At 64.1% G+C, this 57120-nt stretch carries 55 protein-coding genes (2 of these 55 running past the window's edge); 17 read left to right on the forward strand and 38 right to left on the reverse strand.

What is annotated here, in order from left to right; genetic code table 11:
• The 5 genes from dnaA to LB541_RS09390 all read left to right on the forward strand — a co-directional run.
• A protein-coding gene (gene dnaA / locus LB541_RS09370; protein ID WP_140496749.1) for a chromosomal replication initiator protein DnaA crosses the window boundary here: on the forward strand, positions 1-1368 show its 3' portion. It extends 177 nt beyond the left edge of the window; the window shows 1368 of its 1545 coding nt (coding positions 178-1545); its start codon lies off the left edge, out of view; its stop codon occupies positions 1366-1368.
• A 200-nt stretch (positions 1369-1568) separates the two neighbouring features.
• Positions 1569-2687 (forward strand): DNA polymerase III subunit beta, encoded by a 1119-nt coding sequence (dnaN, locus tag LB541_RS09375; protein WP_140496751.1) that lies wholly within the window; start codon positions 1569-1571, stop codon positions 2685-2687.
• An 11-nt stretch (positions 2688-2698) separates the two neighbouring features.
• Positions 2699-3841, forward strand: a complete 1143-nt coding sequence (gene recF / locus LB541_RS09380) for a DNA replication/repair protein RecF (RefSeq protein WP_224618223.1) — start codon at positions 2699-2701, stop codon at positions 3839-3841.
• A gap of 39 nt (positions 3842-3880) precedes the next feature.
• A complete protein-coding gene (locus LB541_RS09385) occupies positions 3881-4639 on the forward strand; it encodes a molybdopterin-synthase adenylyltransferase MoeB (protein ID WP_140496755.1) in 759 nt (252 codons plus the stop codon).
• A gap of 2 nt (positions 4640-4641) precedes the next feature.
• Positions 4642-5130, forward strand: a complete 489-nt coding sequence (locus tag LB541_RS09390) for a GNAT family N-acetyltransferase (RefSeq protein ID WP_140513188.1) — start codon at positions 4642-4644, stop codon at positions 5128-5130.
• A 29-nt stretch (positions 5131-5159) separates the two neighbouring features.
• Here the strand turns inward: LB541_RS09390 and LB541_RS09395 are convergent, their stop codons facing one another.
• On the reverse strand, positions 5160-6161 hold the full coding sequence (locus LB541_RS09395; protein WP_140496760.1) for a 2-hydroxyacid dehydrogenase: 1002 nt from the start codon (positions 6159-6161) through the stop codon (positions 5160-5162).
• 148 nt (positions 6162-6309) lie between these two features.
• Between LB541_RS09395 and LB541_RS09400 the strand changes: the two genes are divergently transcribed.
• Positions 6310-6870: an SH3 domain-containing protein gene (locus LB541_RS09400; protein WP_140649397.1), complete on the forward strand. Its 561-nt coding sequence runs from the start codon at positions 6310-6312 to the stop codon at positions 6868-6870.
• Between the two features lie 44 nt (positions 6871-6914).
• Here the strand turns inward: LB541_RS09400 and LB541_RS09405 are convergent, their stop codons facing one another.
• Both LB541_RS09405 and irrA read right to left on the reverse strand, forming a co-directional pair.
• Complete coding sequence (locus tag LB541_RS09405; protein ID WP_140496764.1) at positions 6915-7274, reverse strand: DUF4260 domain-containing protein; 360 nt, start codon at positions 7272-7274, stop codon at positions 6915-6917.
• Positions 7275-7341: 67 nt separating this feature from the next.
• Positions 7342-7773: an iron response transcriptional regulator IrrA gene (gene irrA / locus LB541_RS09410; protein WP_181165297.1), complete on the reverse strand. Its 432-nt coding sequence runs from the start codon at positions 7771-7773 to the stop codon at positions 7342-7344.
• A 242-nt stretch (positions 7774-8015) separates the two neighbouring features.
• On the opposite strand from irrA, the gene fabA reads away from it, so the two are divergent.
• The 4 genes from fabA (at position 8016) to LB541_RS09430 (ending at position 12319) form a co-directional block, all read left to right on the forward strand.
• A complete protein-coding gene (fabA, locus tag LB541_RS09415; RefSeq protein ID WP_140496768.1) occupies positions 8016-8534 on the forward strand; it encodes a 3-hydroxyacyl-[acyl-carrier-protein] dehydratase FabA in 519 nt (172 codons plus the stop codon).
• Positions 8535-8583: 49 nt separating this feature from the next.
• Positions 8584-9804, forward strand: a complete 1221-nt coding sequence (gene fabB / locus LB541_RS09420; protein WP_224618224.1) for a beta-ketoacyl-ACP synthase I — start codon at positions 8584-8586, stop codon at positions 9802-9804.
• A 31-nt stretch (positions 9805-9835) separates the two neighbouring features.
• Entirely contained in the window at positions 9836-10648 is an 813-nt protein-coding gene (fabI, locus tag LB541_RS09425; protein WP_140649399.1) for an enoyl-ACP reductase FabI, read from the forward strand.
• A gap of 126 nt (positions 10649-10774) precedes the next feature.
• A complete protein-coding gene (locus LB541_RS09430; protein WP_140513180.1) occupies positions 10775-12319 on the forward strand; it encodes a putative bifunctional diguanylate cyclase/phosphodiesterase in 1545 nt (514 codons plus the stop codon).
• A gap of 18 nt (positions 12320-12337) precedes the next feature.
• Here LB541_RS09430 and LB541_RS09435 read toward each other — a convergent pair whose 3' ends face one another.
• The 10 genes from LB541_RS09435 to rimP form a co-directional block, all read right to left on the reverse strand.
• The gene (locus LB541_RS09435) at positions 12338-13357 is read right to left on the reverse strand and encodes a class I SAM-dependent methyltransferase (RefSeq protein WP_140663971.1); all 1020 of its coding nucleotides are present in this window, start codon (positions 13355-13357) and stop codon (positions 12338-12340) included.
• Between the two features lie 69 nt (positions 13358-13426).
• Entirely contained in the window at positions 13427-15574 is a 2148-nt protein-coding gene (gene pnp / locus LB541_RS09440; RefSeq protein ID WP_140513176.1) for a polyribonucleotide nucleotidyltransferase, read from the reverse strand.
• Between the two features lie 413 nt (positions 15575-15987).
• The gene (gene rpsO, locus LB541_RS09445) at positions 15988-16299 is read right to left on the reverse strand and encodes a 30S ribosomal protein S15 (RefSeq protein ID WP_281405124.1); all 312 of its coding nucleotides are present in this window, start codon (positions 16297-16299) and stop codon (positions 15988-15990) included.
• Between the two features lie 139 nt (positions 16300-16438).
• A complete protein-coding gene (corA, locus tag LB541_RS09450) occupies positions 16439-17533 on the reverse strand; it encodes a magnesium/cobalt transporter CorA (RefSeq protein WP_140513174.1) in 1095 nt (364 codons plus the stop codon).
• A 44-nt stretch (positions 17534-17577) separates the two neighbouring features.
• Positions 17578-18549 carry a tRNA pseudouridine(55) synthase TruB gene (gene truB, locus LB541_RS09455; RefSeq protein ID WP_140523878.1) on the reverse strand — a complete coding sequence of 324 codons (972 nt, stop codon included), beginning with the start codon at positions 18547-18549 and terminating at the stop codon, positions 17578-17580.
• Positions 18549-18962 (reverse strand): 30S ribosome-binding factor RbfA, encoded by a 414-nt coding sequence (rbfA, locus tag LB541_RS09460; protein WP_140496786.1) that lies wholly within the window; start codon positions 18960-18962, stop codon positions 18549-18551. Before rbfA ends, truB begins: the two co-directional genes overlap by 1 nt.
• Positions 18963-19076: 114 nt before the next feature.
• Complete coding sequence (infB, locus tag LB541_RS09465; protein ID WP_140513170.1) at positions 19077-21650, reverse strand: translation initiation factor IF-2; 2574 nt, start codon at positions 21648-21650, stop codon at positions 19077-19079.
• Positions 21647-22297, reverse strand: a complete 651-nt coding sequence (locus LB541_RS09470; RefSeq protein ID WP_140497289.1) for an RNA-binding protein — start codon at positions 22295-22297, stop codon at positions 21647-21649. Before LB541_RS09470 ends, infB begins: the two co-directional genes overlap by 4 nt.
• Before the next feature lie 38 nt (positions 22298-22335).
• Positions 22336-23931, reverse strand: coding sequence for a transcription termination factor NusA (gene nusA, locus LB541_RS09475; RefSeq protein ID WP_140496790.1), 1596 nt, complete (start codon positions 23929-23931; stop codon positions 22336-22338).
• A 49-nt stretch (positions 23932-23980) separates the two neighbouring features.
• On the reverse strand, positions 23981-24628 hold the full coding sequence (gene rimP, locus LB541_RS09480) for a ribosome maturation factor RimP (RefSeq protein WP_140496792.1): 648 nt from the start codon (positions 24626-24628) through the stop codon (positions 23981-23983).
• 293 nt (positions 24629-24921) lie between these two features.
• Between rimP and LB541_RS09485 the strand changes: the two genes are divergently transcribed.
• Complete coding sequence (locus tag LB541_RS09485) at positions 24922-25086, forward strand: hypothetical protein (protein ID WP_181165285.1); 165 nt, start codon at positions 24922-24924, stop codon at positions 25084-25086.
• 115 nt (positions 25087-25201) lie between these two features.
• Here the strand turns inward: LB541_RS09485 and trmB are convergent, their stop codons facing one another.
• From trmB to LB541_RS09575, 18 genes are all read right to left on the reverse strand, one after another.
• Positions 25202-25903: a tRNA (guanine(46)-N(7))-methyltransferase TrmB gene (gene trmB, locus LB541_RS09490; protein ID WP_140624826.1), complete on the reverse strand. Its 702-nt coding sequence runs from the start codon at positions 25901-25903 to the stop codon at positions 25202-25204.
• 27 nt (positions 25904-25930) lie between these two features.
• Positions 25931-27196, reverse strand: a complete 1266-nt coding sequence (gene metK, locus LB541_RS09495) for a methionine adenosyltransferase (protein WP_140496798.1) — start codon at positions 27194-27196, stop codon at positions 25931-25933.
• Between the two features lie 169 nt (positions 27197-27365).
• On the reverse strand, positions 27366-27785 hold the full coding sequence (locus LB541_RS09500) for a helix-turn-helix domain-containing protein (protein WP_140496800.1): 420 nt from the start codon (positions 27783-27785) through the stop codon (positions 27366-27368).
• Between the two features lie 139 nt (positions 27786-27924).
• Positions 27925-29517 carry an apolipoprotein N-acyltransferase gene (lnt, locus tag LB541_RS09505; RefSeq protein ID WP_140496802.1) on the reverse strand — a complete coding sequence of 531 codons (1593 nt, stop codon included), beginning with the start codon at positions 29515-29517 and terminating at the stop codon, positions 27925-27927.
• A gap of 200 nt (positions 29518-29717) precedes the next feature.
• Positions 29718-30185, reverse strand: coding sequence for a VOC family protein (locus tag LB541_RS09510; RefSeq protein ID WP_140523867.1), 468 nt, complete (start codon positions 30183-30185; stop codon positions 29718-29720).
• Between the two features lie 10 nt (positions 30186-30195).
• Positions 30196-31290 (reverse strand): hemolysin family protein, encoded by a 1095-nt coding sequence (locus LB541_RS09515; RefSeq protein ID WP_140513164.1) that lies wholly within the window; start codon positions 31288-31290, stop codon positions 30196-30198.
• A gap of 27 nt (positions 31291-31317) precedes the next feature.
• A complete protein-coding gene (gene ybeY, locus LB541_RS09520; RefSeq protein ID WP_140513162.1) occupies positions 31318-31824 on the reverse strand; it encodes an rRNA maturation RNase YbeY in 507 nt (168 codons plus the stop codon).
• 17 nt (positions 31825-31841) lie between these two features.
• Entirely contained in the window at positions 31842-32834 is a 993-nt protein-coding gene (locus tag LB541_RS09525) for a PhoH family protein (RefSeq protein ID WP_224518987.1), read from the reverse strand.
• An 83-nt stretch (positions 32835-32917) separates the two neighbouring features.
• A complete protein-coding gene (miaB, locus tag LB541_RS09530; RefSeq protein WP_224618225.1) occupies positions 32918-34327 on the reverse strand; it encodes a tRNA (N6-isopentenyl adenosine(37)-C2)-methylthiotransferase MiaB in 1410 nt (469 codons plus the stop codon).
• A gap of 64 nt (positions 34328-34391) precedes the next feature.
• Positions 34392-35192, reverse strand: a complete 801-nt coding sequence (locus LB541_RS09535) for a lysophospholipid acyltransferase family protein (protein ID WP_140670875.1) — start codon at positions 35190-35192, stop codon at positions 34392-34394.
• Positions 35193-35213: 21 nt separating this feature from the next.
• Positions 35214-35708, reverse strand: a complete 495-nt coding sequence (gene rimI / locus LB541_RS09540) for a ribosomal protein S18-alanine N-acetyltransferase (protein WP_140550098.1) — start codon at positions 35706-35708, stop codon at positions 35214-35216.
• Complete coding sequence (gene tsaB, locus LB541_RS09545) at positions 35708-36385, reverse strand: tRNA (adenosine(37)-N6)-threonylcarbamoyltransferase complex dimerization subunit type 1 TsaB (RefSeq protein WP_140670872.1); 678 nt, start codon at positions 36383-36385, stop codon at positions 35708-35710. The genes rimI and tsaB overlap by 1 nt, the downstream gene beginning before the upstream one ends.
• A 110-nt stretch (positions 36386-36495) precedes the next feature.
• Positions 36496-37602: a DUF1513 domain-containing protein gene (locus tag LB541_RS09550; protein ID WP_140670870.1), complete on the reverse strand. Its 1107-nt coding sequence runs from the start codon at positions 37600-37602 to the stop codon at positions 36496-36498.
• Positions 37603-37604: 2 nt separating this feature from the next.
• Entirely contained in the window at positions 37605-38684 is a 1080-nt protein-coding gene (locus LB541_RS09555; protein WP_140670868.1) for an imelysin family protein, read from the reverse strand.
• Positions 38684-40279, reverse strand: coding sequence for a di-heme oxidoredictase family protein (locus tag LB541_RS09560; protein ID WP_140670866.1), 1596 nt, complete (start codon positions 40277-40279; stop codon positions 38684-38686). The genes LB541_RS09555 and LB541_RS09560 overlap by 1 nt, the downstream gene beginning before the upstream one ends.
• A 12-nt stretch (positions 40280-40291) precedes the next feature.
• Complete coding sequence (gene bfr / locus LB541_RS09565; RefSeq protein WP_140496826.1) at positions 40292-40777, reverse strand: bacterioferritin; 486 nt, start codon at positions 40775-40777, stop codon at positions 40292-40294.
• Positions 40743-41054 (reverse strand): (2Fe-2S)-binding protein, encoded by a 312-nt coding sequence (locus LB541_RS09570; protein ID WP_140523850.1) that lies wholly within the window; start codon positions 41052-41054, stop codon positions 40743-40745. The genes bfr and LB541_RS09570 overlap by 35 nt, the downstream gene beginning before the upstream one ends.
• 107 nt (positions 41055-41161) lie before the next feature.
• On the reverse strand, positions 41162-42451 hold the full coding sequence (locus LB541_RS09575) for an imelysin family protein (RefSeq protein ID WP_140556727.1): 1290 nt from the start codon (positions 42449-42451) through the stop codon (positions 41162-41164).
• A gap of 438 nt (positions 42452-42889) precedes the next feature.
• Here LB541_RS09575 and LB541_RS09580 point away from each other — a divergent pair, with 438 nt between their 5' ends.
• From LB541_RS09580 to LB541_RS09590, 3 genes are read left to right on the forward strand one after another with little or no spacing between them, the layout of a single operon-like run.
• Entirely contained in the window at positions 42890-44143 is a 1254-nt protein-coding gene (locus LB541_RS09580; protein ID WP_140670864.1) for an NAD(P)/FAD-dependent oxidoreductase, read from the forward strand.
• A gap of 37 nt (positions 44144-44180) precedes the next feature.
• Positions 44181-44411: a type II toxin-antitoxin system ParD family antitoxin gene (locus LB541_RS09585; RefSeq protein ID WP_140496834.1), complete on the forward strand. Its 231-nt coding sequence runs from the start codon at positions 44181-44183 to the stop codon at positions 44409-44411.
• Positions 44412-44422: 11 nt separating this feature from the next.
• Positions 44423-44743, forward strand: coding sequence for a type II toxin-antitoxin system RelE/ParE family toxin (locus tag LB541_RS09590; RefSeq protein ID WP_181175321.1), 321 nt, complete (start codon positions 44423-44425; stop codon positions 44741-44743).
• Positions 44744-44797: 54 nt separating this feature from the next.
• Here LB541_RS09590 and LB541_RS09595 read toward each other — a convergent pair whose 3' ends face one another.
• Both LB541_RS09595 and LB541_RS09600 read right to left on the reverse strand, forming a co-directional pair.
• The gene (locus LB541_RS09595; protein ID WP_140670860.1) at positions 44798-46075 is read right to left on the reverse strand and encodes a 4-aminobutyrate--2-oxoglutarate transaminase; all 1278 of its coding nucleotides are present in this window, start codon (positions 46073-46075) and stop codon (positions 44798-44800) included.
• A 405-nt stretch (positions 46076-46480) separates the two neighbouring features.
• The gene (locus tag LB541_RS09600; RefSeq protein ID WP_224618226.1) at positions 46481-46699 is read right to left on the reverse strand and encodes a hypothetical protein; all 219 of its coding nucleotides are present in this window, start codon (positions 46697-46699) and stop codon (positions 46481-46483) included.
• On the opposite strand from LB541_RS09600, the gene LB541_RS09605 reads away from it, so the two are divergent.
• From LB541_RS09605 to LB541_RS09615, 3 genes are read left to right on the forward strand one after another with little or no spacing between them, the layout of a single operon-like run.
• Complete coding sequence (locus tag LB541_RS09605; RefSeq protein WP_224618227.1) at positions 46698-47681, forward strand: efflux RND transporter periplasmic adaptor subunit; 984 nt, start codon at positions 46698-46700, stop codon at positions 47679-47681. The genes LB541_RS09600 and LB541_RS09605 overlap by 2 nt on opposite strands.
• Complete coding sequence (locus LB541_RS09610) at positions 47678-48757, forward strand: efflux RND transporter periplasmic adaptor subunit (RefSeq protein ID WP_140556731.1); 1080 nt, start codon at positions 47678-47680, stop codon at positions 48755-48757. The genes LB541_RS09605 and LB541_RS09610 overlap by 4 nt, the downstream gene beginning before the upstream one ends.
• Complete coding sequence (locus LB541_RS09615) at positions 48754-51855, forward strand: efflux RND transporter permease subunit (RefSeq protein ID WP_224618228.1); 3102 nt, start codon at positions 48754-48756, stop codon at positions 51853-51855. Before LB541_RS09610 ends, LB541_RS09615 begins: the two co-directional genes overlap by 4 nt.
• 36 nt (positions 51856-51891) lie before the next feature.
• On the opposite strand, the gene LB541_RS09620 is transcribed toward LB541_RS09615, so the two are convergent.
• The 5 genes from LB541_RS09620 to LB541_RS09640 all read right to left on the reverse strand — a co-directional run.
• On the reverse strand, positions 51892-52638 hold the full coding sequence (locus LB541_RS09620; protein WP_140629819.1) for an ABC transporter ATP-binding protein: 747 nt from the start codon (positions 52636-52638) through the stop codon (positions 51892-51894).
• Positions 52635-53495, reverse strand: a complete 861-nt coding sequence (locus LB541_RS09625; protein WP_140513126.1) for an ABC transporter ATP-binding protein — start codon at positions 53493-53495, stop codon at positions 52635-52637. Before LB541_RS09625 ends, LB541_RS09620 begins: the two co-directional genes overlap by 4 nt.
• Complete coding sequence (nikC, locus tag LB541_RS09630) at positions 53492-54418, reverse strand: nickel transporter permease (protein ID WP_140559687.1); 927 nt, start codon at positions 54416-54418, stop codon at positions 53492-53494. Before nikC ends, LB541_RS09625 begins: the two co-directional genes overlap by 4 nt.
• A gap of 139 nt (positions 54419-54557) precedes the next feature.
• Positions 54558-55625, reverse strand: coding sequence for an ABC transporter permease (locus tag LB541_RS09635; RefSeq protein ID WP_140564874.1), 1068 nt, complete (start codon positions 55623-55625; stop codon positions 54558-54560).
• A 9-nt stretch (positions 55626-55634) separates the two neighbouring features.
• On the reverse strand, positions 55635-57120 hold the 3' portion of the coding sequence (locus tag LB541_RS09640) for an ABC transporter substrate-binding protein (RefSeq protein ID WP_140496855.1). It continues 158 nt past the right edge of the window; only the last 1486 of its 1644 coding nucleotides appear in the window; its start codon lies off the right edge, out of view — the gene reads right to left on this strand; its stop codon occupies positions 55635-55637.

A 57120-nucleotide genomic window follows, 5' to 3' on the forward strand; every position in this document is an offset into this window, starting at 1 on the left:
GTCGCGGAGGCTTCAAAGGGCATCGTTCGCATTTCGGTGCCCACTGCCTTCCTGCGCTCGTGGATCAACGGCCATTATCTCGACCTTATCTGCGAGCTTTGGAAGCACGAGGATCCCGAGATCCTCAAGATCGAGATCATCGTGCGCACAGCCACCCGCCAGGGGCGCAGCCATGCCGAACCGGAATTGGCGCCGGCGCGCAAGATGACGCGACAAACGCAGACGGCGCTGGCCGCCGGCACCGTAAGCCCCGGCAGGCTGGAGCGGGCTCCGGCGCCGCGCCCGGGCATGCCGGCCGAGAGCGAGTTCCGCCACAATGTGCTGGGATCGCCGCTCGATCCGCGTTACACGTTCGCCTCTTTCATCGAAGGGCCGTCGAACCGGGTGGCCTTCGCCGCGGCCAAGGCCGTGGCGGAATCGCAGTCGAGCGCGGTGCGCTTCAACCCGCTCTTCCTTCATGCGACGGTCGGCCTCGGCAAGACCCATTTGTTGCAGGCTATCGCCGCGGAATCGCTGAAGCAGAACCCGAAATCGCGCGTCGTCTACCTGACGGCGGAATATTTCATGTGGCGCTTCGCCACCGCGATCCGCGACAACAATGCCTTGACGCTCAAGGAACAGCTTCGCGATATCGACCTGCTCATCATCGACGACATGCAATTCCTGCAGGGCAAGTCGATCCAGCACGAATTCTGCCATCTGATCAACATGCTGCTCGACAGCGCCAAGCAGGTCGTCGTCGCCGCCGACCGGCCCCCGTCTGAACTGGAATCCCTCGAACCGCGGGTCCGCTCGCGCCTCAATGGCGGCGTCGCGCTCGAAATGTCGGCCCCCGATTTCGCCATGCGCCTGGGCATGCTCAAGCTGCGCCTCGCCACCGCCAGGCACGACGACGCTTCCCTCGACATCTCCGACGAGATCCTCAATCACGTCGCCCGCACGGTGACCGGCAGCGGCCGCGAACTGGAAGGCGCCTTCAATCAACTCCTGTTCCGCCAGTCTTTCGAGCCGCAGATCACCATCGATCGCATCGACGAGATCCTCGGCCATATCTACCGCACCGGCGAGCCGAAGCGGGTCCGTATCGAGGATATTCAGCGCATCGTCGCGCGGCACTACAATGTGTCGAAGACCGAGTTGCTGTCCAACAGGCGCACGCGCACCATCGTCAAGCCGAGGCAGGTCGCCATGTATCTGTCCAAGGTGATGACGCCGCGCTCGCTGCCCGAGATCGGGCGGCGCTTCGGCGGCCGCGATCACACAACGGTGCTGCACGCAGTGCGCAAGATCGAGGATCTTTCCGGCGGCGACAACACGCTGGCGCAGGAACTGGAACTGTTGAGACGGTTGATCAACGACCAGGCCTGAGCCGTTCGAAAACGCCTGGCGGCGTGCTTCGCCGCCTTTATCCCCAGAAAGCCCGCGTAGCCGGCCCGAACCGGTCGCGCGGGCTTGCGTTTGCTGGTTTTTTCCTGTCAGTTTACGCAGATTCTGAAGCCTGTTCAGACCTTTCGCGGGACGCCGCCAGCCGGAGACCCGCTCATTCATTCAAGCGAGCCTGGTTCGTCATGCGTGTTATCCTGGAACGGTCAAATCTCCTGAAGTCGCTCAACCACGTCCACCGCGTGGTCGAACGGCGCAACACCATACCGATCCTGTCCAACGTGCTGCTCAGCGCCGAAGGCGCCAGCCTGGAAATGAAGGCCACCGACCTCGACCTGGAGGTGACGGAAGCGACGCCGGCCAAGGTCGAGCGGGGTGGCGCGACAACGGTTCCGGCGCATCTGCTCTACGACATCGTGCGCAAGCTTTCCGACGGTGCCGAGGTGATGCTGAAGACGGACGAGGACGGCAACGCCATGACGGTGACCTCCGGCCGCTCGAGCTTCCGACTGCAATGCCTGCCGCAATCGGACTTCCCCGAGCTTTCGGCCGGATCCTTCTCGCATATCTTCCGGCTCGACTCGGTCGCGCTCAAGGGGCTGATCGAGAAGACCCAGTTCGCCATCTCCACCGAGGAGACGCGCTATTATCTCAACGGCATCTATCTTCACACACATGAGGTCGGCGGCAAGCTGAAGCTGCGCTCGGTGGCGACCGACGGCCATCGCCTGGCGCGCGCCGAGATCGACGCGCCGGCGGGTTCCGAAGGCATGCCGGGCATCATCATACCGCGCAAGACGGTCAGCGAATTGCAGAAGCTGGTCGATGATCCCGACGTGGCGGTCACCACCGAACTGTCGGACACCAAGATCCGCTTCACCATCGGCAGCGTCATCCTGACTTCCAAGCTGATCGACGGCACCTTCCCCGATTATCAGCGGGTCATTCCCACCGGCAACGACAAGAAGCTGATCATCGACCGCCAGAGCTTCGCGGCCGCCGTCGACCGCGTCTCGACCATCTCCTCCGAACGCGGGCGCGCGGTGAAGCTTTCGATCAGTGAGGGCCAGGTGACGCTTGCGGTCAACAATCCGGATTCGGGCAGCGCCACCGAGGAGTTGGCCGCCGACTATTCAGCCGACCCGATCGAGATCGGCTTCAACGCCAAGTACCTGCTCGACGTTGCCGCACAATTGACCGGTTCAGAGGCCCGGTTCATGTTGGCCGACGCCGGTTCGCCAACGCTGATCCACGACATGGCCGATGAAACCGCGCTTTATGTGCTGATGCCGATGCGGGTGTAGAGCAGTAGCGGTTGCCGGCACAAACCCATATAAGTAAGCTTACACTTACCAATTTCCGCAACTATGCGGCGCTGTCGGTCGAGCTTGAGCCGGGCGTGGTGGTGTTTTCCGGTGACAATGGCGCTGGCAAAACCAATCTGCTGGAAGCGATTTCCCTGTTGACGCCGGGCCGCGGCCTGCGCCGCGCGCCTTACGCGGACGTCGCGCGTGAGGGCGGTGACGGCGGCTTTGCGCTGCACGCACGGCTCGACGGACCTGACGGCCAAGTCGAGATAGGGACGGGCATTTCGGGTGGCGACAGTCTTGGCGAGGGCGGCAGACGGGTGCGCATCAACGGCGCCACGGCGCGATCCGCCGAGGACATGCTGGAATGGCTGCGCGTCGTGTGGCTGACGCCGGCCATGGATGCTCTGTTCACCGGACCGGCCGCGGACCGCCGGCGCTTTCTCGACCGGCTGGTGCTGGCGATCGATCCAGGCCACGGACAGCGCGCCCTCGACTATGAAAAGGCGATGCGCGGCCGGAACCGGTTGCTGACGGAAGGTTCGCGGGATTTGAGCTGGTTCGAGGCGATCGAGATGCAGATGGCCGAGACGGGCGTGGCGATCGCCGCGGCGCGCGCCGAAATGGTGCGCCTTCTGGCCGCCATGATCGACAGGCTGCCCGACAGCGGCCCGTTTCCGCAGGCCGATATCGGCCTGTCGGGCGATCTGGAAGCCGAGATCGCCACCATGCCGGCTGTCGACGTCGAGGAGCGGTTCCGCCGCACGCTCGCCGGGGGCCGCGACCGCGACCGCGCCGCCGGGCGCACGCTCGAGGGCCCGCACCGCTCCGATCTCGTGGTCCGGCACCGACCCAAGGCGATGCCGGCGGCGCTGTGTTCGACCGGCGAACAGAAAGCCTTGCTTGTCGGCATTGTCCTGTCGCATGCCAGATTGACCGGCGAGATGTCCGGCTTGACGCCAATCCTGCTGCTCGACGAGATCGCGGCACATCTCGATGGTGGCCGGCGTGCGGCGCTGTTCTCGATCCTGGAGGAATTGAACTGCCAGGCTTTCATGACGGGAACCGATGCTGCGCTGTTTTCCAGCCTGGCGGGCCGGGCGCAGTTCCTGATCGTGGATCACGGCACGGTCGCGCCGATGGCTGTGTGAGCACCTGACAAGGTTTTTCTCCCGCTATATGGTCGAGCCATGATCGCCACCGCCCTCACCGACGAAGAACTCGAACGCTATGCCCGCCACATCGTGCTGCCCGAAATTGGCGGCGCCGGCCAGCAGCGCCTGAAGCGAGCGCGGGTGCTGGTCATCGGCGCCGGCGGATTGGGCGCACCAGTGCTTGAATATCTTGCCGCAGCCGGCGTCGGCACGCTCGGCGTGATCGACGACGACACGGTTTCGCTCTCCAACCTGCAGCGGCAGGTGATTCACGGCACGAACACTGTCGGCATGCTGAAAACCCACAGCGCCAAGGCGGCAATTGCCCGCATCAATCCCAACACCGCTGTCGAAATCCACACATTGCGCCTGACCGCGGACAATGCCCAAGCCCTCGTCGCCCGTTACGACGTGGTCGTCGACGGGTCCGACAATTTCGAGACGCGCTATGTCGTGGCCGATGCCTGCGCGGCGGAGGGAAAGCCGCTGGTGCACGCCGCCGTGGGCCGTTTCGATGGCTCCGTGACCGTGCTGATGCCGTTCCAAGCCGATAGGGATGGCACCTCCAACCCCGGCTACCGCGACCTCTTCCCGGAGGCCCCGCCGCCGGGTCTGGTGCCGTCCTGCGCCGAGGCCGGGGTGCTTGGCGTGCTGACTGGGGTCATCGGCACGTTGCAGGCGATGGAAGCCATCAAGCTGATCACCGGCATTGGCGAGCCGCTGATCGGACGACTGCTGCTCTATGACGCGCTGGCCGCGCGTTTCGAGACCATCCGCTACAAGAGACGAAACTGACGTTGACGCGCACTGCCGATATCGTCATCACCCGGATTCCGGCCGATTTCGACCGCTGGAACGAAGTGCTCGCCCTGATCCTGCGCGCATTCGCCTTCATGGACGGCATCATCGACCCGCCGTCCTCGGCGCACCTGCTCACCGCGGAAACCTTGCGCGACAAAGCCCGCCGCGAGACCGGCATGCTGGCGCTCAGCGGCAACAGGATCGTCGGCTGCATCTTCGCCCTGGAACGAACCGACCACCTCTATGTCGGCAAGCTCGCCGTCACGCCGGACTGTCAGGGCCAGGGCATCGGCAGGTTGTTGATGCAAGCCGTCCAGGATTTTGCCCGCAGCCGCGGCAAGGCCGCAATCGAGCTGCAGACGCGAATCGAGCTGGCTGGGAACCAGGCAGCCTTTGCCCGGCTCGGTTTTCGCGAGACCGTGAGAACGGCGCATGAAGGTTATGCGCGACCGACTTCGGTCACCATGCGCAAGACCGTTTCGTAGTTTCCACTTACATTATGTTGCGAAGCCGCTCAGGTCCTGAGCGGCAGCACGCGATCCGGCGGGCGGTGGCCGTCGACGAAGGCGCGGATGTTGATGATCACCTTCTCGCCCATGTCGATGCGGCCCTCGAGCGTCGCCGACCCCATATGCGGCAAAAGCACGACCTTGCCCTTGGTCGCGAGCTTGAGCAGTTTTCCGTTCAATGCGGGCTCGTGCTCGTAGACGTCGAGTCCGGCGCCGGCGATCCTGCCATCCTGAATCAGCTTGACCAGCGCCTCCTCGTCGATGATGTCACCGCGCGCGGTGTTGACGATATAGGCGGTGGGCTGGAGCAGCGCCAGCCGCCGCGCCGAAAGCAGATGGAAGGTCGCCGGCGTCGAGGGGCAGTTGACCGAGATGATGTCCATGCGGGCCAGCATCTGATCGAGGCTTTCCCAATAGGTCGCCTCCAGCCCGTCCTCGACCGCCTGCAGCACGCGATGGCGGTTGTGATAGTGGATGGAGAGGCCGAAGGCCTTGGCACGCCTGGCAACGGCGGTGCCGATACGCCCCATGCCGACAATACCGAGCCGTTTGCCCCAGATGCGCCGGCCAAGCATCCATGTCGGCGACCAGCCAGCCCATTTCTTGTCGCCGGTGAGTACATTGGCGCCCTCCGCCAGCCGGCGCGGCACCGCCAGCATCAGCGCCATCGTCATGTCGGCCGTATCCTCGGTCAGCACGTTGGGCGTGTTGGTTACGGTGATGCCTTTCTTGGCCGCGGCCGCCACGTCGATCTTGTCGACGCCATTGCCGAAATTGGCGATCAGCTTGAGGTTTTCGCCGGCCTGGGCGATCAATGCCGCGTCGATGCGGTCGGTCACCGTCGGCACCAGCACGTCGGCCTCCTTGACCGCCGCGACCAGTTCCGGTTGCGTCATCGGCCTGTCCTCGACGTTCAGCCTTGCGTCGAACAGCTCGCGCATGCGGGTCTCGACAGGGTCGGGCAGTTTTCGCGTGATGACCACGAGAGGCTTCTTTTTGCCTGCCATTGTTTCCCTCGTTGAGACCTCTTTAACCAAGACCGGCGAAACTGGAAGCCGGTCGCGGTAGCCGATTTACCCATGTACCAAGCGGTGCCGCCGAAGACAAAGAAAAAGGGGCGCCGGGGCCGGCAGGCCAGCGCCGAAAGGAACGAAAGTGTCTGGTTTCGCGTCGCTTCGCCTGACCCTCAGCGCAGCATTTCTCGGCGCTCTGCTCTATTCACCCCAACTGTGCGCGCAAGGTGCAGCAGCCCCCGCCCAGAGCGTCGTCACGCTCGGGCCGAGCGGCCTGCCGCTGCCACGATTCGTCAGCCTGAAATCCGGCCGCGTCAATTCGCGTGTCGGGCCGGGCGCCAACTACTCGGTCGACTGGATGTATCTGAAGGCAGGCCTGCCGATGGAGATCATTCAGGAATTCGACACATGGCGCCGCGTGCGCGACGCCGACGGTTCGGAAGGTTGGATCAACCAGTCGCTGCTTTCGGGCCGGCGCACGGCGATCGTGGCGCCGTGGCAGCGCGGCAAGGGCGCCCAGATCAATCTCCTCAGGCGCCCCGAAAAGGACGCCAGCGTGGTGGCGATCGTCGAGCCGGGCGTCATGGGCACGATCAAATCCTGCGACGGCCAGTGGTGCGAAATGACGCTCGATGGCCACACCGGCTGGCTCGCCCAATCCGTCGTCTGGGGCGCCTATCCCGGCGAACGGGTCAAGGACTGATTTTTGGCCTTGCCGCGACTCGTTTGAACCGCAGGCCGGACCGTTTAGCGGCCGATGCGGCCGAGATGGGTATCCTGAAAGCTGCTCGACAGCTTCAAGCCGTAACCCAGCGCGCGATCGATAGCGATGTGGGCGATCCAGATCAATGCAACCGCTAGAGCGGCTGCATTGCCGAACAGGCTGCCGGCAAGCACCAAAAACACCGGTGGGACCAAGATGTGGAAGGCATTGTAGCAGGCGGCGCCGACGCGCGGCCCGGCGAGATAGCCGAACATGGACAGATCAGGCGCCAGGATCAACAAGGCGAACAACCGCCAGGACGCACCGGCGAGTGCATAAAAGACGATAGCGGACACCGCGACAGCGGCCCATTCCAGCCGGACAGCCAGATCGAGGGGTTTCATTCCCGGCCGTTCATACGTGCCTGGCCGTGCATACGTGCCCGGCCGTGCATACGTGCCTGACCGTCGGTCATTCGGCGCGTTTGGGGCGCAGTCTCACCACGATGTCGACATTGGCGATCTCCATCCCCTCGGGTGGTTCCGGTAGGTTGGTGACGGTGACCGGACCATTGGCGATGTCGAAAATCCGGTTTTCGCCTTCGATATAGAAATGGTGATGATCGGAGGTGTTGGTGTCGAAATAGGTTTTGGCGCCCTCGACAGCCAGAATGCGCAGGAGTCCCGCCTGGGTGAATTGGTGAAGGGCGTTGTAGACGGTGGCCAGCGACACCGGCACGCCGGCGGCGACGGCCTCCTCGTGCAGTTCCTCGGCCGACAGATGGCGGTCGCCCTTGGCGAAAAGCAGGTCGGCAAGCGCAATGCGCTGCCGTGTCGGCCTCAGGCCGGCTTCACGAACCCGCTTGTCCACAGCGACATTTTCCTTCCGGCAGCCCCGGTCCATCTGGTCGTCCAAGCTCACAGTTCCGCCTCAAGACACGTCCAGAATGGCAAAAAAATGGATGTCTGCCGAAACCGGACCCCTTTCGACATATATTCTGTCGTCCGGATGCGATCAATAGCGCGCATTGACCCGGCAAGACTGGCGGGTTAAGCGCAAACGCCGGTTTCCGGCCTGAAACAGATTGTGTTAGGACACCAACGACAAGGGCGCGCCAGCGCCCGGGACATATGGGAACGAGATTGATGGCGGGTTCGAAATCCAGCTACGACTACGAAGAATTGCTGGCCTGCGCCCGCGGCGAGCTGTTCGGACCGGGCAATGCCCAGTTGCCCTACCCGCCGATGCTGATGTTTGACCGCATCACCGAGATCAGCGAAACGGGCGGGGCTTTCGACAAGGGCTTCATCCGCGCCGAATTCGACATCAAGCCGGACCTGTGGTTCTTTGCCTGCCATTTCATCGGCAATCCCATCATGCCTGGATGCCTGGGCCTCGATGCCCTGTGGCAGCTGACGGGTTTCTATCTCGGCTGGCTGGGCGAACCCGGCAAAGGCATGGCGCTGTCGACCGGCGAGGTCAAGTTCAAGGGAATGGTCACGCCCTCGGTTAAAAAGGTCGAGTATGGCGTGGAATTCAAACGTGTGATGCGTGGCCGGCTGGTGCTGGGCATCGCCGATGGTTGGCTAAAGGCGGACGGCGAACCCATATACGCGGCAACGGACCTGAAAGTCGGTCTGTCCAAGCAGTCGGCGGTCGCTTGACCGTCGCCCTGGCCGACTTCGTGGCCAGCATTCCTGGAAGGAGTTGCGAATGAGACGTGTCGTAGTCACAGGCCTCGGCATCGTGTCGTCGATCGGCAACAATGCCAACGAGGTGCAAGCCTCGCTGCATGACGCCAAATCCGGCATCAGCTTCTCCGACTCCTTCGCCGAGCACGGCTTCCGCTGTCAGGTCTGGGGCGCGCCGACGCTCGATCCCAGCGCCATGATCGATCGCCGCGCGATGCGCTTCCTGAGCCAGGGAGCGGCCTGGAACCATGTCGCCATGGACCAGGCGATCGCCGATGCCGGCCTTGGCGAGAGCGACATCACCAATGAGCGCACCGGCATCGTCATGGGCTCGGGCGGGCCTTCCACCCGCACCATCGTCGAGGCGGCCGAAACCACGCTCAAGAATGGCAGCCCCAAGCGCATCGGCCCATTCGCGGTGCCGAAGGCGATGTCGTCGACCGCGTCGGCGACGCTGGCCACCTGGTTCAAGATCCACGGCGTCAACTATTCGATCTCGTCGGCCTGTTCGACCTCGGCGCATTGCATCGGCAATGGCTACGAACTGATCCAGTGGGGCAAGCAGGACATGGTGTTCGCCGGCGGCCACGAAGATCTCGACTGGACGATGTCGGACCTGTTCGATGCCATGGGCGCCATGTCGTCGAAGTACAATGACAGGGCATCTGCCGCTTCCCGCGCCTATGACGTCGATCGCGACGGCTTCGTCATCGCCGGCGGCGCCGGCGTGCTGGTGCTCGAGGAACTGGAGCATGCCAAGGCGCGCGGCGCCAAGATCTATGCAGAGATCGTCGGCTACGGCGCCACCTCGGACGGCTTCGACATGGTTGCGCCCTCGGGCGAAGGCGCGGTCCGCTGCATGCGGCAGGCGCTGGCGACCGTCACCACCCCGGTCGACTACGTCAACACCCATGGGACCTCGACGCCGGTGGGGGATTCCCGCGAAATGGGCGCGATCCGCGAGGTGTTCGGCGAGAAGATGCCCTTCATCACCTCGACCAAATCGCTGACGGGCCATTCGCTGGGCGCGGCCGGCGTGCAGGAATCCATCTATTCGATCCTGATGATGCAAGGCGGTTTCATCGGCGAAAGCGCCCATATCGAGACTCTCGACCCCGAATTCGAGGGCATGCCGGTGGTGCGAAAGCGCATCGACAACGCCAGGATCGACACCGTTTTGTCCAATTCCTTCGGCTTTGGTGGCACCAACGCAACGCTGGTTTTCCAGCGCTATTCCGCATAAGGCCACGTTTTTTCCACGAGGATTGGCGATCATGGACGGATTGATGAAGGGCAAGCGCGGGCTTGTCATGGGCGTCGCCAACGATCATTCGATCGCCTGGGGCATAGCCCGGAAACTGTCCGAACATGGGGCCGAACTTGCCTTCACCTACCAGGGTGACGCCTTCGGCCGCCGGGTCAAGCCGCTTGCCGACAAGCTCGGCGCGGCGCTGGTGGTTCCCTGCGATGTCGAGGACAGCGCCTCGGTCCACGCCACCTTCGAGACCTTGGCCAAGGCCTGGGGCAGGCTCGACTTCGTGGTCCATGCCATCGGCTTTTCAGACAAGAATGAGCTCAAGGGCCTCTACGCCGACACCAGCCGCGACAATTTCATCCGCACCATGGTCATCTCCTGCTATTCCTTCACCGAGGTCGCGCGCCACGCCGCGGCCCTGATGCAGGATGGCGGATCGATGATCACCCTGACCTATGCCGGTTCGGTGCGCGTCATGCCGAACTATAACGTCATGGGCGTCGCCAAGGCCGGCCTCGAGGCCAGCGTGCGCTATCTCGCCAACGATTACGGCCCGCGCGGCATCAGGGTGAACGGCATATCGGCCGGACCGGTGCGAACGCTTGCCGGCGCCGGGATTTCCGATGCGCGCCACATGTTCTCTTACCAGCAGCGCAATTCTCCGCTGCGCCGCACCGTGACCATCGACGAGGTCGGCGGCTCGGCACTCTATCTCCTGTCCGACCTCGCTTCCGGCGTCACCGGCGAAATCCACTATGTCGATTCCGGCTATCATATCGTTTCCATGCCGACGCTTGAGGAGCTGAAGCAGACGGATCGCGCGAGCGAATAGGCCATTTCGCGAAATAGTCTTTTCTCCTGCGAAGAAATAATTCCCTTCCAATAAAATTGGATGCATTCGCGGAAACTCATTTTAAGGGCCTATCGGCTATAGAGTCCCGCAATTTGGGGACTTTCAATGCCTGCCGTCAGCAACCCGAACCGCACACCGGTGTTCCGGCTGATCACCATAGCCAGTTCGGGCATTGGCAGTTTCATTCTCGGCATCTGGGGGCTGAAGCACGCGCTTGGCGACGGCTTTGCCGGCATGCCGGCGGACGTGATGGTGGCGATCATGGCTGCCCTTTGCGCATTGGCGGCGGCGGGAGCCGCGATGTCTTTCTTCGCCGGCGTCGATGAATCGGCTGATTTCGTCTTCAACGAAACCCAGTTCGACAAGCTGACCGGATTGCTGGCGCGTCCGGCGATGGTCGGCAAGATCGCCGAGGCAGCCTGCGCGACGAGCCGCACCGGGGCCCCGATGTTCCTCATCGACATCGACATCGACCGGTTCAAGCAGATCAACGACGCGATCGGCTACAGCCAGGGCGACGAATTGATCCGCGCCTTTACCAAGCGGCTGCAGGCCTGCGTGCCCGAGCGCGTGCAGATCGGGCGCATCGGCGCCGGCGAGTTCGCGGTGCTGCTTCCCGATCATCAGATTCAGGGAACGATGGAAGCTATGGTGGAGAGGCTCATCGACGAGATGATGGAGCCCTATGAGCTCAGCAGCCACCAGCAATCGGTGAGCCTGTCGGTGGGCATCGTGGCGATGCCCAAGGACGGCGTCGACCCGGTCCTCATCCTGCGCCGCTCCAACCTGGCGCTGCAAAATGCGCGCGCCAGGGGAGTCGGCAACTGGTCGGTCTTCGATACCGAGATGGGGCGGGTCGCCGATCATCGCCAATGGGTCGAATCCGAGCTGCACATCGCATTCGAGCGCGGTGATTTCGACCTTCACTATCAGCCGCAGCTGGACCTGCCGAGCGGCCGCATCGTCGGCTATGAAGCGCTGATCCGCTGGAACCATCCAGAACGCGGCATGATCCCACCTCTGGAGTTCATCCAGATCGCCGAGGAAACCGGCATGATCAATCCGATCGGCGAATGGGTTCTGCGCAAGGCATGCAGCGACGCCCGCCATTTACCCGACGACTGCTTCGTCGCCGTCAACATCTCGCCGGTCCAGTTCATGACCAAGGACTTCATCGGCCTCGTGCGCGACACGATGCGGACCACCGGCATCAAGCCCTCGCGGCTGGAGCTGGAAGTCACCGAGACGGCCATGATGCAGGACCGCGACCGCGCCGCCGCCATCCTGAAAGAGCTTGCCGATATGGGCATCTCGGTTGCCGTCGACGATTTCGGCACCGGCTATTCCAATCTCAGCTACCTGATCGATTTTTCCTTCGGCAAGCTGAAGATCGACCGCTCCTTCGTCAGCCGCATCGATACGGATTCGAGCTCCGGCGCCGTCGTATCGACCATTGTCGGCCTCTCGCGAGCACTCGGCGTCAGTATCATTGCCGAGGGTGTCGAGACAGAGGACCAGGCGACACTGCTCAGGGCAGCCGGTTGCGAGGTGGTGCAAGGTTATCTGTTCGGCCGGCCGGCGCCGCTTGCGGTCATGGCCGGCGAGGGACATGTCATCGAGGATTCGAGGCGCGTCGCCAATCTGCACTGAGTGTCACGCCGTTGCGTGTCAGCGACGCGCGGAAAGAACCTTGAACATGCCGTCACGGGCGAGCTCGGCATGGCTGGAGAAGGCGGCGGCCAGTACCGGCTCGTAGGGCAGCTGGCGGTTCGCCACCATGTACAGCCGTGCTCCCGGCTTCAGCGCCTTTGCCGCTGCCCGGATCAGGCCGGCGCCGATCTCCGGTTCGGCCGCGCGGCTGCGGTGAAAAGGCGGGTTCATGATGACCGCGTCGTAGCGACGCTCGACCGGCTCCCCCTGCAGGTCCGTCCAGAAGAAACCTTTCGCAACCGACTGGCTGGCCGTGGCAAGATTGGCTTTGGCGGCTTCGAGAGAAGCGAAATCCGCCTCATAGAGATCAAGTGCCGAGATGCCGGGCGAACGCGCTTCCATCTCCGCCGCCAGATAGCCCCAGCCGGCGCAGAAATCGGCGACATGGCCGCGCAGGTCGGCCGGAAGATGGTCCGCCAGCAACTTCGAACCGGCATCGACACGATCGAAGGAAAACATGCCGGGCGCCGTGCTGAAGCGGCCGTCGACCAGCCCGGCGGGATTGGCGGCACGCAGCGCTGTCGACGCGTCCGTCCCGGCCGGCCGGCGAAGCCAGAAGGCGATGCCGTGATATTTGGGCAGATGGCCTTCGAGCGGCACAAGCTCGTCCATGCGCTTGCGCAGGCTGGCGATGCCATCATCCTTGCCGCCGGCAATGACGATCAATCCGCCCTCGGTGACGCGCTCCAGCGCATCCGCGATGCGCAGCTCGTTCTGGCCGCGATGGCGGCCCGCGAGCACCAGCGCGGCGTCAAAGCCATCGCCCTGCGTTTGCGGGGTGACAGTGAAGCCCGCGGCTTGCAGCGCGCGAAAATGCGGCCGGAAGCCTTGCACCACGTGCAGCTCGGCGTCGAAGTCCCGCGGTGTCCGCAAGCCGGATTCGGCCCCGAGAAAAAGCGCCCGTTCGCCCTTGCCTGGCAAAGCGACCGCCTCGGCCTCGAATGGATGGAAAAGTGTCTTCAGCGGTTCGGCAGACATGCCTTTGCTCCATAAACGAAAGCGGGCGCGACATGAGCCGCGCCCGCTTCGATTTTTCGGTCAGGCCGTTCAGGCGGCGTTTTCTTCGCTCTCAGCCTTCTTGTCGCGAACGATTTCCTTGCCGGTGGCCTGGTCGACGACCTTCATCGACAGGCGGACCTTGCCGCGCTCGTCGAAGCCCATCAGCTTGACCCACACCTTGTCGCCTTCCTTGACGACGTCCGAAGTCTTGGCGACCCGGTCGTTGGCAAGCTGCGAGATGTGGACGAGGCCGTCACGCGGGCCGAAGAAGTTGACGAAAGCGCCGAAGTCGGCGGTCTTGACGACCGTGCCTTCGTAGATTTCGCCGACTTCCGGCTCGGCGACGATGGTGTGGATCCACTTCTTCGCCGCCTCGATCTCCTTGGCGTTCGCCGAAGCGATCTTGACCGTGCCGTCATCCTCGATGTTGATCTTGGCGCCGGTCTTCTCGACGATCTCGCGGATGACCTTGCCACCGGAACCGATCACGTCGCGGATCTTGTCGGTCGGGATGTGCATGACCTCGATGCGCGGCGCGAACTCGCCGAGCTCGGCGCGCGCGCCGGACAGCGCGTGGCCCATTTCGCCGAGAATATGCTGACGACCGTCCTTGGCCTGGTCGAGAGCGATCTTCATGATCTCCTCGGTGATGCCCTCGATCTTGATGTCCATCTGCAAGGAGGTGATGCCGTTGGCGGTGCCGGCGACCTTGAAATCCATGTCGCCGAGGTGATCCTCGTCGCCCAGGATGTCGGAGAGCACGGCGAAGCGCTCACCTTCCTTGATCAGGCCCATGGCGATACCGGCGACCGGCTTGGCCAGCGGCACGCCGGCGTCCATCAGCGCCAGCGAGGTGCCGCAGACGGTTGCCATCGACGACGAGCCGTTGGACTCGGTGATCTCCGAGACCACGCGCAGCGTGTAGGGGAACTGGTCTGATGTCGGCAGCATCGGGCGGATGGCGCGCCAGGCGAGCTTGCCGTGGCCGATCTCGCGGCGGCCGGGCGAGCCCATGCGGCCGGTCTCGCCGACGGAATAGGGAGGGAAGTTGTAGTGGAGGAGGAACTTCTCCTTGTACATGCCGGTCAGCGAATCGACATACTGCTCGTCCTCGCCGGTGCCCAGCGTGGCGACGACCAGCGCCTGGGTCTCGCCGCGGGTGAACAGCGCCGAACCGTGGGTGCGCGGCAGGACGCCGACCTCGGATACGATCTTGCGCACGGTCTTCAGGTCACGGCCGTCAATGCGCGAACCAGTGTCGAGAATGTTCCAGCGCACGACCTTGGCTTGGAGCTCCTTGAACACGCTGCCGATCTGCTCGGAGGAATATTTCGGCTCTTCGCCTTCGGCCGGAGCGAAGGCCGCCTTGACCTTGGCCTTGACGGCGTCCACGGCGGCATAGCGCTTCTGCTTGTCGGTGATCTTGTAGGCGTCGCGAAGCTCGTCGCCGACGATCTTCAGCATCTCGGCTTCGAGAGCGGAATAGTCCGGCGCGGTGAAGTCGCGCGGGTCCTTGGCGGCGACTTCGGCCAGCTTGATGATCGCGTCGATCACCGGCTGGAAACCGCGATGGCCGAACATGACCGCGCCGAGCATCAGGTCTTCGCCGAGCTCCTTGGCTTCGGACTCGACCATCAGCACGGCGTCGGCGGTGCCGGCGACGATCAGGTCGAGCTTGGATTCCTGCATCTCGTCGACATGCGGGTTGAGCACGTATTCGCCGTTGATGTAGCCGACGCGGGCGCCGCCGATCGGGCCCATGAAGGGCACGCCCGACAGGGTCAGGGCCGCCGAGGTGGCGACGATCGACAGGATGTCCGGATCGTTCTCGAGATCATGCTGGACGACGGTGACGACGATCTGCGTGTCGTTCTTGTAGCCGTCGGCAAAGAGTGGGCGGATCGGGCGGTCGATGAGGCGCGAAACCAGCGTTTCCTTTTCGCTCGGACGACCTTCACGCTTGAAATAGCCGCCCGGGATCTTGCCGGCGGCGTAGGTCTTTTCCTGGTAGTTGACGGTCAGCGGAAAGAAGTCGAGGCCCGGCTTGGGCTCCTTCATCGAAACGACCGTGGCGAGAACCTTGGTCTCGCCGTAGGTGGCGAGCACGGCGCCGTCGGCCTGGCGCGCGATCTTGCCGGTTTCGAGGATGAGCGGGCGACCGCCCCATTCGATTTCCACTTTGTGGTGATTGAACATGTCTTGTCCTTCATATGAGGAAAGGGCCGCGCCGTTTCAGCGTGCGCGGGTGCCCTTTCCCCTGGCTTCCTTTCTCGGGCAGCCACGGGCAAGACAACGGGAAGCTCGATCCATGTCGGCCGGATGGCCGCGCGAGCGTCCTGCAATCCTGCCCCATGACCGTCCATGGGGTGGCTTCGAGGGGGCCCTCTGCACGCTCGAAACCGGATTTGGCCAATCGATCCGACTGGCCCTGCGCATGACCCCACAAGCAGCGGCTTGTGGAATGCGTCACGCGCAAACTCAACTTGTTGGAGCGTCCGTCCGGCATCCGGATGGGTGCGCGGCGCTCCAGTACCTGCATTCGAGATCGGATTGGTCCGGTGCTCAAATGCGCGACCGGCGGGCCCTTGTGAGGCCCGCCGGTCAATTCGTCAACGGCGCAGGCCGAGCTTCTCGATCAGCGTCTGGTAGCGCGTGTCGTCCTTGCGCTTGAGATAATCAAGCAGGCTTCGGCGCTGGGAGACGAGAGCGAGCAGACCACGGCGGGAATGGTTATCCTTCTTGTGGTCCTTGAAATGGTCGGTCAGGTTCTTGATGCGCTCGGAAAGGATGGCTACCTGAACTTCCGGAGACCCGGTGTCGCCCTTGGCGGTTGCGAATTCAGTCATCAATTCCTGTTTGCGCTCGGCAGTAATCGACATCGTGTTTTTCCTTATCTGTTCGAGGAAACGGGTCGCCCTCAGCCGGGATGTCGTCCAGCAGGGGCCGGTGCAAGCAGAGCGTCATAGCGCTAAGCTGCGGCGCATATAGTGCAATTCCCAAGAAAACACCAGCCCAATTCACGAAGCCGGCTTTTCACGCCAAAACGGCAAGTTATCCCTGTCAAAGCCATTTTTTCCATTTGAAGAAGGCAATCAGCCCAACCGCGACCACGGCCATGAACAGCAGCGACAAGGGATAGCCGTAATAGGCCTTCAGCTCAGGCATGTTCCAAGGCGACGTCTCCGGATCGAAATTCATGCCCCAGACGCCGACCAGAAACGTGAGCGGCATGAAGATGACCGAGACGATCGTCAGATAGGAAATGACGTCGTTGGTGCGTGCCTGGCTCAGCGACAGATGCATCTCGATCAGGCCGGTCAGCATGTCGCGCTGGTTCTCGACCAGCTCGATCAGCCGCAGCGCGTGGTCGAGCGTATCGTTCAGGAAGACCTTGGTTTCGGCCTTCACATAGGACACGTCGTTGCGGATCAGCGTCGCTAGCGCATCGCGCACCGGCCACAGCACCCCCTTCAGCACATTGGCGTCGTGCCGCAATCCATGAAGCTGCTGCATCTGATGCTTGTGCGGTGCGTGCAGCATCTGGTCCTCGATGCTGTCGACGAGTTCGCCGGCCGCCTCGATCGGCGGAAAGTAGCTATCGACGATGGCGTCGATCAGCGCATAGGCGAGATAGTCGGCGCCACGGGCGCGCAGCCGGTTCGGCGCCGAGCTTTCGATGCGCTTGCGCACCGGATCGAACGGATCGCCTTCGCGCTCCTGGAAGGTGACGACGAAATTCTTGCCAAGGAAAACGGCGATCTGCTCGTAGCGGTGCGAGGCGACGTCGTCGATCATCCGCACGACCACGAAAGCATGGTCTTCGTAGAAATCCACCTTCGGCCGCTGGCCCGTGTTGACGACGTCCTCCAGCGCCAGCGGATGCAGGCTGAAGATGCGGCCGATCTCCTTGATCAGCTCGATATTGGCCAGGCCGGTGCAGTCCAGCCAGATGACCGGCCACTTTTCGCAATTGGCATTGACGTCGTCGATGCTGGCATTGTCGATCGTTTTGGACTTTTGCGGCGAGATCAGGGTGAGCCGCAGTTCCGAGCGTCGCGCCGCGGGATCGGCGATCAGCGTTCCGGGCGATGCACCGACCGGCGGCCGCCTGGCCCTGAGCGGCGCCCGCGTCTTGATCGCCTCAACCTTTGCCATGCGGCCCCTCGGATAGATATCGCATAGAGATTAGACGAGGGCCCTCACCCGGCAAAGACCCGTTTGGGCTTGAACATGCCCTGCTCGATGGCGCCGATGGCCACCAGCTTGCCGCGCGCGGTCGCGCAGGCTTCCTCGGCCTCCACCGGCGCGTCGCGGCCGCGGATGATGACGGGATTGCCGAGGCGGATCTTCGTCGCCGCATCGTCGCTGATGGCTATCTGCGGCAGGCAGTCGAGTGCCGCCGAGGTGTCGACAAGCAGCGCGTCGATCGCGGCAAAATCGATCGGCGCTTCTATCGAATCGGGGGACGGTTGCTGCGTGCCATGACCCTGCTCGCCGAAGCGCGCCGCCTCCAGTTCGGCGACGGTGACGAAATCCTCGGCGGTGAACGGCTCGACCTCGATCCGGCGCAGTTCAGAAATATGGCCGAAGCAGCCGAGATCGCGGCCCATGTCGCGGGCCAGCGAGCGCACATAGGTACCCTTGCCGCATTCGACCTCGAAAACCGTGTGATCGGCCCCGTGCTCGACGATGTCGAGGCGGCCGATTTCGATCTCGCGCGCGGGAATGTCGACCGTCTCGCCGTCGCGGGCGAGATCATAGGCGCGTTCGCCCGCGATCTTGATGGCCGAGAATTGCGGCGGCGTCTGCATGATGACGCCGGTGTATTTCGGCAGCAGCGCCTGCACTTCGGCCTCCACGGGGCGCCGGTCGGAGTCCCTCGTCACCGGACCTTCGAGGTCGTCGGTCGAGCGCTCCTGCCCCCAGGCCACGGTGAAGCGGTAGATCTTGGCGCCGTCCTGGACGTAGGGCACGGTCTTGGTGGCTTCGCCGAGCGCGATCGGCAGCATACCGGAAGCGAGCGGATCGAGCGTGCCGGCGTGGCCGGCCTTCTCCGCCTGGAACAGCCACTTGATCTTGGAGACGGCCTCGGTCGAGCCCATGCCGACCGGCTTGTCCAGCACCACCCAGCCCGAGACCGGCCGGCCCTTCTTCTTGCCGCGGCGCGCCATTATTCGCTGTCCTTATCGTCGTCGTCCGCATCCAGATCGCGCGCCACTTCCGGCGATTTCAGGAGATCGTTGATCCTGGCGAAATTGTCGAAGGAGGTGTCGAGCCGGAAGCGAAACTCGGGCATGTACTTCATCTGCCGCAGCGCGCCGGAGACACGGCCGCGGATGAACTTGGCATGCTTGTTGAGCGCCTCGACCACCGCGCCGGCGTCCGTGGCGCCGAGCGGCGAGATGAAGGCGGTTGCGATCTTGAGGTCGGGCGACATGCGCACTTCCGACACCGAAACCACGGCATTCTCGACCAGCGGATCGATGATCTCGCCGCGCTGCAAGGTTTCGGACAGCGCATGGCGCACCTGCTCGCCGACGCGCAGCATGCGCTGGGATGGGCCTGATGTGGTCGAACGGGGCATTTTTTCTCGATCCTGAAAGCGTGGGGCGCGGGATAGGACCGTGCCTCATGTCTCAAATGTTTGCCAGGCGGCGGCCTCTCGGCCACCGCCTGGCATGACGGACGTCACACGAACTCAGAGCGTGCGGGTTACCATCTCGACGCGGAAGCACTCGATGATGTCGCCGACGCGCATGTCCTCGTAGTTCTGGAAGGCCATGCCGCATTCCTGGCCGCCCGGGACTTCCGAAACCTCGTCCTTGAAGCGCTTCAGCGTCTTCAGCGTGCCTTCGTGGATGACGACGTTGTCGCGGATCAGGCGCACGCCCGCGCCACGCTCGACCTTGCCTTCGGTGACACGGCAGCCGGCGATCTTGCCGACCTTGGTGATGTCGAATATCTCGAGGATCTGCGCATTGCCGATGAAGGTCTCGCGACGCTCCGGCGAGAGCATACCCGACAGAGCCGCCTTCACGTCATCCACGAGGTTGTAGATGATCGAGTAGTAGCGGATCTCGATGCCAGCGGCCGCGGCAGCGGCGCGTGCCTGCACATTGGCGCGGACGTTGAAGCCGATGATCGCCGCGCCCGACGTCTCCGCTAGTGACACGTCGCTTTCGGTGATGGCGCCGGCGCCGGCATGGACGATGCGCGCACGCACCTCGTCGGTGCCGAGCTTGTCGAGCGCTGCGTTGATCGCCTCGATCGAACCCTGCACGTCACCCTTGATGACCAGCGGGAACTCCTTCAGTCCGCTCGTCTGCAGCTGCGACATCATCTGTTCGAGCGAACCGCGCTGGCCGGCATGACGGGCAACCGCCTTCTCGCGGGCCAGACGCTGGCGGTACTCGGTGATCTCGCGGGCGCGGGCCTCGTTGTTGACCACGGCGAAGCGGTCGCCGGCCTGCGGCGTGCCCTGGAGGCCGAGCACCTCGACCGGCATCGCCGGCGGCGCTTCCTTGACGTGTTCGCCACGATCGTCGACCAGCGCGCGCACCCGGCCCCATTCATTGCCGGCGACAAGGATGTCGCCCGGCATCAGCGTGCCGGTCTGCACCAGCACGGTGGCGACGGGGCCACGGCCCTTGTCGAGCTGCGCCTCGATGACGACGCCCTCGGCGGTGCGGTCCGGATTGGCCTTGAGGTCGAGGATTTCGGCCTGCAGCAGGATCGCTTCGAGCAGCTTGTCGAGATTGGTGCCCTTGGTCGCCGACACTTCGACGTCCAGCACCTCGCCGCCCATCGATTCCACGAACACTTCGTGGCGCAACAGCTCGGAGCGCACTTTCTGCGGATCGGCGTCATGCTTGTCGATCTTGTTGATCGCCACGATGATCGGAACGCCGGCCGCCTTGGCATGGCTGATCGATTCGATCGTCTGCGGCATCACGCTGTCGTCGGCCGCCACCACCAGGATGGCAATGTCGGTGGCCTGGGCGCCGCGGGCGCGCATGGCCGTGAAGGCGGCGTGGCCGGGCGTGTCGATGAAGGTGATCTTCTGACCGTTCTTCTCGACCTGATAGGCGCCGATATGCTGGGTGATGCCGCCGGCCTCGCCGGAGACGACATTGGCGTTGCGGATCGCGTCGAGCAGCGAGGTCTTGCCGTGGTCGACATGCCCCATGATGGTCACGACAGGCGGCCGCGACACCAGGTCTTCCGGACGGTCGGCGATGTTGAACAGGCCTTCCTCGATGTCGGACTCGGCGACGCGGCGGACCGTGTGGCCGAATTCGGTGGCGACCAGTTCCGCCGTGTCGGCGTCGATGACGTCGCCCGGCTTCAGGATCTGGCCCTGCTTCATGAAGAACTTGACCACATCGACGGCGCGCTCGGACATGCGCTGCGCCAGTTCCTGGATAGTGATGGTTTCGGGCAGGATCACTTCGCGCATAACCTTCTCGCGCGGCTCATTGTGCATCGCGCGCTTGAACTTTTCCTGGCGGCGGCGCATCGACGACAGCGAACGGGCCCGCGCATCCTCGTCGGAAAGCGCGGAGTTCAAAGTCAGCTTGCCGCGACGGCGGTCTTCCTCGCCCTTGGTCGGCTTGGCCGGACGCGCCACTTCGGGCGTCACCAGACGGCGCACCGGCGCACCGGCGCCAGTCCGCTTCGGCTTGACCTCTTCTTCCTCGTCGGCGGTCGCCAGTTCGGCGGCCTGCGGCGCGCGGCGACGCGCCTCTTCCTCGGCGCGGCGGCGGGATTCGGCCTCGGCCTGCAACCGCGCTTCTTCCTCGGCCTGGCGGCGTGCGGATTCCTCGCGCTCGCGCTTGCGGCGCTCCTCATCCTCGGCGCGGCGCTTGGCTTCCTCGACGGCGCGCTGGCGGTCCTCGACCTCGCGCGCTTTGGAGCCTTCGAGCGCCCTGCGGCGCGCTTCCATTTCGCTGCGCGACAGTTCGTTCAACACCATGCCGCTGCGCTCGACCGGTGCCGGCGGAGGTGGAGGCGGCGCCTTGGGTGCCTCCTGCACGACGGGAGCCGCCGCGACCGCCGGCTTCGGGGTGAACACGGGTGCCGCCACCGCCGGCTCCGGCTTGTCGCCGGGCAGCGAGAATTTGCGCTTCTTGGTCTCGACCACGACCGACTTGGTGCGGCCGTGCGAGAAGTTCTGGCGCACGGTGCCCTGTTCCATGCCGGGGCGCTTCAGCGTCAAGGTCTTCTTCGGCGTAACACTCAACGTCTTGTCGTCGCCCGATTTCGTATCGCTCATTCCATATCCTCTGCGGCCTCATCTTCGTCAGCAACGGCCGCAAGCATTGCCAGATCGTCCGGGGTACCGCCCCGATATCGGTCGAGCGCAACCATGCGCTTCTGGACCGCCTTACCCGCGTCTCCCGCGAGGACGGCAGCATGTATCACATTTGTACCCCCCAATGCCAAGCTCAACTCGGCCTCGGAGAAAAGTTTGTAGGCAAGGATGGAGGGGCCGCCAATATGGACGGTCGCCCGCCGCGCCTGGCTGATCTTGCGCACGCCATCGTCTGAGGCTTCGGTCGCGTGGAGCACGAAAAGCGCCAATCCACCGCGCACCGCGCTCTCCACCTTGGTGGCGCCCAGCGCGATCGCCCCTGCCTTGCGAGCGAGACCCAGCATGCCAAGGGCGGATCTGGAAAGCAGCCCATCGACCATGCCGCCGAGATCGGGCGGCACGACCACCTGTGCCTTAAAGGCGCGGCTAAAAAGGTTCTTGGCCGCCGCCTTGTCGATATGTAGGCGGTCGGCGCTCACCCAGCAACCACGGCCGGGCAGATTTCTCTTGAGATCCGGAACGACGGCCGAATCCGGGCCGACGACGAACCGGATCAGTTCATCCGGTTCGGCCTGCTTGCGGGTGACGATGCAGGTGCGATCGTTCATCTCGTCCAAGGGCGGTTTCTGTGCGATGCGGTTTCACCTCACGCACCAACGGCTTCGTCAGCCGGCGCTTCTTCGGCTGCAAGCTCGTCTTCGGAAATCCAGCCGGCCTTGAGACGGGCCGCGAGCACCATCTGCTCGGCATCGGCGCGCGAAACGCCATGATCGGCCAGCACGCCCGGATACACCTTGGTCTCGCCGTCCTTGCGTTCCTTCCAGCCGGTGAGGTCGTCGGCGGCATAGCCGGCGAAATCCTCGATCGTCTTCACGCCGTCCTCGCCGAGCGTCACCATCATGGCGGTGGTGATGCCGGGGATTTCGCGCAGCTCGTCCTTGACGCCCAGCGCCTTGCGCTTTTCGTCGTGCTCGGCTTCGATCTTCTCCAGATATTCGCGGGCCCGGGTCTGGATCTCCGAGGCGGTATCCTCATCGAAGCCGTCGATCGAGGCGATTTCGCCGGCATCGACATAGGCGACTTCCTCGACGCTGGTGAAGCCTTCGGAGGCGAGCACCTGGCCGACCATCTCGTCGACGTCGAGAGCTTCCATGAACAGCGCCGAGCGCTCGACGAATTCCTTCTGGCGGCGCTCGGATTCCTCGGCCTCGGTCAGGATGTCGATATCCCAGCCGGTGAGCTGCGAAGCGAGGCGCACATTCTGGCCGCGGCGGCCGATGGCCAGCGACAGCTGGTCGTCCGGCACCACCACTTCGATGCGCTCGGCGTCTTCGTCGAGCACGACCTTGGCGACTTCCGCCGGCTGCAACGCATTGACGATGAAGGATGCGGCCGAGGGCGACCACGGAATGATGTCGATCTTCTCGCCCTGCAATTCGGCGACGACCGCCTGGACGCGGCTGCCGCGCATGCCGACGCAGGCGCCGACCGGATCGATCGAGCTGTCGCGCGAGATGACGGCGATCTTGGCGCGCGAACCGGGATCGCGGGCGACCGACTTGATCTCGATAATGCCGTCATAGATCTCCGGCACTTCCATGGTGAAGAGCTTGGCCATGAACTGCGGATGGGTGCGCGACAGGAAGATCTGCGGGCCGCGCTGCTCACGGCGCACGTCGTAGACATAGGCGCGGACGCGATCGCCATATTTGTAGTTTTCGCGCGGGATCAGCTCGTCGCGGCGGATGATCGCTTCGCCACGGCCGAGATCGACGATGACATTGCCGTATTCGACGCGCTTGACGGTTCCGTTGACGATCTCGCCGATGCGGTCCTTGTATTCGTCATACTGGCGGTCGCGCTCGGCCTCGCGCACCTTCTGCACGATGACCTGCTTGGCCGACTGGGCGGCGATGCGGCCGAAATCCATCGGCGGCAGCTGTTCGGCGATGAAGTCGCCGAGCTGGGCGTCGGGATTGCGCTCGCGCGCCGAGGAAATGGCGATCTGCGTGGCATAGTCGTCGACCTTCTCGACCACTTCCATCAGCCGCTGCAGCTTCATCTCACCGGTGTTGGGGTTGATGTCGGCGCGGATGTTGGTCTCCTGGCCATAACGCGAGCGTGCCGCCTTCTGGATCGCATCAGCCATGGCGGCGATGACGATCGACTTGTCGATCGACTTTTCACGCGCGACCGCATCGGCAATCTGCAGCAGTTCAAGTCTGTTGGCGCTTACAACCATGTTTTTTCTCCCGAGCCTGTTTGCCGGCCCCTGGGGCCTGGCAGCTCAATCAACTTTCCTGTTCGTGTTCTTCCGTAGCGCCCGGTTCCGTACCCTCCGGTACGTCGTCGTCCGGTTCGCCGCGGCGTTTCTTGGCTTCCTTGCGCGCCCTGTTGTCCTTCGACAACGCATCACGGATGAGGTCGTCGGTCAGGATCAGCCGGGCTTCGGCAATGGCGTCGTAGGGCACGCGCACTGTCGGCTCCTCACCGTAGGCCGCCTTGTCGCGCTCGATCAGCACATCGTTCTCACCGGCTTCGGCGATCTTGCCCTTGAAGCGCTTGCGATCCGCGACAACGACCGATGTTTCCATCTTCACCAGATGACCGGTCCAGGTCACGAAATCCGATTTGCGCACCAACGGCCGGTCGATGCCGGGCGATGAGACTTCGAGATGATACGCCTTCTCGATGGGATCGTCGACGTCGAGCGCCGGCGACACCGCACGGCTCACCTCTTCGCAATCCTCGACGGTCATGGTGCCGTCCTCGCGCTCAGCCATGATCTGCAGCGTCAGCCCGTTCTGGCCGGACAGATGCACGCGTACAAGGCGAAAGCCGATGCCGCGCAGCACCGGCTGGACGATCAGCGCGATGCGCGCATCGATGCCGCTTTCGCGGATGATGCGATCGTCGCTCTCGCTTGCCGTTGACGTCATTCGATTCCTGTCGATCATTCTCTAGCCGTCGGCAGGTAATAAAAAAGAGCGGGACCGGGTGGACCCACTCTTCGTCATACCGACCAAGAATTTGAGGCTGATATAAACGATCCGCCCCGGTGTTTCAAGCCCGCCGTCCCAACTGAGCGCATGTCCGGTGCATTGGGCTTGCGCCAGGTGCATGCCATCCATGCGGCAACGGCCCTTGTTGGTCCTCAAGCCGCGCTCCTATCTATGTTGCATTGCACAAAACGATAGCGATAGCGCGTCACCGCACGCGAAAGGACATGACAATGAACAGCCGCAAGGTTTTTTCCGCCATAGGCGATCTCTTCACCACATTCGGCAGCGCCGTAGCCGCGTCGCGGGCGGTGGAAGCCAGCCGCAAGCCGCACGCCCAGGATCTGCGCAGGCTCGGCATGGATCCGACGGCTTTCGACAAGATCGGCCGTTTCTGAACTCCGGCCAACGGGCGACATTCGATTTCTGTGTCCCCGCAACAATTGAAGATCGCCCCCCTCACGAAGGGCGCCTGGATCCTGATGCCCAATCCCGATGCCTGGGACCTGATGCCTAGGTCCTGATGAAGGTAAGATAGGCCGGCCGCCTGCCCTCGCGGACGGCTTTCGCCTCGTAGCGGGTGCCTGGCCAGCCATCGTAGGGGCGATGCCAGTCGACGGCCTCTGCAGCCTGCCAGGCGAAACCGCCATGCGCGCGGCAATGCAGCAGGGTCCAGTTCACATAGGTGTCGATGTCGGAAGCGAAACGGAATTCGCCGCCACGCTTCACAACGCGTGCGAAACGCTCGAGATTGACCGGGCTGACGAAACGGCGCTTCCAGTGCTTCTTCTTCGGCCACGGATCGGGATAGAGCAGGTCGATGCCATCGAGCGAGGCCTGCGGCAGCCAGTCGAGCAGCCGCGTGGCGTCGTCGTCGTAGACCCTGAGGTTGGCCAGCGGCTTTTCCCGCACCGCCATCATCATCTTGGCCATGCCGTTGACGAAGGGCTCGACACCGATAAAGCCGGTCATCGGCGCTTCGGTCGCGCGATGCAGGAGATGCTCGCCGCCGCCAAAGCCGATTTCGAGGCGAACGGCGGAAACATCGGCTTCGAACAGAGCCCGCAGATCCGACGGCGCCTCGGTCGTCAGATCGAGCCGATAGGCGTCGAGGCCGCTTTCCAGCGCCGCCGCCTGCTGCGGGCGAACCGGCTTGCCGCGCCGACGGCCGAAGAAGGCTTCTGTCGCGCGGCTTGGCCTGTCCCCGGAACTCATCGGCTGATCAAGGTCCTGTCGCCGCCCTCAGGCAGCGACAGCATCCTTGAGCGCCTTGGCGAGATCGGTCTTTTCCCAGGAAAAAGATCCGTCGCGGCCGGCCTTGCGGCCGAAATGACCGTAGGACGAGGTCTTGGCGTAGATCGGCTTGTTGAGGTCGAGGTGGCGGCGGATGCCGGACGGCGACAGGTCCATCACAGTGCGCAGCGCCTCCTCGAGCCTTGCCTCGTCGACCTTGCCGGTGCCGTGCAGGTCGACATAGACCGACAAGGGCTGGGCGACGCCGATGGCGTAGGAAAGCTGGATGGTGCAGCGGTCGGCAAGTTTCGCCGCCACAACGTTCTTGGCCAGGTAGCGCGCCGCATAAGCGGCCGAACGGTCGACCTTGGTGGTGTCCTTGCCCGAGAAAGCGCCGCCGCCATGGGGTGCGGCGCCGCCATAGGTGTCGACGATGATCTTGCGGCCGGTCAGCCCGGCGTCGCCATCAGGCCCGCCGATAACGAACTTGCCGGTCGGATTGATGTACCACATGCAATCGTCGGCGATCTTGAGGTCACCCAATGCCTCGCGGATATAGGGCTCGACGACCTTGCGCACCTTCTTGGAATCCCAGCTCGCATCGAGGTGCTGGGTCGACAGCACGATCTGCGTCGCTTCGGCGGCCTTGCCGTCGATATAGCGGACGGTGACCTGGCTCTTGGCGTCCGGCCCGAGCTTGCCTGCATCGCCGTTGTTCTGGTGGCGGGCGGCGGCCAGAAGTTCGAGGATCTTGTGGCTGTAGTAGATCGGCGCCGGCATCAGGTCCGGCGTCTCGCGGCAGGCATAGCCAAACATGATGCCCTGGTCGCCGGCACCCTCCTCGCCCTGGCGGTCGGAGGCATTGTCGACGCCTTGGCCGATGTCGGGCGACTGGCCATGCAACAGAACGTCGATCTTGGCCTTTTTCCAGTGGAAGCCGGCCTGCTCATAGCCGATCTCGCGGATCGCCTTGCGGGCGACCGACTTGAACTTCGCCGGGTTGACGACCGGATGGCCGGCGGCATCCCTCAGGATGTTGCCTTCCTTGTCCTTCTTCAGCAGCGTCTCGGGAACGCGCACCTCGCCGGCGATGACGACGCGGTTGGTGGTCGCCAGCGTCTCGCAGGCGACGCGGACTTTCCACGGATCCATGCCCGTCTTCTTGGCCTCACGGTAGACCAGGTCGACGATCTCGTCGGATATCCGGTCACAGACTTTGTCGGGATGGCCCTCGGCAACGGATTCCGAGGTAAAGAAGTAGTTCTGCCGCGTCACGGGTGTCCCCTCTTGAAAAAACGATCGGCAGGCTGCCGATTTGGCGCGCCACGTGTTAGCGGGGCGAAGCGCCGCTCGTCAAGCGGTGCCGCCCTTCTGGCATGAATGTCGATGTCGATATTTTGTACCACCAGCGGCCGAAATGCCGCCGGTCGAGTCCTGTTGCGGATCAGTCGGAATCTTCGGACGCCAGCGACTTCACCAGGTCTATGATCCTGCGACGCACCTTGACGTCGGCGATCTTAACGAAGGCCCGGTTGAGTTGAAGGCCCTCCGGGCTGCCGCAGAATTCCACGGCGAAAGCCATCGAAGCATCCTCCGCGAAACCGCGGCCGGCCGGGCTCTCCTGGCCCGGCGCATCCTCGAAAAAGAAGGCGACAGGCACGCCGAGTATGGATGCTATCGCCTGCAGGCGGCTTGCGCCGACCCGGTTGGTGCCCTTTTCATATTTCTGTATCTGCTGAAATGTGATGCCGAGGTTCTCGCCTAGTTTTTCCTGGCTCATTCCCAACATATTGCGGCGAAGCCGGATGCGACTTCCAACATGGATGTCGATCGGATTCGGTTTCTTCTTGTTATCTTCTGTCATTTTTTCCTCGCCGAATTTTTTCGGCTTTGTGATTTTTTTCCTACCCAAACAAAGCCGGAGGCGACTGCCCCAACAGAACGATCCACCGGCTTCGAGAAATTTTCAGGCGTTACAGTATGAGTTTCTAATGTGTCGACTGTCAATTCACCCGTAGCCTTTGCCTTACATTGAACAGGACGGCAGCCAGGGCAAACAGCAACATGATCAGCATTCCGTTAATGCGCAGCTGGCCGGCGGACACGACCGCTTGCCGCGAGATTGGCACACGGACGTCGATGGCCCCGCGCGCGTCGATCGCCAGCGCATCGACGATGCGCCCCCGTGGGTCGACAACCGCCGAGATGCCGTTGTTGGCCGCACGCAACAAGGGCAACCCGTTCTCCACCGCGCGAATCTGAGCCTGCCTGAAATGCTGATAGGGACCCGGCGTATCGCCGAACCACGCATCGTTGGTAACGTTGACAATAAGCTGCGCTGACGTTGCGTCAACCGCCACCAGTTCGGGAAAGATCACTTCGTAACAGATGAAGGGCAAGGCGCGGACGCCATCCGGCAGCGTGATCGCATGCCGCTCATTGCCTGCCGTGAAGGTCACCGGGCCAGCGACCAGTTGTTCGATGCCGAAACGATCGAGCAGGTCGGCGAAAGGCAGGTATTCGCCGAACGGCACCAGATGGACCTTGTCGACGGCGTCAGCGATTTCGCCCTTGTCGTTGATCGCCACCACGGAGTTGTAGTAGCGGCTGCCGGCACCGGCCGCCGCACCGCCTTCCTCGCGCACGACGCCGGCGATCAGCATCTGGCCGGCGTCCAGCATGTCGCCCAGTGCGGTCAAAGCGTCCGGCCGCTCGGTGAGGAGGAACGGGACCGAGGTTTCGGGCCACAGGATCAGTTGCGGCTTTTCATGGCCGGGGTCCGGCGCCTTGGCCGACAGGCCTATCAAGGTGGCGAAGATACGGTCGCGCACCGAGGCGTCCCACTTTTCCGAAAGGTCGACGGCCGGCTGGACGATGCGCACATCGATCGTGCGGGCCTCAGGCGCGGCCGGAGCGTTGAGCCTGAGATAGCCGAAGCCGGCATGAGCGGCCACGAGCACGACAAGCAGCGCGACGCCAAGACGAAGATGCGTGCGCGCCGCCAGCAGCGCCGGCAGCGAGAAGACGAACACGGCGAGCACGTTCATGCCGACCATCCCGGTGACCGAGACGCTCTGCATCAGCAGGGGCACCGGCATCGCCGCGTAGCCGATCGCGTTCCAGGGAAAGCCGGTGAACAGGAAGCCGCGCAGCCACTCGGCCAGCCCGAAGGCGGCGGCCAGGGCCGCGATGCGGCCGATGTCGTTGCTCCACAGGAGCCGGGCGACCATGGCCGCAAAGCCGTAGAAGAAGGCCAATGCAAAGGGGATGCCGACCACCGCGAAGGGCAGCGCCCAAGCGAAACTGTCGGCCTCTACAAGCAGCGCCGATCCGATCCACCACAGGCCGGCGAGGAAATAGCCGAAGCCGAACCACCAGCCGACGGCAAAGGCCGGCCGCAGCCGCGCAAACAGGCTGCCCGAGGCCTCACCGGTCGCCCCGTCGAGCAGCCAGACCAGCAGCGGAAACGAAATGAAACAAGCGGCAAAGAAATCGTACGGCGCCTGGCCGAGCACCGCCAGGGCGCCCGCGAGGAACGCCACGAGCGCACGCCGCCAACCCCAAAACAGAATTATCCGGCCGGCCAGGCGGTTCATGCATTGTTCCGAGTCGTGCGAATCACGGCAGCAGATTTATCAGGCCGCGGCCTGCGCTCCAAACTTCGGGTGGTCTGCCGTGAAACCCACTCACCACTGCTGGAGCGCATCGCGTTTGAACTGATCAGACGACGCGCCTTAGGTCTTTGTTTTTGTGCATGTCCTCCTCCCAAAACCGAAGTTATTTAGGGCGACATGGATCAGCGGTGCCACCCTTCTATGCGCACGTCGCCGAGCCGTTCGGCCTCTTCCAGCGGAACGGAGCGGATGGTCTGGGTGAAGGTCCAGACATGGCCCTCGGGATCGCGCGCCCGATACTGGCGCTCGCCGTAGAACTGGTCCGCCGGCTCCTGGATTATACCGGCACCCGCCGTCCGCGCCTGCTCACAATGTGCATCAATGCCGTCTTTCAGCCTGACATAGACCGACTGCGTGTTCTTGCCCGAGACCGAGGCCGGGCTGGCGACGTAGTCGCTCCATTCGGAATCGACAATGATGTAGCAGTCGCCGAACCGCATCTCGGAATGGACGAGCTTGCCGTCGGCATCGCTGACCACCATGCTGCGCTCGAAGCCGAAAGCTGCCTCCAGCCAATCCAGCGCGGCCTGCGGATCCCTGTAGAACACGCCGGATCCCAAGGCGGCGTGCTTGAAGGGGTCTTCGGTCATCCGCAGGCGCTTAAGCCTGCTCGGTGCGCGCCGCGGCGCGGCGGCGACGTTCGCCCTTCTGGTTCTGCACGATGCGCACGCGCTTGACGCGGCGCGGATCGGCGTCGAGCACATGGAACTCGAAGCCAGGGATGGCCTGCACCACCTCGCCGCGCGCCGGCACCCGGCCAAGCGTGTTGAAGATCATGCCGCCGATGGTGTCGACATACTCGCCATGTTCGCCGGCGGCGAAATCCCCGCCGATCATCTTGGCGACCTCGTCGATCTCGGCCTTGCCGTCGACGACGAACACGCCTTCACCGGTCTGGGTGATCATCGGCTCGTCGTCGTCGTGCTCGTCCTCGATGTCGCCGACCACCATCTCGACGATATCCTCGAGCGAGACGAGCCCGTCGGTGCCGCCATACTCGTCGATGACCAGCGCCATCTGCGTGCGGGTCGTCTGCATGCGGCCCATCAGATCGGAGGCCAGCATGGACGGCGGCACGAACAGCACCGGCCGGATCAGGTTCAGTTCGCCTATGGTGCGCGAGAGATCGACCTGGGTGAGGTCGAGAACCGTGGCGGCGGGTGTCTTCCTGGTCGCCCGGCCTTTCCTGACGCGCGCAATCTTGGTGATATGGGCCAGCACGTCGCGGATATGGACCATGCCGCGCGGGTCGTCGAGCGTCTCGGCATAGACCGGCATGCGGGAATGGCCGGACTGCTCGAACATGCCAAGCAGATCGCCAAGCGTGGTCGTGATCTCGACCGCCTCGATGTCGGCGCGCGGCACCATGACGTCCTCGACGCGCACCTCGCGCAGCCGCAGGATGTTGTTGAGCATGGCGCGTTCGCCCGGCGAAAAGGATTCGACATCGCTCGTCGTCTCGGCGAGCGCGCCGGCGATCTCCTCGCGCAGGCTGGTTCCGTTGCGTTGCCTGAACAGGCCCAGAACGCGGTTGAACAGGGAAGGCCCGGCAGGCGACGGCTCACCGGCGACGCTGCCGGTGTTGGCAACACCAGGGGTAACGGTACTCGGACTTGATCCCTCTTCCGACGTGTCGGAAGCCTTGGTCGCACTGCCGGCGTCGGGGCGGACGGCAGTTTCAGGTTTGTCGTTCATCTTCGTCCGTCAATTGGTTAGAAGTAGTTACGCGTAGGGATCGGGAATGGCAAGTCTGGCGAGCGCGGCGCGCTCGACGGCCTCCATCTCCTCGGCCTCGGCATCGGTCTCGTGATCATGGCCCATGAGATGCAGCAGGCCGTGGATGACGAGATGGGAAATATGGTTCTCCAGCGGCTTGTCTTCCAGTCCCGCCTCGCGCGCCACCGTCTCCGCGGCCAGCACGATATCGCCGAGCATCGGCGGCAGGGGACCGCCCTTGGGGAAAGGAAATGCCGGAAAAGACAAGACGTTGGTCGGCTTGTCCTTGCCGCGCCAGCCGGCGTTGAGCGCCTGGACATGGGCATCGTCGGAAAAAACGACGCTGAGTTCGGAACGGCCAGCCGCACCCGTCTCGGCGAATGCAGCGGCGGCGGCGGCGGCGACCAGCCGGACAAGCTCGGCTTCGTCCGGCCAATGCCCAGCCTCGACCGTCAGATCAATGTCGACGGGCAGCGGCGGAGCCGGCCCGTTCGGCGTTTCGGGCTCAACCATGAGGTCGCTCGATCAAATCAGCCTTCGGTCCCCAGACCGCGGGCGAGCTTGCCGTCACGGTCGTAGGCCTTGACGATCTCGGCGACCAGCGGATGCCTGACGACGTCGCCTTCATTGAAGCGGACCGTCACCATGCCGGTCACACCATCGAGGATCCGGAGCGCCTCGACAAGGCCGGACTTGGTGTTCTGCGGTAGGTCGATCTGCGTCGGGTCGCCGGTGACGATCATGCGCGAATTCTCGCCCAGACGGGTCAGGAACATCTTCATCTGCATCGGCGTGGTGTTCTGCGCCTCGTCGAGAATGACGGCGGCATGCGCCAGCGTGCGGCCGCGCATGAAGGCGAGCGGTGCGATCTCGATCACCTCGGCGGCGATGGCGCGTTCGACCTTGTCGGCCGGCATCATGTCATAGAGCGCGTCGTAGAGCGGCCGCAGGTAGGGATCGACCTTCTCCTTCATGTCGCCCGGCAGGAAGCCCAGCCGCTCGCCGGCCTCGACGGCAGGCCGCGACAGCACGATGCGCTCGACCATGCCGCGTTCGAGCAGCATCGCCGCATGCGCCACCGCCAGGTAGGTTTTGCCGGTACCGGCCGGGCCGATGCCGAACACCAGTTCCGAGCGCTCCAGCGCCCGCATATACGCGTCCTGCGTGAGCGAGCGGGCGTAGATCGTCTTCTTGCGCGTCGATATCTGGGCGGCCGAAACCTTGCCCTTGCGCTCCAGCGTCGGCAGCGTGAGCTGGTCATCGGCGGCGACCGCCATGCGCACGGCGCCGTCGACATCGGACTGGCCGATATCCACCCCCTTCTGGAGAATGCCGTAGAGATTGTCGAGCGCCCGGCGGGCCTGCTCGGCGGCGGAAGCCGATCCCTTGATGGTGAGCTGGTTGCCGCGCGAGCGGATGTCGACGCCCAGTTTCTGCTCGAGCCGGGCGAGGTTCTCGTCGAACTGGCCGTAGAGGGCGCTGGCAAGCTTGTTGTTGTCGAAAGTCAGTACGATGTGCGCCATGTCAGAAGCCCCAGATGCCGGTACCGGGGGCAGGTTCTTCAGCTCCGCTGCGCTCAACCGTCTCTCCTCATCTGCCGAGGTCATCAGACCAATTCGGCGAACAGGCTATTGTAACCCGTCTTCGTGATTCGCACCTGGATAATGTCACCGATTTCGCCGGCCTTTTCATCAACAATAACGGGCTGAAGCCAAGGTGAGCGTCCGACCTTCTGGCCGGCCTGGCGACCTGGCTTCTCGATCAGCGTATCTATGGTGCGGCCGACGAGACTCAAGCCGAAATCCTGCTGCTGCTTCAAAAGCAGCGCCTGGAGCCGCTGCAAACGCTCGTCCTTGACCGCTTCCGGCACATGGCCGGCCATCTCGGCGCCCGGCGTGCCGGGGCGCGGCGAATATTTGAACGAAAAGGCCGAGGCGTAGTTCACCTGGCGCACCAACTCCATCGTCGCCTCGAAATCCGTCTCGGTCTCGCCGGGGAAACCGACGATGAAATCGCCCGACAGCGCGATATCGGGCCGCACGGAACGGATGCGGTCGAGCAGCGCCAGATAATCATCCGCCGTGTGCCTGCGGTTCATCGCCTTCAGGATGCGGTCGGACCCGGATTGCACCGGCAGATGCAGATACGGCATCAATGCCGGCAGGTCGCGATGGGCCGCTATCAACTCGTCGTCCATGTCGCGTGGATGGCTCGTGGTGTAGCGCAGGCGCGCCAGCCCGGGAATTTCGGCCAGCCTGAACAGAAGGCGGCCAAGGCCCCATTCCTCGCCGTTTTCGCCCTGCCCATGCCAGGCATTGACGTTCTGGCCAAGCAGCGTCACCTCGCGCACCCCGGCTTCCGCCAGGCGCTCGGCTTCGGCGACGATCTGTGCCACCGGCCGCGACACTTCGGACCCCCTGGTGTAGGGCACGACGCAGAAGGTGCAGAACTTGTCGCAGCCCTCCTGGACGGTGAGGAAGGCGGTGACGCCGCGCTTGATCACCTCGGCGCGCTTCGGCTGCGGCAAGTGCTCGAACTTGTCCTCAATGGCGTAGTCGGTTTCGACGATCTTCTCGCCGCCGCGCACCCTGGCCAGTACGTCCGGCAGCCGGTGATAGGTCTGCGGGCCGATGACCAGGTCGACGGCGGGCGAGCGGCGGATGATCTCGGCGCCTTCGGCCTGCGCCACGCAACCCGCGACGCCGATCAGCAATTCGCGGCCGGCGGCGGCGCGTTCGGCCTTCATTTCGCGGATGCGGCCGAGCTCGGAATAGACCTTTTCAGCCGCTTTTTCCCTGATATGGCAGGTGTTTAGCAGCACCAGATCGGCTTCGCCGATGGTCTGCGTCGCCGTGTAGCCGTCGGCGGCCAGCGCATCTGTCATGCGCTGCGAGTCATAGACGTTCATCTGGCAGCCATAAGTCTTGACGAAGACCTTTTTCGCTGCCGCGGAAATCACTGGCTGCTGTCCAGCCGCAGTGCCGATGTCGTCGGTTTCAACCGTGTTCAAGTCCATCCGGCGGCTTCTAACGCCTTTCCGCGACAAAAAACAGACGATTCTGCCTGGGGGCCTTCGGGATTCAGCGGCTCGGGCGCGGCGCGGCCAGTGCCGCCTGCATCATTTCGCGCACGCGGCTTTCCATCAGCTTCGCCGTTTCCTTCCGGTTCGACCCCTTGGCGAAGGCGATCGGTTCGCCGAAATGCACCTCGACATCGAGCGCGCCTTCGGCCATCAGCACCTTGAGGTGCGGCATCAGATCCTCGTCGCCGATCCACGCCGCGATCGGCCGGTGCCGGCGGCCGAGCGGCACGCCATGCAACCGGGTATAGGCGATCGCTACCGGCTGGATGAAGACCTGCTCCGCCGCGCCCTCCGAAATCGCCATTGAGGCGGCACCGAACAGCGTGCTCTTGAAGGGCAGGACGATGTTGCCGTCGCCCGTCGAGCCCTCGGCAAACAGCACCATGGCATCGCCCTTGGCCATGCGGTTGGCGATCTCGCTCGCCTGGTCGCCGGACGAGCGCTTGCGCTCACGCTCGATGAAGACGGTGCGCTGCAGCTTCGACAGCATGCCGATCAGCGGCCAGCCTTCCATGTCGGCCCTGGCGATGAACTTCACATCGGCAAACGAGCCCAGCACCATGATGTCGGTCCAGGAGATGTGATTTGAGGCAATCAACAAGGGGCGGCGGTCGGACATCGTGCCCTTTACATGGATGCGCATGCCGAGCGCCCTGACGATCAGCCTGTGCCAGATCTTGAGGATGAAGGTTTCCGGCCACCAGCCGGTCTTCATCGACAGGACCTGCAAAGGCACCAGGATCAGCGAACCGGCGACGACCAGCCCTATCGCCAGGAAAATCCTGATTTTTCCGATCATCGCTCCACCCCGAAACCCTGGCTAGCGAAGATCGCGGCGCATGACAAGCGCGCCGGTCGGGCCATGCTCTGGCGACCTGTAATAGTTGGGGCGCTTGCCGACCTCGCGGAACCCGAGACGCCTGTAGAGGGCGATCGCGGCGACATTGGTCTCGTCGACCTCGAGGAAGAGCGCTTCGGCGCGTTGCGCGTGCAGTTCGCGCAGCACCGCATCCATCAACTGCCAGCCGAGCCCCTGGCGGCGATGCGACCGCGCCACTGCAACGGTCAGGATCTCGCCCTCGCCGGCCGCCAGCCGGGCCAGCACGAAGCCGACCGGCGGCTTGGCGCCGTGCCCGGTTTCGCGCGCGGCATAGCCGAACACGGTGTCCTGTTCGAGCAAGGCCGCGAACTCGCCATCGGTCCAGGGGCGGACGAAGTCCTCGCGGTGCAGCAGCGAGACCGCCGGACTGTCGGTGGTCCTGAGCGGTTCGAGCGCGTAATCGCGGCGGCGCGGCTGGAGAAAAGGTATGCGCATTATTTCCCTTGCCTGGAAAGTATGAACCCGGCCTGCGGCTTGGCGTCGGCGCCGCGCAGATAAAGAGGTTTCGGCCTCTCGCCCTCGCCCTTGGCGGCCGCCAGGCGGGCGTAAGTGAGAATGTCCGCGGTCGCCGTCTCGGGTCCGATGTCGAAGGCGCGTCCGGCGGATGCCGCGATCCGCGTCGCGGCGGTTCCGGCGAGCACCGAAGACCGCTCGTTCGCCATGGCCACGGCATCCGCCAGCGTGACCACGGCCGGACCGTAAGTCAAAACCGACATTTCATCATAGAGAGCGGCATGGATCTCCTCGCGGCCGGCATCGAGCGCGGCCAGCACGGCGCGGCCGGGAAATGCCCGTGCCGCCTCGGCTGCCAGCGCCTCGAGCGTCGTCACGCCGATTGCAGGCACCTTGAGCGCCAGCGCCAGGCCGCGCGCCGTGGAAACCCCGACGCGCAGGCCGGTGAAGGAACCGGGGCCGACGGAGACGGCGATGGCGCCAAGACCGGCATAGGCGGTTGCACCGGCCTTCAGCGCCTCGGCGATGACGCCCATCAGATGCTCGGCATGGCCCTTGCCGAGATCGAGCACCGCGCGGCCGAGTTCCTGCCTCGCCCCGGCATCATAGACGCAGGCGGCGCAGAGGTTGGCGGCACAGTCGATGGCGAGCACTTTCATGAAACGACCGGTTCGAAAAACAATTCCCTGTGCCTGCCACAGCGCGCCACCGCAAGGGGATAGCGCATAATTTGTTAAGCGGCTTCGTTCCGGCACAGCGGGAACGGTGTCTATGCGGCAGGCGCTATGCGCAGCATGTGGTTGTCCCAGACATAGTCCGGTTCGGACCGTGTCGCGCCATTGCCCTCGACGATTTCGCCGGCTCCGGTGGTAGCCATGAAACCCGTCCCGTCGGGCGCCACGCCGCAGACCTCGACCAGTGCGCTTGACGAGACGAGCCGCCCGCTCGCCGCATCGATCACCACAAGCGAATTGCCTTCCGGCGAAGAGACGGCAATGGTGCCGGCAACCGGATTGGCGGCGACGGAACCGATATAGTTGCGGAAGCTGGACAGGACATCCCGCGGCATGTCGAGGAGCTGCAAATCCTTGCCACGCGCCGCGCGGCCGACCAGCAGCGGACGGTCGGTGCCGGGTCCCCGGTACTGGCAGCCGAACCAGACGGTGCCGGTCTGGTCGGTGTCCATGTGGCGGATCGACAACTGGTGCAGCGCCGCCGGCAATTCGTGCTTCTCGACCGGATCGCCGGTGACACGGTCGATGAGTACATAGGATGGCTTCATGGTGGCGATGTTGAGCTCGGCGCGGCCATAATCGGGATGAGTCTCGATGCCGCCATTGGCAACGGCGATCGTCCTGCCGTCGCCCAGGAGCAGAAGCTCGTGGGGTCCCATGCCATAGGTCGGGAATTCACCAAGGCGCTTGAATTTCGCCCGCGCGTCGTAGACGCCGACGACGCCGGCCGCGTTGTCGAAATCGTTCTCGGTGGCATAAAGCAAGGCGCCGTCCGGGGAGAACACGCCATGGCCGAAGAAATGCCGGCCGGTGATGCTGGCGATGGTCAGCGGTTCATCGCGCCCGGCGTGATCGAAGACCACGGCGAAGGTGCCGGGCTGGCGGGCGAACACCACTGAGCGCTTCGATATGGGATCGAAGGTGACGTCGTGGCCGCGGTCGGGCAAGTCGATCGCGTGCAGGAGCTTGCCGGCCTCGGACAGGATTGCGGCGCCATAGCTGCCGTCGCGCTTGACGAAGGCGGTGGCGAAGACGGCATCGGCGGCAAGCGTATTTGCCCAGGCCGGCGGCGCCATCGCGGCGGCAAAACCGATGCCCGCGGCTCTCAGGAAATCGCGACGGTCAATGAGGGAGGTTTTCACGCTCAGTCCCCATCCAGCGAGGAAAAACCGGCGGTCAGGCCGAATTCGGCGGTCAGCCTGGTGCCGAACAGGGTCGACAGGCTGGAGGTGATCAGCGCGAGATGCTCGAGCTTTGCGCGCAGCGCCGGGTCGGCGAGCGCCATGTCGATCGGGCCCTGGACCGACTTCGCGGTGGCGACGCCGTTGACCAGCTGGATACGGATCGATTCCGCCATCCAGCGCGCATCGGCCGGCAGCGCATCGCCGAGCTTCGAGGCCTCGAACAGCCCGTCGATGCCGGCAAGGTTTCCGGCCAGCGAATTGGTGGTGTTTTGCGAACGCCAGTAGATCGCCTGTTTCGGCTTGTCCGCCTCCGGCTTGCCGCCCAGGAAGCCTTTCAGGCGCACGTCGCGAACCATGTCCAGCTCGTTGATGAAGATGCCGACCAGTTCCGTCACCGCTTCCGTGCCGTCGCGATAGAGCGGATTCTGCGGCCCCGGATTGGCCCAGAGCGCCGCAAAGCCGTCCGGCCTGTTCCAGGCGTCGGCGACATCGCCGGCCATGGTTTCGATGTTGCCGGCAACCGCCGCGCCATAGGCGCAGCGATAGGGATCGTTCTTGCCGGCAAGCGCATCGGCGCCGTCACCGTAGAGCACGAACTCCAAGGCGCCGAGCCCCTGCATGGCGACGCTCTTGCCGGAAAGCTGTGCCGGATCGGTGGCGCTCGGGTCTTGGGCGGCCAACGCGGCCTGCACCTGTTTCAGGCCGATGCTTTTGCGATCCGGCCAAAACAGCATTCGCTCCAGCCGGTTGTTTTCCTTGATCGGGCCGAACCCGATGATCTCGGCCGACGACCAGGCATCCACCGTGCGCGAGAATTCGGCGCGTGCCGCATCGAGATCGCCCTTTGAGGGTTTTTCGCAAAGCGCGTGCATCGCCTTGTTCAAGCCCGCCGCGCGGTCGTGCAGACTGGCATAGGCCGGCCGGACAAAGCCGTCGATTGCCCGCTGGATGACGTCGGTGGCCTTCACCCCCGCCGATGCGGGGGTGGCGCCCAGCAGGGCCAGAGGAAGAAGGATTACCAGCGCGGGACGCTTCAACATCACAGGGACTCCAGGAATTTGAGCAATGCCTCGCGGTCGGCGGCGCCGGCGGCGGCGAAGCGGTCGCGCGATTTCTGGCCCTCGCCGCCATGCCAAAGAATCGCCTCGACCAGGCTGCGGGCGCGGCCATCGTGCAGATAAAAATTGTTGCCGTTGACCGTTTCGGTGAGGCCTATGCCCCATAGCGGCGGCGTGCGCCATTCGTTGCCCGTCGCCTCGCCCACCGCCTGGCCGTCGGCAAGGCCGGGGCCCATGTCGTGCAGCAGGAAGTCGGAATAGGGCCAGATAAGCTGGAAGGCCTGCGCCTTGTTGGGCGCGTCGCGGCGGGTTACGAATTTCGGCGCGTGGCAGGAAGCGCAGCCGATCTCGTAGAACAATTTCTTGCCGGCGAGCACATCCGGGGCGCCGAGGTCGCGGCGTGCCGGCACGGCCAGGTTCTGCGAATAGAAGGTGACGAGGTCCATGACCGGCGCCGGCGCCTCGGCCTGACCGAGCCGCTCCTGCACGCCATCCGGCATGGCAAGGCAATCCTTCTCGGCGGCGGTGCAGTCGCCCCAATGTTTGGGCTCCTCCGGCGTCGAGATGCCGATGTCGCCGGCAAAGGCATCCGCGGCCTGCTGGCGGATCGACGCGGTCTGCGCCTTCCAGCCGAAACGACCAAGGGTGAGCTCGCCGCTCATGCCGTCGCGCACGATGTTCGGCCTGCCGGAAATGCCGTCGCCGTCCCGGTCGTTCGGATCGGCATGGGCGATTATATCAGCGGGCGCGATCTGCTCGATCAGGCCGAGCCCGATCATCGGCGGCGTCAGGCGCGGCGACAGCGTGGTGCGCGGATCGAGCAGGCCGTAGGCCAGATCATCGACCGCGTAAGTGGGCTTGCGCAGTGAAACCACGGTGCCGTCGCCGAGCCCGACTTTTTCCTCGCTGTAGTCGACGCGCATCCGGCCCTCGCCGCGCAGGCCGGGGACGGCAAGATCCTGCAGCTGCGAACCGTAGACCGGATCGGGGATGTTGAGCAGCCTGTGGTCGGCAAGCCCAGCCTTCTCCTCCTCGGTGCTCGCCTCTCGCGCCAGCCGCAGGAACATCGACGTGCTGCCGGTGCCTTGCGGCGGACGGCCGCGGCCGTCCTTCAGATGGCAGTTCTGGCAGGCGCGTTCGTTGAACAGCGGTCCGAGCCCGTCGGAAGCCTGCGTCGAGGACGGCGACGACACCCAATTCTTGCGGAACAGGGCGTTGCCCAGCTTGAAGGTGCCTTCTTCCTCGAAGGTGATGTTGGCCGACGATTGCGAGAAGGAATCGCGGTTGACGTCCTTCCTGGATGTGCCGGCGCCGCCTTGCATCAATTCGAACTGCTCGGGTTTCGAGAAGTCCTTGGTCGGCCTGGTAACGGCTGTGACGCGCGCCTGATCCTTCGGGCTGAGGTCGGTGCGCGTGGCGGCGAAATTGGCGGGCTGCTGCGAGCCGGACCCGCCCGTGGCGAAGGCCAAAAGAATGATGGCGGCCGAACCGGAAAGCACGACGCTTCCCGGTTTTCTGTTTGACGACAGGCCTTCGGCCCGCCGCCAGCGGCGCAGCAATGCTAGGGTGCGCCGCATTCCCGCATGCCCTTACTCCGCCTCGTCCGCCGATGCGGCATTGAGCTGGCCGTATTTTTCTTCGCCGATCGAGGCAAGCAGATCGAGCTGCGTCTCGAGGAAGTCGATGTGCCCCTCCTCGTCGGCCAAGAGTTCCTCGAACAGTTTCATGCTGACATAGTCGCCGGCTTCGTTGCAGACCTCGCGCGAGCGCTTGTAGGCGGTGCGAGCGTCATACTCGCCGGCAAGGTCGGATTCGAGCACTTCCTTCACGTTCTGTCCGATACGCAGCGGCGCCACGGACTGCAGATTGGGGTGCCCTTCCAGGAAGATGATCCGGGCCACGAGCTTGTCGGCATGGTGCATCTCCTCGATCGATTCGGCGCGTTCCTTCTTGGCGAGCTTGGCGTATCCCCAGTCCTCCAGCAGACGGAAATGGACCCAATACTGATTGACGGCACCAAGCTCCAGGAACAGAGCCTCGTTAAGCCGCTCGATGATCTGTGGTTCGCCTTTCATGGGTTCTGCTCCCGTATTGGACGCGCAGGCCTCTGACGCGATCCAGATGTGAAACGATGTCAACGCCGCTCGCCTGCGAGCGGGCGTGGTAGTTCTCGGTGACCCGAATGATCGTTTCGACCACATTTGGGAAGCAGCCGCAACAGCGACCGCGCTTGTGCATGGCGTGATAGACTTTTGCCGGCACGATGAGCTGCCAGGGATCCTGGTCCAGCAGCCCGACGATCGTCTGCTCAATCTCCTTCTCGGTGATGATGTTGCAATGGCAGATTAGCATAAACTTGCTCGGATGGCTGACGGCGCCTTCCGCGCCGTGTGGCTTGACTCTATCTTCCCCGCGCCGAAGCCTTTGTGACTTCGGCCCGGGCTTCCAGGCTTCGACGCTTACTGGAACACCTTGTCCGGCGCATCGAGGCTGTCTGAACCCTCAAAGGCGATGGCGTTGAGCTTCAGCGCGCCGACGGCGCGTTCGACCGATTTGGTCTGGTCGACCAGTGCGTCGATTGCCGCCTGCACCGTGGCGTTGCCCTCGGTGTTGCCTTCGGCGATCTGCTGGTCGTAAGCCTCGCCGCCTTCGGCGCGGGCCTTGATTGCCTCCATCTTGGCGACGGTGGCATCGAGCTTGTCAGACAGTTCCTTGTCGATGGCCGGATCGGCCGCCTTGACCATGTCCGCCACCGACGGCCCTGAAACGACGGTGCCGTCCAGCCTGGTGTAGCTGGCGTGATAGGCGGCGCGGATACCGACGGCGTCATAAAGATGGGAATTGTAGGTGTTGTCGGAGAAGCAGTCATGCTCCTCTTCCGGATCGTGCAGCAGCAGGCCGAGCTTCATGCGCTCGCCGGCGAGTTCTCCGTAGGAGAGCGAGCCCATGCCGGTGAAGATGGCCGAAATAGCGGCGTTCGGCTCGCCGTCGACCAGGTTCTTGCGCGCAGCGCCGCCTTCCTTCCAGTCGCCGACCATCTCCTGGAGGTCGGACACCAAAAGCGTGCTGGCTGACTTCAGATATTCCGCGCGGCGGTCGCAATTGCCGCCGGTGCAGTTCTTGAGATCATAGTCGGTGTAGGGGCGCTCGCCGGCGCCCGGTCCGGTGCCGTGCAGGTCCTGACCCCAGAGCAGGAACTCGATGGCATGGTAGCCGGTGGCGACATTGGCCTCCACGCCGCCGGCCTCCTGCAGCGTGCCGGAGAGGAATTCCGGCGAAAGGTTCGAGGCGTCCACCTTCTTGCCGTTGATCTCGATCTCCTTGTTGGCGATCACATTGGCCGTGTAGAGCGAATTCGCGTCGGATTCTGTGCCGTAGCTCTTGGCGACATAATCGATCAGGCCTTCGTCCAGCGGCCAGGAATTCACCTTGCCTTCCCAGTCGTCGACGATCTTGTTGCCGAAGCGGTAGACCTCGGTCTGCTGGTAGGGAACGCGCGATGCCTTCCAGGCCTCGCGGGCGGCATTGAGCGTCTCGGCCGAAGGCTTGGCCAACAAGGTATCGACCGCCTTGTCGAGCGCCTGCGCGGTGGTCAGCGAATCCTCGTATTTGGCAAGCGCGATGTCGGCATAGGTCTTGATGACCGCCTTGGGATCGCTCTCGGCCTTGGCCGGCAGCACGAACACCGCCGCCGTCAGCAGCGCCGTGGCACTGATCGCCGCAAGCCTGCTGCCATGTCGTGCCGTCATTATCACTCTCCAGTTTTTCGGGAATTTTGTGAACGGCGCGCGCGACAACCGGCGCCAGGCCATGTGCAGGCCGTCATTCGCGGGGCATGCCGCGCTGTCGCGCGGGTCGAAGAAGAAAGACACCAAAATGCCTCCAATCGAAAGGGTTCAAGGCCCAGACATCAAAGGGATGCGCCGATGCGCGAGGCCCCATAAAGCTTCAGGACCGATGGAAGTCAACGAAAATCGACAGGAAAACTCAATCGAAACAACAGTTTAGAATTATTCTAAACTGCGATAGTCAACTTTAGCCGCCTGCACCGTGTGCCGACGTCATCGCCGAACTGTCCGATTGACAGCCGCCGTTCCGGGTGCGACCCGCAAATGGCCTCTTGCGGCGGCGCCAGACAATTGCCACGTGGCGAGACATCCTAAAATCAAGCTTGGGATCGGAATGCGATGAAGAACGGCGTGGTCATTGTCGGTGCGGGACATGCGGGCGTGCAGGCGGCGGCAAGCCTGCGCGAGGAGGGTTACGACGGGCCGGTGATCCTCGTCGGCGACGAGAACGAACTGCCCTATCACAAGCCGCCGCTGTCGAAGACCTTCATCAAGGATGCCGAGGCCAAGCCGCAACCCTTGCGTGGCGAGGCATTTTACACCGGCAGCGCCGTCGACTACCGGCCGGGCGTTCGGATCGACCGCATCGATGCCGGACGTCGCCGTTTGGAGATATCAGGCGGCGGCGAACTTGCCTTCGATCATCTGATCCTCGCCACCGGCTCGCGCCCGCGCCTGCTGCCGCTGCCGGGCGCGGATCTGTCCGGTGTGGTGTCGCTGCGCTCGCTTTCCGATGCGCGGCTGATCCGGGACTTGAGCGCACGGAGCGAAGACGTCGTTATCCTCGGCGGCGGCTTCATCGGGCTGGAGATCGCGGCGACGCTGCGCGCGGCCGGCCGCACCGTAACGGTCGTGGAAGCGGTTGACCGGCTGCTTGGCCGCACCGTGGCGCCGATCGTGGCGAGCCATGTCCGCCAACGGCTGGAAGCGACCGGCGTGCACATTCTCACCGGCACCACGATCGCAAGGCTCGAGGGCGAAAACGGCCATGTCACGGCAGCGATCACCTCGTCTGGCGAAAGGCTGCCGGCGCGCATGGTCGTCGTCGGCATTGGCGCCGTGCCCAATGTCGAACTGGCCGGGGAAGCCGGCCTCACCATCGCCAACGGCATTCGCGTCGACAACCAGATGCGTAGCTCGGTGCCGGAAATCCTCGCCATCGGCGACGCCGCCTCCTATCGGCATTGGTTCACCGGCGGCGACGTGCGGCTGGAATCGGTACAGAACGCCACCGACCAGGCGCGGCTTGCCGCGCGCACCATAACGGGCCATGCCGACGCCTATTCGGCCGTGCCCTGGTTCTGGTCCGACATCGGCGACATGAAGCTGCAGATGGTCGGCCTGACATCCGGCGGCGACAGCCATGTCGTGCTGGGCGATCTCGCCGACAACAAGTTCTCGATCTACCACTATGCCGCAGACAGGCTGCTCGGCATCGAATCGGTCAACCGCCCCGGCGACCACATGCTCGGCCGCAAGATGCTGAGCGCCGGCTTCTCGCCGGCGCCACAGACGGTGGCAGCGGGGCCGGACGGATTGAAAGCGGCGCTGGTCGCGTTCCAGAACAAAGAGTCAGCCGAGGCCAGTGCCTAAGATTGCCAATTTTTGCCATAGGCTATAAAATGCCTGAATGAGCACCATGAACATCTCCCTGCCGGAAAGCTTGAAGCATTTTGTCGATCAGCAAGTGACCGATCGCGGCTATGGCACGAGCAGCGAGTATGTGCGTGAATTGATCCGCCGCGATCAAGATCGTCAGCTTCTGCGCGGCTTGCTCCTTGAGGGCGCATCGTCCGCCCCGGGCGCTCCGGTTGACGACGACTATTTCGCCGCGCTGCGGAAACGGGCGCAGGGCCAATAGAGTAAGTGCCCATAAAGGCGATCATTCCTCGAAAACTAGCCCTGCGGGATGTCGAGGATGCTGTCGATTACTATACGCGAGAAGCTGGTTCGCGCGCGGCATTGGGCTACATCGAGGAGCTTCAAAACGCCTACAAACTGCTAGCCAGCCATCCCGCATCGGGCTCTCTGAGATATGGCTACGAAATTGGATTGCCTGGTCTGCGTAGCGTGCAAGTCAGGCGCTATCCATACCTGATTTTTTATCTTGAACAGACCGAACATATCGATGTTTGGCGGGTGCTGCACGCCAAGATGGACATTCCAGCCTGGTTACAGAATCCGAGCTCCTGACGGCACGTTCACCGGGCTCAGTGTAAGCCGTCAGGAGAAATGGGCGCCGGCCCTTCAGGCAGCGCGAACCTCGCGGATCGAGCTTTCCAGAATGTCGAGCGCCTCGGTCATGATGCCGTCCTGGATGGTGAGCGGCGCCAGGAAGCGGATGACGTTGCCGTGAACGCCGCAGGTGAGCAGGATCAGCCCCTTGTCGAGTGCCTTCAGCCTGACCGCATTGGCCATCTCCGCCGATGGCAAGCCCTTCCTGACGTCGTTGAACTCGACCGCGTTCATGAAACCGGGGCCACGGATGTCGACGATTTCCGGGACGTCGTCGCGGATCGATCCCAGGCGCTGCTTCAGCCTGGCGCCGAGCGAGTTGGCGCGGTCGCACAGTTTCTCTTCCTCGATCACGTCAAGCACCGCATGCGCGGCGGCAACGCCGATCGGGCTGCCGCCATAGGTGCCGCCCAGCCCGCCGGGGCCAGGCGCATCCATGATCTCGGCGCGGCCGGTGACCGCAGCCAGCGGAAAGCCGCCGGCCAGGCCCTTGGCCATGGTGGTGATGTCGGCGGTCACTTCATGATGCTCCATGGCGAACATCTTGCCGGTACGGGCGAAGCCGGTCTGCACCTCGTCGGCAATGAGCAGGATGCCGTGCTGATCGCAGATCTTGCGCAGCGCGGTCATGAAATCGCGCGGCACTTCGTAGAAGCCGCCCTCGCCCTGCACCGGCTCGACGATGATGGCCGCGACCCTGGCCGGATCGACGTCGGCCTTGAACAGGCGATCGAGCGCGGCAAGCGAATCGGCCACCGACACGCCGTGCAGCGGCACCGGGAACGGGGCGTGGAAGACGTCGGCCGGCATGGCGCCGAAGCCGACCTTGTAGGGCACGACCTTGCCGGTCAGCGCCATGCCCATGAAGGTGCGGCCATGGAAGCCGCCGGCAAAGGCGATGACGGCCTGGCGGCCGGTGGCATTGCGGGCGATCTTGATGACGTTCTCGACCGCCTCGGCGCCGGTGGTGACGAAGATTGTCTTCTTCTCGAACTTGCCCGGAAGAATGCCGTTCAGCCGTTCGGCCAGCCTTACATAGCTCTCATAGGGCACCACCTGGTGGCAGGTGTGGGTGAAGCGGTCGAGTTGCGCCTTGACCGCCTCGATGACCTTGGGGTGGCGATGGCCGGTGTTGACGACGGCGATGCCGGAGGAGAAATCGATGTAGCGGCGGCCCTCGACATCCCAGATTTCCGAGTTCTCGGCCCGGTCGGCGTAAATCTGCGTGGTCATACCGACACCGCGCGAGATCGACTGGCTCTTGCGTTCGGAAATGGCTGAGTTCTTCATGATGTCCCTCATAGGGCCGGCGCCCGTTCTGCTTGATCAGATGTCTTCTGGGCTTATTTCATGCTTTCCTCAAGTCGGCACCGCCGGCAGGCGATTGGGCCTGAGGTATCGCGCCTGACCAGCCGGCGATATCCGTACCAGGGCAACGGACTGCGTTAACGGGTTCGGAGCCTTCGCGGCGCGCTGTTGAGGATCATTGAACGGAAAAACCCGCCTGTGCGGCGGGTCCCTGGCGCAACTCAGCACCATATCCAAATATCTATCATAGTTGCCTTCACCTCGTCAAGGAAAAAATTCCTATCACGAAAAGCTGCCCGGCCGGGACTGGCCGTCGTCAGGCCTTTGCAAACCCGAGTCGGATGCCTGACACGGGTACGAGTCCGGTTTCCTTTTTCGGGAGATCGACTATCGTGCCGGGATCCGCGAGGCATCGCGATCGGCGAGCGGCCTGCGGCTGAGGGAACCCATGAGCAGGAACGCGACATCGTCCGTCTCGCCGCCATCGGTCAAACCTTCCAATTTTTCGACTTTTTCCATCGGCGTAGCGCTTTTCACTTGCACGGCCGTCCTGCTTTTGGCCGGCTGCCAGAAACAGGAAGCGGCGGAAAAAAAGCTGCCGATCATGGTGCGCACCGAGACCGTGGCGATGGCCGACTATGCGCCGAGAACCGCGCTGACCGGGGTGATCGCGGCGCGCACGCTGAACAATCTGTCGTTCCGGGTCGGCGGCCGCGTCGCCGAACGGCTTGCCGATGTCGGCCAGCATGTCGACAAGGGCGCGGTGCTTGCCCGCATCGACCCGCAGGAGCAGGAATCCGATTTGCGCTCGGCGCAGGCCGATCTCGACGCGGCGCAAGCGCAGTTGACCCAGTCCGCCGCCGCCTTCGAGCGGCAAAAGACGCTGCTTGCCCAGGGTTACACCACCAGGCGCGACTATGACGCCGCCGATCAGGCATTGAAGGTGGCGCAAGGCAGCCTCGACGCGGCGCAGAGCGCGCTCGCCAATGCCAAGCAGAACCTGTCCTTCACCGAACTCAAGGCTGGCGCCGCGGGCGTCATCACCGCCCGCCAGGTCGAAACCGGCCAGGTGGTGCAGGCTGCGCAGACCGTCTTCACCGTCGCCGAGGACGGCGACCGCGACGCGGTGTTCAACGTCCAGGAGACGTTGATCGCCAGGACGCCGACCTCGCCGGCGGTGACGATCACGCTCCTGTCCGACCCGCAGATCAGGGCAACGGGCAAGGTGCGCGAAATCTCCCCGGCGGTCGATCCGGCGTCGGGCTCGATCCGGGTCAAGGTCGGCATTGCCGATACGCCCGCCGGCATGCCGCTGGGCGCGGCCGTCATCGGCTCGGTCGGCGCCAAACCGGCCAAGGCGATCCTGCTGCCCTGGCAGGCATTGACGTCCAGCGCCGGCAAGCCGGCGGTCTGGATCGTCGATCCCTCGACCGGTACGGTGACGATGGCACCGGTCGAGGTGCTGGCTTTCAATTCCGGCACCGTCGTCATCGCCAGGGGATTGGAGGAGGGCCAAAGCGTCGTCACCGCGGGCGGACAGCTGCTCAGTGCGGGTCAGAAAATCGAGATATCGGGAGCGGGCCAATGAGCCGGCTGCCGCGCCTCCTGCTTGGCGTGATCGCGCTTGGCGCGCTCGCCGCCTGCTCGAAATCGGAGGAGAAGCCGCCGGAGATCATCCGGCCGGTGCTGTCGGTGGTGGTCGAGCCGCGCACCACGCAGGTCTTCGGCTTCGCCGGATCGGTCGAGCCGCAGGTCAGCGCCGATCTCGCCTTTCGCCTGCTCGGCCGGGTCGTGTCCCGCGACGTCAATGTCGGCGACATCGTCAGCAAGGGCACGACGATCGCGGCACTGGACCCGACCGCCTTGGAGCTGTCCGTCCAGGCGGCCAAGGCCGAGCTCTCCAATGCCGAGGCACAGTTTGCCAACGCCGCCGCCAGCGAGGAGCGCCAGCGCCAATTGCTTGCCAGCGCCAACACCACGCAAGCCGTGTTCGATGCCGCGCAGCAGGCGAGGAAGGCGGCCGAGGCCAGTGTCGAGCGGGCCAAGGCCTCGCTGGCCAAATCGCAGGAGCAGCTCGGCTATGCCAGGCTGTTCTCGGATTTCGACGGCGTCGTCACGGCTGTCGGCGCCGAGGTCGGCCAGACGGTCTCCCCCGGCCAGACGGTCGTCACCGTGGCGCGCTCGGACCCGCGCGAAGCGGTGGTCGATATTCCAGACCAGTTGACCGGCGATCTCACGGCCGGCACGCCGTTCCAGGTCATCCTGCAATCGCTGCCGACGATCCGGACCGAGGCCAAGCTGCGCGAGATCGCGCCGCAGGCCGAGGGCTCGACGCGCACGCGGCGCGTGCGGCTGACGCTTACCGATCCGCCGCAGGCCTTCCGGCTCGGCTCGACCGTGACCGCAACGCGCATGACCACGGTGGAGCCGACGATCGAACTGCCGCTGTCGGCGCTCTTCCAGAGGAACGGCTCCGACAGGGTGTGGATCGTCGATGCGCAGACATCGAGCGTGAGCACGCGCGAGATCAAGGTTGCCTCCAGGAACGGCGGAACCTTCACGGTGGCTCAGGGACTGGAAGCGGGAATGCGCGTCGTCACCGCCGGCGTCCACAGCCTGACCGAAGGCCAGAAGGTCAAACTGCCCGCGGGAGGGGCCTCATGAAGGGCTTCAACCTCTCCGACTGGGCGCTCAACCACCGCTCGATGGTCTGGTATTTCATGCTGGTCTTCGTTGCGGCCGGCATCTTCTCCTACCTCAACCTCGGCCGCGAGGAAGACCCCGCCTTCACCATCAAGACCATGATCATCCAGGCCAATTGGCCCGGCGCTTCGGTCAAGGAGACGGTGCAGCAGGTGACCGACCGCATCGAAAAGAAGCTCGAGGAACTCGACAGCCTCGACTACACCAAATCCGTCACCACAGCGGGCCAGACCGTCATCTTCGTCAACCTGAAGGATACCACCAAGGCGCGCGACGTCGTGCCGAACTGGATTCAGGTGCGCAACATGGTCAACGATATCAAGGCGCAGTTCCCGCAAGGCGTCCAGGGACCGTTCTTCAACGACCGTTTCGGCGACGTCTACGGCAACATCTACGCCTTTACGTCGGACGGGCTGACGCCGCGCCAGCTGCGCGACTATGTCGAGGATGTCAGGACAAAAATCCTGACCGTGCCGAATGCCGGCAAGGTGGACCTGGTCGGTGCCCAGGACGAGGCGATCTATCTTGAATTCTCGACCCGCCAGATCGCGGCCCTCGGCCTCAACCAGCAGGCGATCGTGGCAAGCCTGCAGGCGCAGAACGCGATCACGCCGTCGGGCGTCATCCAGTCCGGCCCGGAACGCATCAGCGTACGGGTCGGCGGCCAGTTTACCTCCGAAGAGAGCCTTCGCGCCATCAATCTTCGCGTCAACGACCGCTTCTTCCGGCTGAGCGACGTGGCGACGATCACGCGCGGCTATGCCGATCCGCCAACGGCACTGTTCCGCTTCAACGGCCAGGACGCGATCGGGCTTGCCATCGGCATGAAGCCCAACGCCAATCTGCTCAAATTCGGCGAGGCGCTGCATGAGGCGATGAACAAGGTGCTGGCAGACCTGCCGGTCGGCGTCGGCGTGCATCTGGTCGCCGACCAGCCGGTCATCGTCGAGGAAGCGGTCTCGGGCTTCACGCGCGCCTTGTTCGAGGCGGTGGCCATCGTGCTGGCCGTGTCCTTCATCAGTCTCGGCATGCGCGCAGGCTTCGTCGTCGCGCTGTCGATCCCGCTGGTGCTGGCCATCACCTTCACGGTCATGTCCTATCTCGGCATCTCGCTCCAGCGCATCTCGCTCGGTGCGCTGATCATCGCGCTCGGGCTTCTGGTCGACGACGCGATGATCGCGGTCGAGATGATGGTGGCGCGGCTGGAGGTCGGTGATAGCCTGCGCAAGGCGGCGACCTATGTCTACACATCGACCGCCTTCCCGATGCTGACCGGCACGCTGGTGACCGTCGCGGGCTTCATTCCGATCGGCCTCAACAACAGCGCCGCCGGCGAATACACCTTCACCCTGTTCGTCGTCATCGCCGTGTCGCTGCTGGTGTCGTGGATCGTGGCGGTGCTTTTCGCGCCGCTGCTCGGCGTCACCATTCTGCCGGCGACGATGAAGACGAAGCATCACGACCAGCCGGGCCGCTTCACCTCGCTGTTCCGGCGTGCCCTTGTCGGCTCGGTGCGCCATCACTGGCTGACCATCATCGCCACGGTGCTGTTGTTTGCCGCGTCGATCGCCGGCTTCGGCCTGGTGCAGCAGCAGTTCTTCCCGCCCTCGGACCGGCCGGAGCTGATCGTCGACTGGAACCTGCCGCAGAATTCCTCGATCGCCGACACGCGCGAGCAGATGGAGCGGTTCGAGCAGCGGGCGCTGGTCGGCAATCCCGACATCGACCATTTCTCGTCCTATATCGGCCAAGGCGCGGTGCGGTTCGTGCTCGCCTATGACGTGCAACCGGCCAATCCCTATTTCGGCCAGACGGTCATCGTCACCAAGAGCATCGAGGCGCGCAACCGGGTGAAGCCGGCGCTGGAAAAGCTGCTGCGCGAGGAATTCGTCGGTACCGACGCCTTCGTGAAGCTGCTCGAACTCGGACCGCCCGTCGGCCGCCCCGTGCAGTACCGCGTCGGCGGGCCCGACATCCAGACGGTGCGCTCGCTGGCGCAGCAATTCGCCGGCGTGATTTCAGCCAATCCCAAACTCGCCGCGCCGACCTTCGACTGGAACGAGCCGCAGCGCGTGCTCAGGGTCGACGTGCTGCAGGACAAGGCGCGGCAGCTCGGCATCACCTCCTCCGACATCGCCAGCGCGCTCAACAGCACCGTCGGCGGCGCCACCATCACGCAAGTGCGCGATGCCACCTATCTGATCAATGTGGTGGCGCGCTCGCGCGAGGCCGAACGCGGTTCGATCGAGACGTTGCAGAACATGCAACTGCCGACCAGCACCGGCGAGGCCATCCCGCTCGCGGCGGTGGCCAACTTCCGCTACGAGCTCGAACAGCCGACGGTGTGGCGACGCGACCGCATCCCGACCATCACGGTGCGGGCCGGCCTGGTCGGCGACGTTCTACCGGCAACGGTGGTCAACGAATTGAAGCCTTCGGTCGATGCCTTCATCGCCAAGCTGCCGCCGGGCTATTCGATCGAGACCGCCGGCTCCGTTGAGGAAAGCGCCAAGAGCCAGGGGCCGATAGCGGCCGTCGTGCCGCTGATGCTGTTTGTGATGGCAACCATCCTGATGGTCCAGCTGCAGAGCTTCCAGCGCCTGTTCCTGGTCGTTGCGGTGGCGCCGCTCGGGTTGATCGGCGTGGTGGCGGCCCTGGTGCCGAGCGGCGCGCCGCTCGGCTTCGTCGCCATCCTCGGCGTGCTTGCCCTGATCGGCATCCTGATCCGCAACTCGGTCATCCTGATCGTGCAGATCGAGGACCTTGTCGCGGAGGGCAAGGACCGTTGGGCCGCCGTTATCGAGGCGACCGAACACCGGATGCGGCCGATCGCGCTGACGGCCGCCGCCGCCAGCCTGGCGCTGATCCCGATCGCGCGCGAAGTGTTCTGGGGACCGATGGCCTACGCGATGATGGGTGGCATCATCGCGGGTACTGCGATCACGCTGCTGTTCCTGCCGGCGCTTTATGTGACGTGGTTCAGGATCAAGGAGCCGAAGCGAGGGCAGGAAAGCACTGCGCCGGCCGATGATGCCATCCCGGAAAGCGGCAGGGCCTGAAGACAAGGGGCGATCAGCGTCGCGTTGAAAGTTCAGCTACACCCTCACAAACCCGTCGCTGGCCCGCAAGAGATTGCGCGTGTAATCCTTCGTCACGCGCCGCTCGACCAAGTCACCCGCCGTCAAATTCTCCACCGCCTCGCCGCTTTGCATCACCATCAGGCGCTCGCACATATGGGTGATGATGGCGAGGTCGTGGCTGACCATCAGGAAGGTGAGCTTGCGCCGCCGGCGGACCTCCTCGAGCAGGTTGAGCACCTCGGCCTGCACGGAGGCATCGAGCGCCGAGGTCGGCTCGTCGAGCAGCAGGACCGACGGTTCGAGGATGAGCGCGCGCGCGATCGCCACGCGCTGGCGCTGGCCGCCCGACAATTGATGCGAGTAGCGGAAGCGGAAGCCGTTGCCGAGACCGACCTCGTCGAGCGCCCGCTGGATGCGCTTTTCCCCGTCGTCAAAACCATGGATGGCGAGCGGCTCCTGCAGCAGGCGGTCGATGGTCTGGCGCGGGTGCAGCGAACCGTACGGATCCTGGAACACCATCTGCACTTCGCGGTAAAAGGCCTTGTCGCGGCGCGCGCCGAGCTTCTTGCCGTTGACCGCGATGCTGCCCGAAGCGACCGGCGCAAGGCCGGCGATCGCCCTGAGCAGCGTCGATTTGCCGGAGCCGGATTCACCGACCAGGCCGAAGGATTCGCCCGGCTGCACGTCCAGGCTGACGCCCTTCAGTGCGCGAAAGCGGTCGAAGATGACCTCCAGCCCGTCGACGGCGATTGCTGATGTCATGCCGCCCACTCCGGCTTGCGGTCGAGCACCGGCAGCGGGTGACGATCGGCGCCGATCTTGGGCATGCAGTTGAGCAGGCCGCGCGTGTAGGGATGCTGGGCGCGACCGAGTTCGGAGGCCTTGAGCTGCTCCACCACCTTGCCGGCATACATGACGATGACGCGGTCGCAAAAGGACGAGACCAGGCGCAGATCGTGCGAGATGAAGATCAGCCCCATGCCGCGCTCGCCGACCAGCCGGTCGAGAATGCCGAGCACGTCGAGTTGCACGGTGACGTCGAGCGCCGAGGTCGGCTCGTCGGCGATCATCATTTCCGGCCCGGCGATCAGCATCATGGCGATCATGGCGCGCTGGCCCATGCCGCCGGAGACCTCGTGCGGATGCAGGTCGAAGACACGCCGGGGGTCGCGGATCTGCACGGCTTCCAGCATGGCCAGCGCGCGCTCCCGCGCCTCGGCCTTGGAGACCTTCTCATGGGTGCGCAGCGTCTCGACGATCTGGCGGCCGATGCTCATCACCGGGTCGAGCGAATATTTCGGATCCTGCAGGATCATGGCGATGCGATTGCCCCGCAGCGCGCGGCGCTCACGTGGCGATGCGGCCAGAAGGTCGATGCCGTCGAAAGCCAGCCTCTTCGCCGATATCCGCGCCTGGGGCGGCGTCAGCCCCATGATGGCACGGCCGGTCTGCGACTTGCCCGAGCCGCTCTCGCCGACGATGCCGAGCCGCTCGCGGCCTAGCGAGAAGGAAACGCCGCGCACCGCCTCGATCAGCCCGGTGCGCGTCGGGAAGGTGACGCGCAGATCGTCGACTTCGAGCAATGCGCGTTCCGGCCGTGTCCTCGTTTCGCCGTTCATTGGTCGCCGCTCCGCGGGTCGAGCGCGTCGCGCAGGCCGTCACCAAGCAGGTTGAAGCCGAGGCTGACGATCAGGATGGCGAAGCCCGGCGCGCCGGCCACCCACCATTGGTCGAGCACGAAGCGGCGGCCCGAAGCGATCATCGTGCCCCATTCCGGCAGCGGCGGCTGCGCGCCGAGCCCGAGGAAGCCGAGGCCGGCGGCGGTGAGGATGATGCCGGCCATGTCGAGCGTCACGCGGATGATCAGCGAGGAGATGCAGAGCGGCATGATGTGGCGCAGCACGATGCGGAAGGGCGAGGCCCCCATCAGTTCCACCGCCTTGATGTAATCGGAATTGCGCACGGTCAGCGTTTCGGCACGCGCGATGCGGGCATAGGGCGGCCAGGAGGTGATGGCGATGGCGAGCACCGCGTTCTCGATGCCGGGGCCGAGGGCCGCGACAAAGGCCAGCGCCAGGATCAGCTTGGGGAAAGCGAGGAAGATGTCGGTGATGCGCATCAGTATGGCATCGGTCCAGCCGCCGGCATAGCCGGCGACGGTGCCGACCACGAGGCCGATGGGGGCGGCGATGATGGCGACCAGGATGACGACATAGAGCGTCCAGCGCGAGCCGTAGAGAATGCGCGAGAGGATATCGCGGCCGAGATCGTCGGTGCCGAACCAGTGCTCAGCACTTGGCGCCAGCAGGCGCGCATTCTTCAGATCGCCGAAAGTCGGCGAATAAGGCGCCAGTACCCCTGCAAGGGCGGCAATGACCAGCAGTGCGATGATGATGAGCAGGCCGAGAAAGGCCAGCCGATTGGCGGAAAAACGCCGCCACGCGACATAGGCGCGGCCGAGCCTCGCCTGTATGCGCGAGGCCGGCCGCTCGCTGAGCAGCCAGTCGCGGCGGGAGAGGGGGGCGGCGTCGGAGGCGGTCATGACGATGCCTCTTGGCGCTGTCGACCCCCACTCCGGTCTGCTTCGCAGACCATCTCTTCCTCGTTCGACGGGGGAGAGGAAAGGTGGCCCGAAGGGCCGGGGTGGGCCGCAGCCGAGCCTGAAAGTGGGATTCCTCTGCTCATCTTACCTTGGTCCTCGGGTCGAGCACGCGGTAAAGCAGGTCGGACAGAAGATTGATGGCTATGAACACCGAGCCGATGACGATGGTGCCGCCGAGCACCGCGTTCATGTCGGCATTCTGCAGCGAATTGGTGATGTAGAGGCCGATGCCGGGCCAGGAGAAGACCGTCTCGGTCAACACCGAACCTTCGAGCAGCCCGGCATAGGAGAGCGCGATCACTGTCACCATCGGCACGGCGGCATTGCGCAATGCATGAGCCCAGATGATGCGGGTTTCCGACAGGCCCTTGGCGCGCGCGGCGACGATGTATTCCTGGGTGAGTTCGTTGAGCATGAAGGAGCGCGTCATGCGGCTGATATAGGCGAGCGAGAAATAGCCGAGCAGCGAGGCCGGCAGGATGATGTGGCGGAACGCGTCCCAGAAGACATCCCACTGCCCCTGCATCGCCGAATCGAGAAGGTAGAAGCCAGTGATCGGCGTGAAGGTGTATTCGTAGACGACGTCGAGCCGCGCCGGGAAAGCCACCCATTGCAGCTTGGCGTAGAACAGGACGAGCCCGAGCAGGCCAAGCCAGAAGATCGGCACGGAATAGCCGATCAGGCCGATGACGCGGACGACCTGGTCGATGAGGCTGCCGCGCCTGACGGCAGCCAGCACACCCAGCGGCACGCCGAACAGCGCGCCGATCAGTGTCCCCAACGTCGCCAGTTCCGTGGTTGCCGGAAGGGCGCGGCGGATGTCGGTCATGACCGGATTGGTGGTCAGCACCGAGGTGCCGAAATCACCATTGAGAGCATTTTTGACGTAAATGTAGAACTGCTCGATCAGCGGCAGGTCGAGACCCATCTCGCGGCGCGTGCGCTCCACGACATTGGCCGGCGCCCGGTCGCCGAGCACGGCCAATACCGGGTCGATGGGGATGACGCGGCCGATGAAAAAGGTCACCGCGAGCAGACCGAGATAGGTCGTGATCGCGATCACCAGGAAGCGGCCGATCGATGAGAAAATGGTGACGGCGCGGGCGCTGCCGCGCCCTGCCGCCGCCTGATTTTCAGCTACGCTCATCCGCCGGCGCTATTCCTTGGAAACCGGCCCAACGAAATTGGTGTCGAAGCTCGGGCCGAGCGCGAAACCCTTGAGGTTCTTGCGCAACCCGGCGACTTCCAGCTGCTGATGGATGATGACGAAGGGACTGGTGTCCAGGATCTTCTGCTGCAGATCCTTGTACATGTCGGCGCGCTTGCCCGAATCCTTCTCCAGCAAAGCGGCTTCGGTTTGCTTGGTCAGGTCCGGAATATCCCAGGCGTTGCGCCAGGCCAGCGTCTTGGACTTGCCCTCATCCGAATTGTCCGGGTTCGAGGCAAAGGTCTGGGCATTGGAGTTCGGATCGAAATAGTCCTGGCCCCACTGACCGATATAGATGTCGTGGTTGCGGGCGCGGTACTTGGTCAACGTCTGCTTGCCGTCGCCGGGAATGATCTCAAGCTTGATGCCGGCCTGGCCGAGCGTCTGCTGGATCGATTCCGCCATGCCGGTTGTCGGCTGGCCGGTGCGCACATCCATGGTCACGCTGAAGCCGTCGGGCAGGCCTGCCTTGGCCAGCAGTTCCTTGGCCTTGGCGACGTCGAGCTTGAACGGGTTCTTGTCCAGTTCTCCGAGCACGCCCTTGGGCAGGAAAGTCTGGTGGATTTCACCGATGCCCTTGAGGATGGTCGAGCTCAGCGCGTCATAGTCGACCAGATATTTGAAGGCCTGGCGGACTTCGGGCTTGGCGAGGTTCTGGTTCTTCTGGTTGAGGCTGATGTAGTAGACAGTTCCCTTCGGCGCACTGGTTGTGGTGAGGTCGGCGTTCTTGGCAATGGCGTCGAGGTCGTTCGGCTCGAGATTGCGGGCGACGTCGATGTCGCCGGCCTCAAGCGCCAGGCGCTGTGCTGAGCTTTCCTTCATGTTGCGGTAGATGACGCGGGCAAGCTTTGCCTTTTCGCCGTAGTAATTGTCGTTCCGTTCGAGCACGACGGCCTCGTTGGCGCGCCACTCACGCAGCTTGTAGACGCCCGAGCCGGCATAGCCGGTCTTCAGCCAGGCATTGCCGAAATCATTGTCCCATTTGTAGTCGGCGCTCGGCGTGACCGCCGCGACATGTTCCTTGACCAGCTTGGCGTCGACGACCGAGGCGACGGTGGCCGACAGGCAGTTCAACACGAAGCTCGGCGCATAGGCCTTGTCGACGATGAACTGGAAGGTGGTGTCATCGACCGCCTTGGCCTTTTCGGCGACATTGTCGCCGCTGATCCCGAACTGGTCGATGATGAAGGCCGGGCTCTTGTCCAGCTTGACGGCGCGTTCGAACGAATAGGCGACGTCGGCCGCGGTGATCGGGTTGCCCGAGGCGAATTTCAGGCCGGGCTTGAGCTTGAACGTGTAGGTCAGGCCATCGTCCGAGACGGTCCAGCTTTCGGCGAGGTCGCCCTTGACCTTGGAGGTGTCGCTGAGGTCGAGCCGGACCAGCAGGTCATAGGTGTTGCCGGTGACCTCGGCGGTCGACAGCTCGAACGCCTCG

Origin of the sequence: Mesorhizobium sp. BR1-1-15, from assembly GCF_020165475.1 — a bacterium.
Lineage (GTDB): Bacteria > Pseudomonadota > Alphaproteobacteria > Rhizobiales > Rhizobiaceae > Mesorhizobium.

Bases quoted from the DNA above. Each gene is read 5' to 3' on its own strand.
- LB541_RS09500 (WP_140496800.1), bottom strand. From the start codon at position 27,785: ATGACAGAAGATAACAAGAAGAAACCGAATCCGATCGACATCCATGTT.
- dnaN (WP_140496751.1), top strand. From the start codon at position 1,569: ATGCGTGTTATCCTGGAACGGTCAAATCTCCTGAAGTCGCTCAACCAC.
- LB541_RS09580 (WP_140670864.1), top strand. From the start codon at position 42,890: ATGAAGAACGGCGTGGTCATTGTCGGTGCGGGACATGCGGGCGTGCAG.
- LB541_RS09515 (WP_140513164.1), bottom strand. From the start codon at position 31,290: ATGAACGACAAACCTGAAACTGCCGTCCGCCCCGACGCCGGCAGTGCG.
- fabI (WP_140649399.1), top strand. From the start codon at position 9,836: ATGGACGGATTGATGAAGGGCAAGCGCGGGCTTGTCATGGGCGTCGCC.
- LB541_RS09535 (WP_140670875.1), bottom strand. From the start codon at position 35,192: ATGATCGGAAAAATCAGGATTTTCCTGGCGATAGGGCTGGTCGTCGCC.
- truB (WP_140523878.1), bottom strand. From the start codon at position 18,549: ATGGCGCGCCGCGGCAAGAAGAAGGGCCGGCCGGTCTCGGGCTGGGTG.
- lnt (WP_140496802.1), bottom strand. From the start codon at position 29,517: ATGAACCGCCTGGCCGGCCGGATAATTCTGTTTTGGGGTTGGCGGCGT.
- tsaB (WP_140670872.1), bottom strand. From the start codon at position 36,385: ATGAAAGTGCTCGCCATCGACTGTGCCGCCAACCTCTGCGCCGCCTGC.
- nikC (WP_140559687.1), bottom strand. From the start codon at position 54,418: ATGACCGCCTCCGACGCCGCCCCCCTCTCCCGCCGCGACTGGCTGCTC.
- fabB (WP_224618224.1), top strand. From the start codon at position 8,584: ATGAGACGTGTCGTAGTCACAGGCCTCGGCATCGTGTCGTCGATCGGC.
- LB541_RS09435 (WP_140663971.1), bottom strand. From the start codon at position 13,357: ATGTCTGCCGAACCGCTGAAGACACTTTTCCATCCATTCGAGGCCGAG.
- LB541_RS09575 (WP_140556727.1), bottom strand. From the start codon at position 42,451: ATGACGGCACGACATGGCAGCAGGCTTGCGGCGATCAGTGCCACGGCG.
- LB541_RS09595 (WP_140670860.1), bottom strand. From the start codon at position 46,075: ATGAAGAACTCAGCCATTTCCGAACGCAAGAGCCAGTCGATCTCGCGC.
- ybeY (WP_140513162.1), bottom strand. From the start codon at position 31,824: ATGGTTGAGCCCGAAACGCCGAACGGGCCGGCTCCGCCGCTGCCCGTC.
- LB541_RS09615 (WP_224618228.1), top strand. From the start codon at position 48,754: ATGAAGGGCTTCAACCTCTCCGACTGGGCGCTCAACCACCGCTCGATG.
- LB541_RS09585 (WP_140496834.1), top strand. From the start codon at position 44,181: ATGAGCACCATGAACATCTCCCTGCCGGAAAGCTTGAAGCATTTTGTC.
- rimI (WP_140550098.1), bottom strand. From the start codon at position 35,708: ATGCGCATACCTTTTCTCCAGCCGCGCCGCCGCGATTACGCGCTCGAA.
- LB541_RS09605 (WP_224618227.1), top strand. From the start codon at position 46,698: ATGGTGCGCACCGAGACCGTGGCGATGGCCGACTATGCGCCGAGAACC.
- LB541_RS09395 (WP_140496760.1), bottom strand. From the start codon at position 6,161: ATGGCAGGCAAAAAGAAGCCTCTCGTGGTCATCACGCGAAAACTGCCC.
- pnp (WP_140513176.1), bottom strand. From the start codon at position 15,574: ATGTTCAATCACCACAAAGTGGAAATCGAATGGGGCGGTCGCCCGCTC.
- rbfA (WP_140496786.1), bottom strand. From the start codon at position 18,962: ATGCCCCGTTCGACCACATCAGGCCCATCCCAGCGCATGCTGCGCGTC.
- LB541_RS09470 (WP_140497289.1), bottom strand. From the start codon at position 22,297: ATGAACGATCGCACCTGCATCGTCACCCGCAAGCAGGCCGAACCGGAT.
- LB541_RS09635 (WP_140564874.1), bottom strand. From the start codon at position 55,625: ATGAGCGTAGCTGAAAATCAGGCGGCGGCAGGGCGCGGCAGCGCCCGC.
- LB541_RS09485 (WP_181165285.1), top strand. From the start codon at position 24,922: ATGAACAGCCGCAAGGTTTTTTCCGCCATAGGCGATCTCTTCACCACA.
- rimP (WP_140496792.1), bottom strand. From the start codon at position 24,628: ATGACGTCAACGGCAAGCGAGAGCGACGATCGCATCATCCGCGAAAGC.
- LB541_RS09560 (WP_140670866.1), bottom strand. From the start codon at position 40,279: ATGCGGCGCACCCTAGCATTGCTGCGCCGCTGGCGGCGGGCCGAAGGC.
- fabA (WP_140496768.1), top strand. From the start codon at position 8,016: ATGGCGGGTTCGAAATCCAGCTACGACTACGAAGAATTGCTGGCCTGC.
- miaB (WP_224618225.1), bottom strand. From the start codon at position 34,327: ATGGACTTGAACACGGTTGAAACCGACGACATCGGCACTGCGGCTGGA.
- LB541_RS09555 (WP_140670868.1), bottom strand. From the start codon at position 38,684: ATGTTGAAGCGTCCCGCGCTGGTAATCCTTCTTCCTCTGGCCCTGCTG.
- LB541_RS09600 (WP_224618226.1), bottom strand. From the start codon at position 46,699: ATGATCGGCAGCTTTTTTTCCGCCGCTTCCTGTTTCTGGCAGCCGGCC.
- LB541_RS09430 (WP_140513180.1), top strand. From the start codon at position 10,775: ATGCCTGCCGTCAGCAACCCGAACCGCACACCGGTGTTCCGGCTGATC.
- nusA (WP_140496790.1), bottom strand. From the start codon at position 23,931: ATGGTTGTAAGCGCCAACAGACTTGAACTGCTGCAGATTGCCGATGCG.
- corA (WP_140513174.1), bottom strand. From the start codon at position 17,533: ATGGCAAAGGTTGAGGCGATCAAGACGCGGGCGCCGCTCAGGGCCAGG.
- LB541_RS09625 (WP_140513126.1), bottom strand. From the start codon at position 53,495: ATGAACGGCGAAACGAGGACACGGCCGGAACGCGCATTGCTCGAAGTC.
- LB541_RS09510 (WP_140523867.1), bottom strand. From the start codon at position 30,185: ATGACCGAAGACCCCTTCAAGCACGCCGCCTTGGGATCCGGCGTGTTC.
- trmB (WP_140624826.1), bottom strand. From the start codon at position 25,903: ATGAGTTCCGGGGACAGGCCAAGCCGCGCGACAGAAGCCTTCTTCGGC.
- LB541_RS09570 (WP_140523850.1), bottom strand. From the start codon at position 41,054: ATGCTAATCTGCCATTGCAACATCATCACCGAGAAGGAGATTGAGCAG.
- LB541_RS09525 (WP_224518987.1), bottom strand. From the start codon at position 32,834: ATGGCGCACATCGTACTGACTTTCGACAACAACAAGCTTGCCAGCGCC.
- LB541_RS09405 (WP_140496764.1), bottom strand. From the start codon at position 7,274: ATGAAACCCCTCGATCTGGCTGTCCGGCTGGAATGGGCCGCTGTCGCG.
- bfr (WP_140496826.1), bottom strand. From the start codon at position 40,777: ATGAAAGGCGAACCACAGATCATCGAGCGGCTTAACGAGGCTCTGTTC.
- LB541_RS09620 (WP_140629819.1), bottom strand. From the start codon at position 52,638: ATGACATCAGCAATCGCCGTCGACGGGCTGGAGGTCATCTTCGACCGC.
- irrA (WP_181165297.1), bottom strand. From the start codon at position 7,773: ATGGACCGGGGCTGCCGGAAGGAAAATGTCGCTGTGGACAAGCGGGTT.
- infB (WP_140513170.1), bottom strand. From the start codon at position 21,650: ATGAGCGATACGAAATCGGGCGACGACAAGACGTTGAGTGTTACGCCG.
- LB541_RS09610 (WP_140556731.1), top strand. From the start codon at position 47,678: ATGAGCCGGCTGCCGCGCCTCCTGCTTGGCGTGATCGCGCTTGGCGCG.
- LB541_RS09385 (WP_140496755.1), top strand. From the start codon at position 3,881: ATGATCGCCACCGCCCTCACCGACGAAGAACTCGAACGCTATGCCCGC.